We start from the raw sequence: 55,969 nt of genomic DNA on the forward strand, positions 1-55,969 counted from the left end.
AAGGTATGGCTCAGGCAACCGGGCATATGGAGATCAAATGTGGGAGCTGGCTTGCCTGCGAAAGCAGTGTGTCAGGCACCTGATGCATCAACTGACACACCGCCTTCGCGAACAAGCGCGCTCCCACAGGGGGCTCAAGGTATGGCTCAGGCACCTGGGTGTATGGAGATCAAATGTGGGAGCTGGCTTGCCTGCGAAGGCGGTGGGTCAGGCAACAATGCATCAACTGACAAGCCGCCTTCGCGGGCAAGCCAGCTCCCACAGGGGGCTCAAGGTATGGCTCAGGCACCCGAATATATGGAGATCGATTGTGGGAGCTGGCTTGCCTGCGAAGGCGGTGGGTCAGGCAGCGAATGCATCAACTGACACACCGCCTTCGCGGGCAAGCTGAACTGGCCTAATGATTTTGGACACCTCAATCGGGCGCTATGATGGCGTCCAAATCTGAGGTGTTTGGATATGCGTAAATCTTATTCATGTGAGTTCAAACTCAAGGCTGCCAGCATGGTGCTGGACGAGGGGCAGTCGGTTCCCGAGGTCTGTGCCAGCTTGGATATTGGCCCTACGGCCTTGCGCCGCTGGGTCGATCAAGTTCGCAAGGAACGCTTGGGCTCGACTCCGGTGGGAGCCAAGGCGATTACCGCGGATCAGCGAGAGATCCAGGAACTTAAAGCCTTGCTCAGGCAAAGAGACCGGGATATCGAAATCCTAAAAAAGGCCAGTGCTCTCCTGCTTTTGGACGCCAAAGATCACTCTCGTTGATCTGTGAGCTGGGCGAGCAGTACGGCGTTAACGATTGCTGTCGTGTGTTCGGAATAAACCGCAGTAGCTTTTACGCATGGCGTCAGCGCCAAGGCAAGGTGAGCCCTAAGCGAGAGAAACTCAAGGCTATGCTGGTCAAGCACCACAGGGCGTCGAGAGAGTCTGCGGGCGCTCGTACCTTGGCTAAACAGCTGCAAGCCGGCGGGCATGATGTCGGGCGGTTCATGGCTCGCAGCTTGATGCGAGAAGCAGGCATTGTCAGCCGTCAACGCCGGCGCCATAAGTACAAGTCACCTGGCGTGGAGGCTTTGGTGGCACCGCATGTGCTCAAACGCAAGTTTGATGTTGCGACGGTCAATCAGGTGTGGTGTGGGGACGTGACGTACATCAAAGTCGGCAAGCGTTGGCTGTATTTCGCGGCGGTTCTGGACTTGTTCGCTCGCCGGATTGTGGGCTGGTCGTTTTCGATGATCTCTGATGCCACGCTGACCTGCGAAGCCCTGCGCATGGCGATTGAACTGCGCGGTCGCCCAAAAGACGTACTGTTTCACTCCGACCAAGGTTGCCAGTACACCAGCCATAAATTCAGAAATGAACTGCTGGAACATGGACTCCGACAAAGCATGAGCCGTAAAGGCGAATGCTGGGATAACGCTCCGATGGAGCGTTTCTTTGGAAGTTTGAAATCAGAGTGGGTGCCAGAAGCAGGCTACGGGTCGGAACATGAGGCCCGAGCGGATGTGCAGCGCTATGTATCGCGCTACAACATCACCAGGCCGCATAGCTACAACGACTATCGGTCACCAGTCGCCAGGGAGAAGCTGGTGGCGTGAAACCTTAATCGGTGTCCAAGATTACTTGACCAGTTCAAGCCCGCTCCCACAGGGGGTTCAAGGTATGGCTCAGGCACCCGGGTATATGGAGATCAAATGTGGGAGCTGGCTTGCCTGCGATGGTCGTTAACGATGACGCGGAAATATCAGAATGTACGCGGCGTTATCACATTTTTTCGCCGGCAAACCGGCTCCCGCAGAGAGCAAAAAGCGCACCCACGATGCGAAGCGAGCCGCTTTTGATCTTGATCTGAGGCGCCCCATTAAACACGCTGGCCGCACGCAGGTTTGAATCCGTGGGTAACCCGGCAGGACGCCGGGTTAGCCGCACTGGGCCAGGGATGGCCCATTGCGGCGGCCCACGGATTCAAGCCTGCGTGCGGGCACACCGAGCCTAGGCGAGGTGCCGAGTGTTGGGGCAAGAGCCCTTTTGGTTACTTTTGGGGCTCTTTTCCAAAAGTGACCCGCCGTAAGGGCGGAACCCATTGCAGCCATTACCCAACAACGGATCCCCACACAATCTAAGCCCCAACAACCCTCAAAACCTCATCCGTCACCCGCGCCGCCGTGTGGCGATTCACCGGCACCGGCAAGCCCAGGTGCCCACGCAAAGTGTCGTGGCTGTACTCATGGCGAAACAACCCACGCTCACGCAACAGCGGCAACACCTGATCGGTAAACCGCGCAAAGTCATCCGGCGCGCCCACGTGGATGTTGAAACCATCCACCGCGCCCTCCACAAACCAGCGTTCGATCTCATCCGCCACGGTCTTCGGCGAGCCGACGAAACTCGAAAACGGCTTGGCAAAACGTAGCGCCGCCTGGCGCAGGGTCAGCTTCTGGTCGCGGGCCACTTGCTTGATGTTCTCGGCATGCCCGCGATAGCCGTTGCTGCCCAGGTCGCCCAGTTCCGGAAAAGGTTCGTCGAGCGGGTACTGGCTGAAGTCGTGGTAGTTGAACGGCCGCCCCAGTTGTACCAGCGCCTTGTCCAGGTCCAACTCGCCATTGCGCGCGCGGTCGATGGCCTGGGCCTCCTCGTCGGTGTCGGCAATGATCGGCGAAATGCCCGGCAGGATGGTCACGTGGTCAGGGTTGCGCCCCGCCGCTGCGGTGCGTCGCTTGATGTCGCTGTAGTAGGCCTGGGCGTCCTCGAAGTTACCCACGCCGGCAAAAATCCCCTCGGCATAATTGGCCGCCAGGCTGCGCCCGGACTCGGAGATGCCCGCCTGGAAAATCACCGGCTGACCCTGCGCCGAACGCTGGATATTCAGCGGCCCGGTCACCGAGAAAAACTCGCCATGGTGGTCGAGACGATGCTGGCGCTGCGGATCGAGGAAGACCTTGCTGGCTTTGTCGCGCACGAAGGCATCGTCCTCGTAGGAGTCCCACAGGCCTTGCACCACCTCCAGGTGTTCGGCCGCGCGGCGGTAGCGCTCGGTATGGTCGATATGCTGTTCACGACCAAAGTTGCCAGCCGCGCCTTCAAGGCCAGTGGTGACTACGTTCCAGCCAGCACGCCCGCCGCTGATCAGGTCCAGCGAGGCGAACTGCCGCGCGACGTTGAAAGGTTCGGTATAGGAGGTGGTCAACGTCGCCACCAGGCCGATCTTCGAGGTCGCCCCGGCGATGGCCGAGAGCAGGGTCAGCGGCTCCAGGCGGTTGAGAAAATGCGGCGCCGAATCCGCAGTGATGTAGGGGCTGTCGACGATGAAGACCAGGTCGAACTTGGCCGCTTCCGCCTGCCGCGCCTGGGCACGGTACCAGTCGATATCGACACTGGCATCGCCTGGGATCTGCGGGTGCAGCCATTCGTTTTGCGCGGTGCCAACACCGGTGAGGATGGCGCCGAATTTGAGTTGCCGCGGTGCTGTGGACATGGGAGGTCTCCTGGTTGGCATCAAGCGGTGCGGGCAGCGATGGCTTCGACTTCCACCAGTGCACCGGGCAGTGGCAACGCCACCACTTGCAACGCCGTGCGCGCGGGTTTGTGCGGCTGCTCGGGCGTGCCGAAGAACTGCGTATAGCCACGCTGCAAGCCGGCAAAATCGAGCTTGCCGGCCGTCTCTTCGGCGCCGACCAGGAACACGCGCAATTGCACGATATCGCTCAGGTCGAGGTCGTGTTGCTGAAGGATCCTGCGGATCTTGTTGAACACCGACACGGTCTGCACTTCGGTATCGCCATAGGCCGCCGGCGTGCCCGCCTGGGCATTGGCGTCGTGCAGGTCCGGCAAGGTGCCGCTGACGAAGATCAGGCTGGCGGAGGCCGGCACGGTGACGGTCTGCGAGATCGGGAAATCGCCGACGCTGGTACGTTGAATACTGTCGCTCATAGTGTTGATCCTCAGGAGGCGGCCAGGGCCGCAAGGTGGGTTTGTTGGGTCACGCGCTCAGCCAATTGCGCGACCACATGCCGTGCCGAGTTGGCCGCCGATTCCTGCCAGATACCCACGCCGCTTTGCACCAGGCCATCGCCGGCGAAGTACACGCGCCCATGCGCCTGTTCGAGCAAGGCACTGGCGTCGGCGGGGAAGTGTTCGCGTTGCAGCCACGGGCCTTCGCTGTAGGGAATCTGTTCCCAGGACACGGCCAGCGGGTTGCGCAGGTGTTTCGAGTAGCCCGGGTGCAACAGCTCCACGGCTTCCTTGGAGGTGGCGTACTGCTTGTCGAACGGCTGGGCGCCAAAGGCCGCGGCGCCCTCCCCGGTCACGTAGCCCGCCACCAGCAGGCCTTCGCGGGTATTGAGGTCGTTGCTCGGGTACCACAGCAGGCGCGCCGGGTGCTCGATCCAGGACAGGCCGCCGTAGGTGCGATAGTCGGTCTCCCAGAAGCGCGGCGATTGCCAGGCCACTTTGGTGGCCTGGTCGCTGCGGGTGCTGAGCAAGGCGGCCTTGATCGGGTCGCTGAAGTCCGTATCGAGCCTGGCCAGCAGCGGCAGCGGCAGGGTCGAGACCAGGTAATCGGCGCGAACCACCTGTTCACGGCCACTCGGGGTGTCGTGGTAGGTGACAGCCACGCCGTCTTCCAGCTGGCGGATCTGGCGCACCTGCGCGCCCAGTTGCACCTGTCCACGAACCCGCTCGTAGAACGCATCGGTGATGCGGTCCATGCCGCCGACCGGCTGGAACATGGTCGCCGAGAATTCCGGAAATTCAGTGTGCAACAAAGCGCCCCAGAGTTCCGGATGCAGCAGTTGATCCAGCGCCAGCGGACCACGGCTGGCCGGCAAGGCACCAGGATGCGCGGGCGATTCCAGGTGCCCGGAACGAATCGTGCCCTCGAAGGCCAGCTCCTGGGACAGGTCGCCATACACCTGCAGGAACGCCAGCAACCGCGTGCGTTCTTCACTGCTCAACACATCATCGAGGGCATCGCGCTGCACCGCCTTGGCCAGCAACCCGGACAGGTGCCCGCGCGCATCGTTGATCGCCTGGCCGACGGTGAACGCCGGCTTGCTCACATCCGGCCGCACCTGGGCGCCATGGCTGCTGTTGACCAGCACTTCGAGGGGCACGCCCAGCTCGCTGCAGTAGTCGAGAATCGTGCGGTGCTGGCTGGGGATACGCGCAGGGCCGGCGTTGAAATACAGGCCCTGATCGAATGCCACAGTCTGCGTGCGACCGTCCTTGTAGTCGACGCGGTCGCCGTTGCGCAGGGTCCAGGTGCGTCCGCCGACCCGCTCACGCGCCTCCAGCACTTGCACACTGAAGCCGGCGCGGGTCAATTCCAGGACGGTGACCAGCCCGGCAATCCCGGCGCCGAGCACCAGCACGCGGGTGCCCTGCCCCAGGCCTTCCTTGAGTTTCAGCGGTTGCGGGCGGCGGTGGGATGAAGGCCCCAGGCCCAATACCGCGAGCGCATCCTTGACGGCTTTTTCGCCGCCGACCGCAGCAATGCTGGACAGCGCTTCACGTCGTGTCAGTCCCATGTCAAATCCTCCTTAATCCGGCAGGCCCGGTGGGTTGATCAGCGACTTGTCGACCCGCTCCACGTCCAGGCCCCAGCGTTGCAGCACCTGCTCGTATTGGCCGCCGGCAATCGCGCCTTCCAGCGCGGTGTGGATCGGCTTGACCAGACCATTGTCCTTGCGCGTGGTCACGGCGATATCCGCCTGCAACGGCCAGCCACCGTTGACGGTGCCGACGCGCTTGATGCCGCCGGTGATCGCGGCGGAATAGGCGTACACCGAGTTCGGCCCGAACAGCGCATCACTGCGCCCGGACTGCACCGCCAGTTGCGCGGCGGCCTGGTCGTCGAAGTACTGCAACAGCGCAGGCTTGCGGCCGGCCTTTTCATTGGCGTCGTTCCAGGCGAGCAGGACTTTTTCCTGGTTGGTGCCGGAGCCGACGATAATCTTCAGCCCGGCAATGTCCTCGGCCTGTTTGATCTCGGTGATCTTGCTGGTGCTCTTCACGTAGAAGCCCAGCACGTCCTGGCGATAGGTGGCGAAGTCAAAGCGCTTCTTGCGCGCCTCGGTCACCGTGACGTTGCTGATCACCGCATCGTATTTCCCCGAACTGACACCCAGGGGCCAGTCTTCCCAACTGGTCTGCACCACGTTGAGTTGCAGGCCGAGGCTGTCGGCCACCAGTTGCGCGGTATCGGCTTCGCTGCCGATGGTGGTCTTGTCGTCACTGGCGAGCAGCGCCAGGGGCGGCCCGGCGACACCGGACACGGCGACGGTGAACTTGCCCGGCTGGGCGAACTTGAAACCTGGCGGGATCTGCGCGATCGCCGCTTCATTGCGCGGCACATGGATGCGCACGCGGTCAGGGCTGAGGTCAACCTGTTGCACGGCGAAGGCGCTTTGCGCGGTGCTGACGGCCAGCGCCAGCAGGGCCACGCGGGCTGTGGTGATAAACATGGGCAGTCACTCCTTGAACTAAAGCACCTTGCCGAGAAAGGCCACGGTGCGGGGATGTCGGGGTTGGCGGAAAATTTGTTCGGGCGGGCCCTCTTCAATCAGTTGCCCGTCACAGAGGAACACCACGTGGTCGGCCACTTCGCGGGCAAAGCCGATCTCGTGGGTGACGATCACCAGGGTCACGCCCAATTGGGTCAGGCCCTTGATCACGTCGAGCACCTCGCCCACCAGTTCCGGGTCGAGGGCCGAGGTCGGTTCATCGAACAGCAGCACCTTGGGGTCCAGCGCCAGGGCGCGGGCGATGGCGACGCGCTGTTGCTGGCCGCCGGAGAGCTGGCGCGGGTAGGCGTCGACCTTGTCGGCCAGGCCCACCTTGGCCAGCAGTTCACTGGCCTTGGCCTGCGCCTCGGCCTTGCTCCAGCGCTTGTGGGCCAGCGGCGCCTCGGCGATGTTTTCCCAGGCAGTGAGGTGCGGGAACAGGTTGAAGTTCTGGAACACGAAACCGACGTCGATACGCCGCTTGAGAATCTCGCGCTCCTTGAGTTCATAGAGCAGGTCGCCCTTGCGCCGGTAGCCGACGTATTCACCGTCGATGGTGATGTGCCCGCTGTCGATCTTCTCCAGGTGGTTGATGGTGCGCAGCAGGGTGGATTTGCCCGAGCCCGAAGGCCCGAGAATCACCGTGACCTTGCCCGGATCGATGGTCAGGTCGATGTCCTTGAGCACCTGCTGGTTGCCAAAGCGCTTGCCCACGCCCTGGATCTGGATACGCCCTGCGCGTGCTTCAGCCATGGGTTTTCTCCTTCAGCCAGCCACGTATGCGTTGCAGCGGCGTGGGCGGCAACACGCGCGCGGTGCCCCGTGCAAAGTGGCGCTCGACGTAGTACTGCGCGCTGGTGAGCACGGTGGTGATGATCAGGTACCAGACGGTCGCGACGATCAGCAGCGGGATCACCGCCTGGGTGCGGTTGTAGATAACCTGCACGGTGTAGAACAGCTCCGGCAGGGCCAGCACGTAGACAATCGAGGTGCCCTTGACCAGGCCGATGATTTCGTTGAAACCCGACGGCAGGATCGAGCGCAGCGCCTGGGGCAGGATGATCCGGAAGATCCGCCGCGAAGCCGGCAGCCCCAGGGCCGCCGCGGCCTCATGCTGGCCGGCGTCGACGCCGATCAGGCCGCCGCGAATGATCTCGGCCGCATAGGCCGCCTGCATCAGGCTCAGTCCGAGCACCGCCACGGTGAATTGACTGAGCACGTCCACCGTCGACCACTCGGCGAAGACCACGCTGGTGAATGGCACGCCGAGCACGATGTGGTCGTACAGGTAGGCGAAGTTGTAGAGGATGATCAGCACCAGCAGCGCCGGCATCGAGCGGAAAAACCAGATATAGCCCCAGGCCAGGGCCGCCAGCAACGGCGACCCCGACAGCCGCGCCAGTGCCAGGGCGGTGCCGAGGATGATGCTGAACACGGTGCTCAGCAGGGTCAGCAACAGCGTCTGGCCGAGGCCGCGCAGCACCGACGGCGAGAAGAACCACTGCCCGAACACGCCCCACTCCCAGCGCGGGTTGGTGGCCAGGGAGTGCACGATGGCGAGCAGCACCAGCGCGGCAAAGATCGACCCTGCCCAGCGCCAGGGGTGCCGGGCCGGCACCACCTGCAGGGCCTTGATCGGCGTGGAGACACGGCTCTGGCGAACCGGCTGGTCGGTGACCTCATCAATCAGGTCATAGGATTTGGCGACGATGGGCATGGTTTATTCCTCGGCCTTAGAAGGCATAGGTCAAGCGGGTGTAGTAGTAGCCACCGGTAAAACCGAAGGGCGAATAGGTGCCGTAGCTGCTGACCATGGTGCTGCTGGGTACGCCTTGTTTCTTGGGGTAGACGTCGAACAGGTTCTTGGCCCCGATGGCCACGTTGAGGTCTTTGGTGAGGTTGTAGCCAAGGTCGAGGTCGGTGATCCATTTGGCGCTGTAGACCCGGTCGAGGCTGCGGTCATCGGAGACGTTGACCTCCTTGTAGGAGCCGTAGCGGGTCAGGGCCAGGTTGAGGTTGAAGCGGTCGATGCTCCAGTCGCCGCCCAGGATCAGCTTGGTGCTGGGCTGCACACCGGTGATCAGGTTGCGCGCCTGGCGGTCCATCAGGTCATAGGGGGTGCCCAGGATCGTGGTCGACTCCTTGTAGTTGAGGATCTTGGTCTGGTTCCAGTTGAACGCCGCCGTCCACTTCAGCGCGCCGTATTGGCCCAGGTCCTGGCTGTAGTTGCCGACCAGGTCCAGGCCTTTGGTGCGGGTGTCGGCACCGTTGATGAAGTACTGCCCGCCGGAGGTGGAGGTGATGCCGTTGCCTTGCAGTACCTGGGTGATTTCCGGGCCCAGCAAGGTGCCGGTGAGGGTGATGCGGTCACGCAGGTTGATCACGTAGGCGTCGGCGGTGAAGTTCAGGCGATCGGTGGGCGTCAGGGTGAAACCGAGGCTGAAATTGGTCGAGCGCTCGGGCTTGAGTTCCTCGGCACCGAGGGCCTTGGCCGCCGCCGAACCGACCGGCAGCACGCCGTAGTTGATCGACTGGTACACCCCGTTCACCACGCCATACGTGGTCGAGCGCGCACTGAACAGGCTGTTGGCCAGGGACGGTGCACGGAAGCCATTGCTCACGGTGGCGCGCACGGCGAACTGCGGGGTGAAGTCATAGCGGGTGGTCAGCTTGCCGCTGCGGGTCGCACCCACGCCCTGGTTGTAGTGTTCGTAGCGAAAGGCAGTGCCCACGTACCAGTCCGGCACCGGGTTGAAGCCGACGTCGACATAGCTGGCCAGGCTGTTGCGCGAGGCGCTGCTTTCTTCATCCGGCGAAATGCCGTTGGTGACCTGCGCCCCGGACGATGCACAGTTGCCCGGCGCCACGCAGTAGCCGCCGTTGGCATAGGACGCGTAATCACCGGCCTGGACCTCATAAGTGTCACGTCGATGCTCGAAGCCGTAACTCAGGTCCAGGGGCTTTTGCAGGCCGATGTCGAAGCCGCGCTTGAAGTCGAGGTTGGTGGTGAGTTCGGTGGAAATCCAGGTGCCGGAGGTGAAGTGGTTCGGCGTGGCCTCGCCCAGCGATGGGTTCTGGTTATGCGTGGTGCCCTGCTCTGCGTCGTTGCGCCCGTAGGTGGTGGACAAGTCCCAGTCCCACTCGCCGACCGTGCCTTTGCCACCCAACGCGGCCTGGAAATCGTCCTCGTCGATAAACCAGGTCGGCGTGTAGCCGCCAGGGTAACCGTTGGGTCCGGTGGTAATGGTGTTGGTGATGGTCGGCAGGCGGAAGTTCTGGCCCTGCTCGGCCTTGCGTCGCGAATACGTGGTGAAGGAGTAGAGGCTGAAGCTGTCGTCGATCGGCAACTCGGCGTTGTAGCCCAGGGTCAGCAGGTTGGTCTTGGGGGTGCCGTAGCCGCCGTAGGTGGAGCGCCCGGCCTGCTCATAGGCCTGGGCGTAGGTGTAGCCATTGGCGCTGGCCTTGTTGTCATCGTTCTGGCTGCGTGCATCCAGCGCCAGCTGCACGATGCCGCCGTTGCCGATTTCAAAGCCCTTGTTGAGGCTTTGCTGCACGGTCTGCTTCTTGCCGTCATAACCCTGGCCGACATTGGTCACCGAGGTGCCGCTGGTGTCGGCCTTGAGGATCACGTTGATCACCCCGGCGATGGCATCCGAGCCGTACTGGGCAGCGGCGCCGTCGCGCAGCACTTCCACATGGTCGATGGCGCTGATGGGGATCAGGTCGAGGTCGGCCGGCGCCGCGCCGGTGTTGATGCCGTTGATATTCAAGGTCGCGGCCGTGTGGCGGCGCTTGCCATTGACCAGCACCAGCACTTCGGCGGCGCTCATGCCGCGCAGGTTGGGTGCGCGGGCAATGCCGCTGGCGTCCCAGCCGGTCTTTTCCGGCAGGGTCAGCGACGGGACCACCGCGCTCAGGGCTTCCATCAGACCGGGCTTGCCGGTGCTCTGCAATTGCTTGGCGCTGACCACATCGATCGGCACCGGGCTGCTGGTGACCGTGCGTTGTTCGGCGCCACGGTTACCGGTGACCACCACGGTAGACAGGGTGCTGTCGTCCTGGGCGTGGGCCGCAGCGGCCAGGATTGCCAGGGCCACTACGGCGGTCGGTTGTAAAACGTGCTTCATAGCCACTCCAGACTTTCCAAATCGCGAGGTCGGGCAATCACGCGGTCGTGCGCGGTGCTCGATGTTTTTTCAAGGGGTGTTGCGGCGATTGGAACTAGGTGTGGGGCAGGTGTGGGGATTGAATTGGCAACATACGTTGAACTCCCTTCCAACGATTCTGCCGCGGGGCGCGTGACCCGGTTGTGGCGGGCAGAATCTGAATTACGCTGGGTACCATCCGAGGTCAGGGGTAGGCTGTTGGATTCAACATAAAGGAATGGATATCAAAAATATAATGCTATTTGGGCATAAGCTAATATTCTCTAAATTCATTATTTGTTATTTGTTTTATTCTTGTTGGTAATGTCTTTTTGAGATTATGTTTGGTGGGGGTGGGGGTACATATCTGTTATCTGGGTAACGGCGGCTATGGGTTCCGCCCTTACGGCGGCTCACTTTTGAAAAGCGCAAAAGTAAGCAAAACGCTCTTGCCCCACCACTCGGCACCTCGCCTAGGCTCGGTGTGCCCGAAAACAGGCAGCCCGAAGCGGGCCGCCGCGACGGGGCGTCCCTGCCCCGTCGCGGCTAAACCGGCGTCCTGCCGGTTTACCCGCTCCGTACTACCTGTTTTCGGCCAGCGTGGTTAATGGGGCGCCTGAGGATCAAGATCAAAAGCCAGATCAAAAGCCGGATCAAAAGCTGATTGGCTTTTGTGTGGGAGCTGGCTTGCCTGCGATGCGCACACCTCGGTAAATCAGGCATACCCAGGTGACGCCATCGCAGGCAAGCCAGCGCCTACATGTTGACCACACCGGTCGGTTCAAGGCCGCAGCAGCTGCATCTGCTGCCGATAATCATCTGTCACCTGCCGCGCCTGGCCATTGCTGGTGATCACCTTGGGCGTGATCAACACTATCAACTCGGTGCGATCCTTGGACTTGCTGGTATTGCCGAACAACCACCGCAACCCGGGGATTTTCCCCAGGTACGGCACCGCGCTGACGCTCTCGGCGTTGTCCTGCTTGATCAACCCACCGAGCAATACCGTCTGCCCGCTCTGCACCGCGACCTGGGTCGACACCGAGCGCGTGGAGATGCGCGGGTTCACCGGCGTGTCGCTGTTGGAACCCGGGTTCTCGGCGTCGCTGACCTGCTGTTGAATATCCATATACACCAGGCCACCCGGATTGATGCGCGGCACCACATCCAGGATCACCCCGGTCTGTACATATTCGACGCTGCTCAAGGTGGTGTCCGCATCGCCGGTGTTCACCGTGGTCTGGCTGATGGGAATGTTGTCGCCGACCTGGATCTGCGCCGGCTGGTTGTTCATCACCACCAGCGACGGCGCCGACAGCACCTGGGTGCGACCGTTGGTTTCCAGGGCGTGCAGGGCCACTTGCAGGTTGGAACTGACGAAGGAGTAGAACAGCGAATCCGTCGCGCCCAGCCCTGCCCCGCCGCCGCCCAGGGCGCCTTGGCTGCCCGACGCATTCGCCACCGTGGTGCTGGCGGAATTGCCCGCCAGGCGCCCCAGGTACCACTGCACGCCGAGGTCCAGCTCGCCGGTGAGCTTGACCTCGAGGATGCGGGTCTCGATCTGCACTTGCAGCGGTGGGTTGTCGAGGCGCTTGATCGCGGCTTCGATCTCTTTCCACTGTGCCGGGCGGGTGCGCACCAGCAGTTGGTTACTGCTTTGTTGTGCGGTGATGCGGGTGCCGGCCTCGAGGCTTTTATCCGGCGCGGCGGGTGGCGTTTCCCCGGTGGCTTCGGGCTCATCGGCAGGCGGCGGCGGAGTGTTCTGCAAGCCGCCGCCGCTGCTGTTGAGCGATGACAGGGTGGTGGTGCGCAGGCCCGGTGCGACTCTGGCCGGGGTGTCGTCCTTGATCGCGCCATTGCCGTAGATCTGCCGCAGATATTTGGCCAGGTCGGAGGCTTTCATGTTGCGCACATCGTAGACGTACATCTGCGGCTCGTTGCCGCCGCCTTCATCGATGGTGCGGATCCAGTCGCCCACTTCGCTGAGGTACTGCGGCTGTGAAGAGATCGCCACCACCGAATTGGTGCGCTCGATTGGCAAAAACCGCAGCATGCCGGCCAGGGGCATGCCGCTGTCCGGGCCGAACAGGCTCTGCAGCTCAGGCATCAACTCGGCCACCGAAGCACGTTGCAGGCCGAATACGCCCACCGACATGCCCTTGAGCCAGTCCACGTCGAAGGTGTCGATGGTGTCCTGGTAATTGGCCAGTTCATCCGGGGTGCCCGCCAGGCTGAGCACGTTGCGCGCCGGGTCCACCAGCAAGAATGCGTTCTCCCGGGCGAACGGCTTGAGCAGTTTCTGCATCTCGGTCGCCGAGATATACCGCAACGCAAACAGCCGCGCCGACAAGCCGCTGGACGGCTTGGCCACCGGCATTTGCGGCACCAGCTTGCCCGCCACGGCCTGGTTGGCCGGCAGGATCACGTAGCGCTGGCCCTGGCGGATCATGGCGTTGTCGGTCCACGACAGCAGGGTTTCGAGGATCGACAGCGCCTGCTGTTTGTCCACCGGCTTGGAGGTGGAAAAGCTGACATTGCCCTTCACGCCCTGGGCAATGGTGTAATTCTCATGCAACAGGTCGCCCATCACGCTGTTGATCACCGCTTCGATGGGCTGGTCCTGGAAGTTGAACACGATATCGCCGCTGCCCTCCTCCTTCCCCTGCGCCGTGGCGGCGGGCTGGCGCACGAACTGCTGGTTGCCGCGAATCAGCTGGCGCTGCGGCGGCGCAGGGATGGCCGCCTGCGGGTTTTCGGCCACGGGCGGTGCGCTGGGCGGACGCTGCGAACCGGTGCCTTGCATGGCTTCGTGGAGCAGATCGTCGTCCGGCTCGAGACGCTCGGGAAAGGCGCCACAGCCACCCAGGGCAATGGCGGTGGCCAGGCAAAACGTTGAGGTGCGCAAATCGATCAAGGGAGGGGCTCGCGGGGAAGAGAAGTCGGTGGGCGGGAGGACGGCGGCGGCAAGCGCCTGGCGTAGAGGCTCAAGGTTTGCGTGCGGCCATCCAGCACAAAACGGGCGTATTGCGGGGTCAGGTGTTCCAGGCGCCAGCCGTTGGGCAGGGTCTGCCCCAGGCGCACAGTCAACGCGCGGCCATCGGCCTGCTTGAGCATCGCCATCTGCAGGTTGCCGGTGATCATGATCCCGCTGAGGGTCAGGTTGGCCAGGCTCGACACCTGGGCCTTGCCGACCACGCGATCGGGGCTGCGATCGGGGCTGAACAGCGGCGCCTGCCAGGTGGCGGCGAGGCTTTCCAACGGCACGCTGGGCGCCACCTGCACGCTGGCGGAAGGATGGGCACGCGCGGCGGGCTCGGGCAGCCACTGCGGTTCATCGCCGATGCTGCTGAGGATCACCGCCATCAACACGCCCAAGGCGGCAGCCAGGACCAGCAGGCCCCATTCGAGGGGGCGCAAGGCACTGATCATCGCGCCCCCTGCGGTTGCAGGTAGCCGCGCACCAGCAGGTGCACCACCAGTTGGCCCGCGCCGCCACTGGCCGGGGCCTGCTGGGCACGGCGCACGCGCAGTGCATCGACGAACAGGAACGGCGGCTGGTATTCCAGCTCGTGCAGGATCGCCGTGAGCGGCTCGATGGCGCAGTTGAGGGTGAGGCTGACCTTGACCTGGCGATAGGGCTCGCCGTCGTCCTGGTCCGGGGTGATGGGCTGGCGCTGGGTCAGGCTGCAGCCGCCGCCGAGGTTGGCGTGGCTGTTGATCAGGTCGGCGAGGCGCTGCATCAGGTCGGCGGCAACCACGTCGGGATCATCCCCGGGCAACAGGCTGGTGCTGCTGGCCGGGTCCTGCCTGGCCTGCTCCAGTTGCTGGCGCAGGGAATCGCCCTGGCGCAGCACACCGGCGTAGCGTTGCTGCTGCTCGCGCAGTTGCTCGGCCTGTTCGCCCATGGCGCGCAGGGGGCCGGCGAACCAGCTGTCGATCAGCAGCCAATAGGCCGCGCCGACCACCATCGCCAACAACAGCAAGGCCGCGCCGCGACGTTCACGGGGTGTGAGGGGGCGGCGCATCGGCGGCCTCCTGGCGTAGATGAGCGCGCAAGGCAAACTGGTCCTTGCCGGTGCGGGCATCGGGTTGAATCACCCCTTCGAACTGGGCGTTTTCGAGGCTGTGGCAGCCCTTGATCCGGGTAATCAGGGCGCTGGCCTTGGCGCTTTGCCCGGCAAACGAAATCTCGCCGTCCTTCACATCCAGCTGGTCGAGCCAGGTGTCGGCGGGCAGGCAGGTGGTCAAGTCATTGAGCAGCGCAGCCAGGGGCGGTTGTGCCAGTTTGCGCCGGGTCAGGTACTGCGCCGCACCACGTGTCGTGAGCAGTTGCTGGCGCAGCGCATGCACGTGCGCGACCTCGGCCTTTTGTTGCTGGACACTGGCGTGCATGGCGTCGAGCACGCGTTGGCGGTCGTTGAGCCACAGCAGCATCGCCGCGATCAGCAAGGCGCCGCACAGCCACGGCAGGCTGCGTTGCAAGCCCTTGCCCACCGGGCGTTGACGCGGTCGCAGCGGCGCTGGAAGCAGGTCGATGCCCAGGTTGGCCACATCCACCCGATGGGGATGCAGACCGAACGCTGCGCAGTCGATGAGGATCTGGTCCAGGCGCTCGCGCAGGATGGCGACCAATGTCACCTCAAGGTGGCTGGACGTGCGCCGTTCCTGGCGGGCGACGAAGTACAGCTGTTCGGCTTCGAACGGCGTGTAGCGATCCAGTTCATAGCCGACCACGGCGTTGAGATTGCGCGCGGCTGCCAGCGGCAGTTGCACGGTTTGCAGCAACACCGCCTCGGGCGCGAGCATCAGCACCTGGCGCGTGCTATCCACGGCAACCGGCGCCGTCAGCGGCCACGGGTGGATCTGCTCCGGCGGTTCGCGCAGCACCAGCCAGCGCGGCAGGCAACCGCGCAGTTCCGCGAGCCACAGGCGCCAGCCCTGTTGCAGCAGGCTGCCACGCCAGTGCCGGGCGATGGGTTCGAGTCGATTCATTCTTGCCAACGCAGCACCCGGTAGGGTTGTGCGCTGTCCTCCGATGGGCTCAATAAAACCGTGACTTGCAGCCGGGCCTGATAGCCGCCGGGGCGCTGGGCGCGGCTGTCGACCACCAGCACTTCGCCCGGGTCGGCGCCCTCGGCGTCCGCGTGTGGCAGGTTGAGTGCCTGGCGCATCAAGGGACTGGCGAAGGCCGGGTCGGGGCGATCGAGGTCGCTCCACAAGGTGATCTCGGGCAGCAGTTGGCTGTACAGCGCCTGGGTCATGCCGGGCAACTGGCGCACTTCTTCCAGCACCCGAAACGGCGCCAGGCCCTGGTTGCGTCGCGCCTCCAGCGCCTTGGCCCACTGCCCGGCCTCGGCCGGACTGGCGCCGCAGGCCAGGGCCAGGTGCATGAGGTCCTGCGCCTCGGCGTTGATCAGGTAGAGCTTGCCGCGCTCGCTGCGCAGGTTCACCTGCACCTGCGCGTCATCAAAACTCAAGGCCCGGTCGCGGCCATCGGCGATCCAGTGTCGATCAGCCATGGCCATGGCGATGCCGGCTTCGGCGGCCAGTACGGTCTGGGTGTGCTGGCGCAGCCACAGGGCCTGGCGGCTTTCCAGTTGCACCCAGCCGGCCAGGCCGCCGAGCAACACGGCGAGCAAGGCCAGCACCCACAGCACCAGCAGCAGCGCCGCACCGCGCTGGCGCCTCATTCCTCGACGCTCCCACTGGACAGGTTCAGGCGCAGGGCAATTACCTGGGTCACCCAGGGCACCGGTCCGTCGACATGCGCGGCGATACGCACCGCCGCCGGCAGGCGCCGGGGCCACGGCCAGGTGTCGATCCAACCAGTCGGTTGGCCCAGCGGGGATAGCCCGCGATAGCTCAATTGCAGCCTTTGCAGGTGGTCGAGCAGCACCTGCGGCTCATCACGCGCGACGGTGCTGGCCGATTCCAAGCGCGAAAACGCCACCTGCAATTGCTGCCCGGTCCTTTGCACCGTGAAGCGTTGAATCCCGCCGCCGAGTACACCGGGCAAGGTCGCCACAAACTGCAGGCGCTCGGGCGTGCCGACAAAAAAGCCCTCGGCCTGGCTGTCGTCCTCGGTCACATCCAGGGGCAGCGCTTCGCTGATCGCCGTGCGCAAGAACTGCTGGGCGGCGCGCCTTTCATCCAGGCTGACTGTGTAGCGCTGGGCCTTGGCCACCGCGCGATTGGCGCCCAGCAATGCGCCGCCCACCAGCACCAGCAACGCGCTGAGCAAACTCAGGACCACAAGGATTTCCAGCAAGGTAAAGCCCTGCTCGCGGCGCGTCACAGGCGTGCCTTCAGGGTGCTGAAGTGCGCCTGGTGCTGGCCTTCGCGCACGCTCAGGTCGAGGCGAAACAGCTGCGGCTGCTGGCGGGTACGGGTCAGTTGCCAGTGGATGCCATCCAGTTCGCCCTGGCTGCGCCCTTCGACCAGGCGCCCGGCCGCTTCCTGGTCCAGCACGGTGAGCGCCACGTGGGTGAGCCGATCGCTGCGGGCGACCTGTGCCAACGAGCGCGCGCTCTGGCCGAACGCGACCAGCAGCACCGTGCTGCACACCGCCATCAGCGTCAACGCCGCGAGCATTTCAAGCAGGGTGAACCCTGCCTGGCGTTTCATGGCAGCACCCGGGACTGGACGCTGCCGGTCAGCCAGCCGACATCAATGCGCCAACGCCGACTGCCGTTGGCCAACACCAGATGGCCACCGGTGGAACTGCCATCGGGGTAAAACTCGATGGCCGATCCCGCCTGTTCAGCCGTGTGCAACCTGACCTGCAACTCAGGCGGCCAGTGTTGCAGCGCACGGCCCGGCGCCTGGAATGTCCTGCCCGGCAAATCAAATGCCGTGCGCGCTACCTGGCCGTCGACAATCGCCCCGGCCCGCGTGGTACGCAGCGCATCGACCAGTTGCCCGACCACCCGCCGCTCCTGCGCCGCCTGCAGCCCCTGGCGCACCCCCAGCCCCAGCAGCCCGGCAGCGACGCCCAGCAGCAGGATCACCACCAGCATCTCCAGCAGGGTAAAGCCGCGCTGGGCCATCGCCGGGTTACTCCCAATTGCCCAGGTCGGCGCTGTAGCCGTCGCCGCCCGGTTGGCCGTCCTGGCCGTAGAAGATCAGGTCGAAAGCGCCGTGTTCACCGGGGAAGCGATAACCGAAGGCGTGGCCGAACGGATCCTTGAGGTCCGACGGCTTGGCATATGGCCCGGCCCAACTGGCCGCGTTGCCGGGCTTGTCCACCAACTGCTGCAGGTTGTTGGGCGGCGAGCCGACATCCAGGGCGTAGCTGTCGATTTTCATGCTCAGGCTCGCCAACTGCGCCTTGCCCGCGCCGTATTTGCCCTTGTCCACATTGCCGCCGACCTGGCGCACCACAATGGTTGCGACGATGCCCAGCAGCACGATCACCGCGAGCATTTCCAGCAGGGTGAAACCGCGTTGGCGGCGTGAAGATTTCATCGGTCTGGCTCCTTGAAGGTTCATATATTGCTGGTCAGGCTCATCAGCGGCAGCATGATCGCCAGCATGATCACCGCCACCAGCACGGCCATGACCACAGTCAGCGACGGCACCAGCGCGGCGAGCAGGCGGTCGATGCCGCGCTTGGCCTCGACGTCGAAAATGTCGGCCACCTTGAGCAGCATGCTGTCCAGTTCCCCGGCCTGTTCGCCGACCTCAATCATTTGCAGGGCCAGCTCCGGCAGCAGCGGTTGGCTGCCGAATGCACTTGCCAGGGTGCCGCCGCCTTTCACCGACTCCGCCGCCTGCGCCACCTGGGCCTGCAGCGCGCGATTGCTGCAGACCTGCCGCGCGATCACCAGCGCTTGCAGCAGCGCCACGCCGTTGCTGAGCAAGGTGCCGAGGGTGCGCGCCAGACGCGCGGCTTCGACCCGCTGCAGCAGCGGACCGATCACGCGCAGGCCGAGCAGGCGCCGGTCGTGGCGTTGCCGGCGCAGGGGATCGCGCAGGCGCGCGGCGAGTGTCCAGGCCATCACGATCAATGCCGCCAACACCGCCAGGCCATAGCGACCGAGAAACTGGCCGAGCGCAAGAATCACCTCGGTGATCCATGGAATCGGCACGCCCAGGTCCTCGAAGATCGGCACGAATTGCGGCACCACATACGCCAGCAGCAGCGCCAGGGAACCGAGCACGCCGACCACCAGGAACGCGGGATAGATCAGCGCATTGATCACTTCGCCCCTTAATAACTGGCTGCGCTCCAGGTAATCGCTGAGCTGGCGCAAGGTGCTTTCCAGCGCGCCGCCCGCTTCACCGGCACGCACCATGCTCAGGTACAGCGGGGAAAAGTTGTCGCCCTCTTGCGCAAGCGCCGCGGATAACGTCTGGCCTGCCTTGACCTGCTCGCGGATGCGTTCGATCAACGCGCGCACCGCGGGCGGGCCGGGCTGTTTGAGCAACAGGCCGAGGGCACGTTCCAGGGGCTGGCCGGCGCCCAACAGCGTGGCCAGTTGCTGGGTGAAATTCACCAGCGCTGCGCCCTTCAACGGCCCGCGCGTGTTGCGCAGCAGCCGGCTGCCCGCCGCTTCGATGTGCAGCAGCAACAAGCCGCGCTTGTGCAAGGCGGCGACGGCGGCAGCCTGGTCGGCGGCATCCAACGTGCCGCTCTGCGTGGCACCCTGGCTGTCCAGGGCGCGGAATTTGAACAGGCTCACGCGCCCTCTCCACGGGTGACGCGCAGTACTTCTTCCAGCGAGGTAATGCCCGCCAAGGCCTGGCGCAGGCCTTCTTCATGCAAGGTGCGCAGGCCGGCACGACGGGCGGCCTGCTCCAGGGTGTCGGCGTCGGCGTGGCGCATCAGCAGGCTGCGCAGTTCATCGTTCATCACCAACAGTTCGGTGATGGCGCTGCGGCCGTGATAACTGCCACGGTAGAGCAGGATCGGGCGCTGTTCGGTCAGGCGGTCGAGGCCATGTTCCTCGACCAGCTCCGGCGGTGCTTCGAACGCCACGCGCGTGGCCGGGTCCAGCCGTCGCACCAGGCGCTGCGCCAGGATGCCACTGACGGTCGAGGCGATCAGGTAGCTTTCCACGCCCATGTCCAGCAGCCGCGTGATACTCGCGGCGGCGCTGTTGGTGTGCAGGGTGGACAGCACGAGGTGGCCGGTGAGGGAGGACTGGATAGCGATGCGGCAGGTTTCGAGGTCGCGGATCTCGCCGATCATGATCACGTCCGGGTCCTGGCGCACGATGGAGCGCAGCGCACCGGCGAAGTCCAGGCCGATGGCCGGCTTGACCTGGATCTGGTTGATGCCTTCGAGCTGGTACTCCACCGGGTCTTCCACGGTGATGATCTTGCGTTCGGTGGTGTTGAGCCGCGCCAACGCGGTGTACAGCGTGGTGGTCTTGCCCGAACCGGTAGGCCCGGTGACCAGCAGGATGCCGTGGGGCCGCTCCAGCAGATCGAGGAAGGCCGCCAGGCGCTGGCCGTCGAAGCCCAGGCTGGGGAAGTCGAACTGCACGGTTTGCCGGTCCAGCAGGCGCATCACCACCGATTCGCCGAAACTGGTTGGCACCGTGGAGACCCGCAGGTCCAGTTCCTTGCCCTGGATACGCAACATGATCCGCCCGTCCTGGGGCAGGCGCCGCTCGGCGATGTCCAGGCGCGCCATGATTTTCACCCGCGAGATCACCGCCGCCGACGAACTGGCCGGCGGTGCCTCGGCGTCGTGCAGCACGCCGTCGATGCGGTAGCGCACCTTGAGCTGGCTTTCGAAGGGTTCGATATGGATATCCGACGCGCGCTGTTCCACGGCGCGCTGCAGGATCAGGTTGACCAGGCGAATCACCGGCGCTTCGGAGGCCATGTCCTTGAGGTGTTCGATATCTTCCAGCGCGCCGCCCTGCTCATCGAGGTTCTCGATCAGCGTGCCCATGGCGGAACGCCCCTGGCCGTAATAGCGCTCGATCAGCGTGTCGACTTCAGTACGCGGGCCGATCGCCAGCCACACCGGCACCTGGCAGGCGTAGGCCAGGGCCTGGAACGGATAGGCCTGCGCCGGGTTGGCCGCGAGCACGCGCAACCCGCCCTGGTTCCAGCCCATGGGCACCACCTGGTAGTGGCGCATGAAGCGCTCGGTGAGCGCCGGCAAAGGGTCGAGCAGCGGCGGCGCGGCATCCGCCAGCAGCAGCGGCGCACCGAGCAGGCCGGCCCAGGCACGCGCCAGCTCGATTTCCGAGACCAGCCCCAGGCGCGTCAGCAGCCCCAGCAGGTCGTCGGCATCGGTGGACAAGCGCCGGGCACGCTCCAGATCGACGGTTTTCAGCCCGGCGTGCTGCATCAGCCACGCGCACACTTGGTCGGTGTGCGGTATCTGCAGATGGCAGGCATCGATAGGCATGGACGACATAGTAGTGGGTGTCTGATTGCGAGAAAGTATGGCTATTTGGAACTACTGGGCATTAAAGGTAAAAGGCCATTAGTTCGCCACGCCGCAGTCGAAGTTAACCGGGGTTATCGACTGGAAGTTACAACGCTAGTTCCGGAAGCTCGGAAACAAACTGAAAAGAATAGCCAAGGACTGTCCCGGATTTCCGGTACAACCCTTGATTTAAAGCCTTCGTTACCTGCCGTCAGGATTTGGCTAATTGCAATTAGCCACGTGCTTAGTTATTCAGGCACTTTCGCGCTCGATCAAGCGACATTGCAAAAGATTCAAGCGCTGAACTTCCTCTTCAACCGGCAATACGCCCAAACTTTGCAGAACCCGCGTCGCTGCTAATACACCGATATCCAGGGCCGGCGGTTTGATCGTACTGAGGCTCGGCAACAACATTTCGGCAAACGGATAATCGCCGAACCCCAGCACCGCGCAGTCCTGCGGGATCTTCACGCCGGCACGCTGCCCGGCCAACAGGCCGCCGGCGGCCAGGTTGTCATTGGCGAAGAAGATCGCGTCGGGCGGTGTCGCATGGCCCATCAGGGTTTCCATCGCCTGCTTGCCCGCTTCAAAGGGCGCGCGGTCAGCGTCGGGGGCGAATACCCAGGGGTGGACGCCCAACGCCGTCAGCGTCGCGGCGAACCCGTCTCGCCGTTCCAACGCGCTGAAGTCGCCCGGGGCGCTGTTCTGCACAAAGGCGATGCGCCGATAGCCCTGGCCATGCAGGTAGCGCGCGGCTGTGACGCCCACGTCGTAGTGGGAAAAGCCGATCTGCAACGGCTCGCGCTCGGGCACGTAGTCCCAGGTTTCCACCACCGGGATATCGACGTCGGCGATCATCTTTTCGGTGCCCGCGCTGTGGAAGCGACTGGTCAGCACCAGCGCCGCCGGTGACCAGCCGAGGAAGGCGCGCACCGCGCTTTCTTCCTGTTCGGCGCTGAAGTAACTGGACGCCAGCAACAGCTGATAGCCGTGGCGGCTGAGCGTGTCGCTGAAACCCTGGATGGTATTGGCGAAGATCGGCCCCGAGATGTTCGGGATCACCATCGCCACAATCCGTCCTCGCGCCGAAGCCAGCCCGCCGGCCACCAGGTTGGGCACATAGCCGAGTTCGGCGACTACCGCAGCGATGCGCTCGCGACGCTCGGGCGAGACCTGTTCCGGCTGGTTGAAATAGCGCGACACGGTAATCGCCGATACCCCGGCCTGGCGCGCCACGGTGTTCAAGGTGACGCGCCCGGCGCCACGGCGTTTGCGCGGTTTGTCTTCGCTCACGGGATGATCCTGTTAAAAACCAAAAAGAATATAGGGCTAATTTTTTAGTATTTGACGCTCTAAACCAGACCTACCAATAATGCCGATGTTAGCGCTAACAAAGCGCGTTGTCTGCTACTCGCTCGAGCGAATGCCCAAGACAGTTTCACAGGCGCTGACGGTCGCAAGAACCGCAGCGGTTCAGGGCATTTCTTTCGAGCGGACACAGCATGCACAGACGCACTCACTTGTTTTTACTCGCCGGTTTGACGGCGCTCCCCGTAACCGGCGCCTTTGCCGCCGACGAGGCGGAACCGACGCTCAAGTCCGTCACGGTCACGGCCACCCGCCGCGAAGAGTCGCTGCAAAAAGTCCCGGTGGCGGTCTCCGTCCTGGACGGCGAGCAACTGGAGCGCGACAACCGCAACGGCGTGGCGAGCATCGCACAACAAGTGCCGTCACTGAACTTCCGCACCGGCGCATCGAACAAGGACACGTCGCTGTTCGTGCGCGGCGTCGGCACCATTTCCACCTCCCCTGGCGTCGAGCCGACCGTGGCCACGGTAGTCGACGGCGTGGTCTACGCGCGCCCCGGCCAGGCCACCCTCGACCTGCTCGACCTGGAGCGCATCGAAGTGCTGCGCGGCCCGCAAGGCACGCTGTTCGGCAAGAACGCCTCGGCCGGCGTGCTGAACATCACCAGCAAGGCGCCGACGGCCGAAACCCATGGCTATATCGACCAGTCCTACTACAGCGGCAATGAAAGCCGCACCCGCTTCGGTATCGGCGGCAGCCTGGTGCCGGACGTGCTCAAAGGCTCGATCAGCACGTTGTTCGGCAGCTACGATGGCAACGTCGACAACCAACATAATGGCCAGGAGGTCAACGGCTACAACCACAAGGGCATTCGCGGCAAACTGGAATTCACCCCGAATGACGACGTGAAACTGACCCTGATCGCCGACTACATGCAGTCCCACGACGATGCGCCGAATGGCGTGGTGAGCAAGTCCCTGACCCCGGCCTTCGCCAATGCGTTGAACCCGGTGCGCGCCTCCAGCGACAACCGTGATATCAACACCGACACCCGCAGCCATGTGGAAGACACCAACAAGGGTTTGTCTGCGCAACTGGACTGGAACCTGGGCGACTACACCCTGACCTCGATCACCGCCTGGCGCGGCTGGGACAACACCCAGTACCAGGATGGCGACCGCCTCGGCAGCGTCACCGCCGCGTTCCCCGGCACCGCCGACAAAGGCGAGCTGGCCTTCGACCAATACTCCCAGGAACTACGCCTGGCGTCGCCCAAAGGTGAATTCCTGGAGTACGTCGGCGGCCTGTTCTACATGCACGGCAAAGACAAAGAGACCTACCAGCGCACGCTGACGACCACCACACGCACCGACCGCGGGATCGCCGACTACAGCACCACCAGCGACAGCTACGCGGTATTCGGCGAGACCACGCTGAATTTCACCTCGCGCTTTCGCGGCATCGCCGGCCTGCGCTATACCCACGACGACCTGAAATACGATCACCGTCGCACCTCCACCTCGGCCACCCTGGTCAGCGGGATTCAACCGGCCACCTCGAGTTCCGGCTCGGTGGATGAGGATGGCTGGTCCGGGCGCCTCGGCGTGCAGTACGACATCACCGACAACATCACCAGCTACCTCACCTACTCGCGCGGCTACAAAGGCCCGGCGTACAACGTGTTCTTCAACATGCTGGCGCGTGACACCGACGCGCTCAAGCCGGAAACCTCCAACACCTGGGAAGCCGGGATCAAGGCCACCGCCTGGAACAACCGTCTGACCACCAACCTGGCGGTGTTCCACAGCGATTACGACAACTACCAGGCCAACTTTTTCGACACGGTCGCCGGGCAGGTAGTCACGCGACTGATCAACGCCGGCAGCGTCAGCACCGAGGGCGTCGAACTGGATTACGCCTTGCAGGCCACCCAACAGCTGAAATTCTCGGGTGCCCTGGCCTACACCCGCGCACGCATCGATGAATTCGCCTGCCCGGCGGGCGCGGCGGCCACCTGTAATGTCAATGGCAAGCCGCTGCCTTACAGCCCGGACTGGAAAAGCTACGTGCGCGCCGACTACACAATCCCGCTGGATAACGGCCTGGACATCGAACTGGGCACCGATTACAGCTGGCAGAGCGAAGTGCAGTACGACATCAGCCAGAATGTCGACACTAAGCAAGGCGCCTACGGCATCTGGAACGCCAGCGTGGCCCTGGCCGACTACAGCAACGGCTGGCGCGTGGCGTTCCTGGCCAAGAACCTTGCCGACAAGTCCTACTCACCGCTGCTGGCCACCGGCGGCAACTACATCTACCGCGCCGTGCCCCGTGACGATGAACGTTACTTCGGCGTGCAACTGCGCAAGGATTTCTAAGCATGAGCCGTCAACTGAAACTCGGCGCCTTCCTGATGGCCACCGGGCACCATGTCGCCGCCTGGCGCCACCCGGACGTGCCGGCGAATGCCGGGCTGGATTTCGCCCAGTACAAACACCTGGCGCGCGTTGCCGAGGCGGCGAAGTTCGATGCGCTGTTCGTGGCAGACAGCATCGCTGCCGCCACCGGTGAGGTCGCCAGCCATATGGCGCGCTCGGACCATTTCGAACCGCTGACGTTGCTGTCGGCGTTGAGCGCAGTGACGGAGCATATCGGCCTGATCGCCACGGCGACCACCAGCTATAACGAGCCTTACCATGTGGCGCGTAAATTTGCCTCGCTGGATCACTTGTCCGGCGGGCGCGCCGGCTGGAACCTGGTGACCTCGGACAACGCCGCCGAAGCGCAGAACTTCGGGCGCGAGGAACACCTGGGCCATGCTGAGCGCTACAGCCGCGCGCGCGAGTTTCACCAAGTGGTCACCGGCCTGTGGGACAGCTGGGAAGACGATGCCTTTGTACGCGACAAAGCCAGTGGCACCTATTACGACCCGAGCAAACGGCATGTGCTGGAGCATGTCGGCGAACACTTCCGGGTCAAGGGCCCGTTGAATGTGGCGCGCTCGCCCCAGGGCCAGCCGGTGATCGTGCAGGCCGGCTCTTCCGAGGCGGGCCGCGAGCTGGCCGCGCAGACCGCCGAGGTGGTGTTTACCGCGCAGACGTCGCTGGCGAATGCCCAGGCGTTCTATGCCGACCTCAAGGCGCGGTTGAGCCGGTATGGACGTGACGCGGACGCGCTGAAAATCATGCCCGGCGTGTTTGTGGTGGTCGGGCAGACCGAGGCCGAGGCGCAGGTCAAATTCGCCACGTTCCAGGCGCTGGTTGAACCTGAAGTGGGCGTCGCGCTGCTGGGGCGCATGCTGGGCAATTTCGACCTGTCCGGCTACCCGCTGGACGGGCCGTTGCCGGCGCTGCCGTTGACCGACAGCGGGCAGCGCAGCCGCCAGCAGCTGTTGAGCGAACTGGCCGAACGCGAGCATCTGACACTGGCACAACTGGGCCGGCGAATTGCCGGCGGTCGCGGGCATTACAGCCTGATCGGCACACCCACGCAGATCGCCGACGAGCTGCAGCGCTGGTTCGAACAGGGTGCAGCGGATGGTTTCAATATCCTCGTGCCGCATCTGCCCGGTGGGCTGGAAGACTTTGCCCGCGAGGTAGTGCCCGAGCTGCAACGGCGCGGCCTGTTTCGCACCGAATACAGCGGCTCGACCTTGCGCGAAAACCTCGGTTTAGCGCGCCCGCAAAATCGCTTCAAGGAGGTTCAGGCATGAGGATTGCCGCGTTATTGCTCAGTCTGCTGGCGGTTACGCAAACCGCGTTGGCGGCTGCACCCGACACTTTGCGCATCGGCTATCAGAAAGGCTCGATTGCCCTGGTGCTGGCCAAGGAACATGGCTTGCTCGAACAGCGCTTTCCGCAGACGACGGTGAAGTGGATCGAATTCCCCGCCGGCCCGCAGATGCTCGAAGCGCTCAACATCGGTGCGCTGGACGTGGGCTCGACCGGTGACATTCCGCCGCTGTTCGCCCAGGCCGCCGGTGCCGACCTGGTCTACATCGGCGCCGAACCCGCCAAGCCCAGTGCCGAAACCATTCTGGTGCGCAACGACAGCCCGCTGCATTCAGTGGCGGACCTGAAGGGCAAGAAAGTCGCGTTCCAGAAAGGCTCCAGCTCTCACAACCTGATCCTGCGTGCCCTGAATAAAGCCGGCCTGAGCTACAAGGATATCCAGCCGGTGTACCTGCCCCCCGCTGACGCGCGCGCGGCGTTCGAACAAGGCAGCGTGGATGCCTGGGCGATCTGGGAACCCTACTCGTCACTCGCCTTGAGCCAGAGCCCCAGCCATGTGCTGGTCAACGGCGAAGGCCTGGGCCTCTCGGGGCCGGTGTATACCGCGCGGCGCGAATATGCGAACGCCAACGGCGGCTTTATCCATGATCTATTGGAGGAACTCAGCAGCGCCGAAGCCTTCACCCGCAGCCAGCGCGAAGACAGCCTGCGCGTGCTGACACAGTTCATGGGCCTGCCCCGCGAAGTGATCGCACGCTACATGGATAACCGCCCGCCTTCGCCGATCTTGCCGATTGATGAGGGGATCATTAACGCGCAGCAGGCGACGGCAGATTTGTTCTTTCAGAACCACCTGCTGCCCAAGGCGATTGAAGTGAAGAAGGCAGCGTGGAGTGTTGACGCTCGCTGATAGCAGTACCGTGGAGATGCCCATGAAGGCGGTGGGTCAGTTGACCTTGTATCGACGGATAGCCCGCCATCGCAGGCAAGCCAGCTCCCACAGGTTGGACGGTGCTCTGAGCCACAACACAAAACCCCATGTGGGAGCTGGCTTGCCTGCGAAGGCGGTGGGTCAGCCACTGCATGAGGTGACTGATACACCGCCTTCGCGAGCAAGCCCGCTCCCACAGTTTTGATCGCCGTCCGGGTTTGGATTCGGGGTGTTTCGCCCACATTCGCGCCGACGATACGACCCGGTTCGAACTTGAAATACAACCCAAATGTGGGAGCTGGCTTGCCTGCGAAGGCGGTGGGTCAGCCACTGCATGAGGTGACTGGTACACAGCCTTCGCGAGCAAGCCCGCTCCCACAGTTTTGATCGTCGTCCGGGTTTGGATTCGGGATGTTTCGCCAATATTCGCGCCGACTATACGACCCGATTCGAACTTGAAATACAACCCAAATGTGGGAGCTGGCTTGCCTGCAATAGCTGTCGGTCAGCCACTGCATGAGGTGACTGATACACCGCCTTCGCGAGCAAGCCCGCTCCCACAGTTTTGATCATCGTCCGGGCTTGGGATTCGGGGTATTTCGCCAACATTCGCGCCGACGGTACGACCCGATTCGAACTTGAAATACAACCCAAATGTGGGAGCTGGCTTGCCTGCGATAGCGGTGGATCAGCCACTGCATGAGGTGACTGACACACCGCCTTCGCGAGCAAGCCCGCTCCCCCATTTTCTAACCGAGCCGGGTGCTCTTCTCGACCAGGCACATGGGCGTGCCCCCCACCGGCTCCTGCATGATCTGCACTTGCACTTCAAACACCTGACGCATCAACTCGGCACTGATCACTTGCTCCGGCGCGCCATCGGCCACCAGCTTGCCGCCGTGCATCACCGCCAGGTGATCGGCGTAGCGGCAGGCCTGGTTGATGTCGTGGAGCACGGTGATCACCGTCTTGCCTTCGGCGGCGAGTTCGCCCATCAGGTCGAACAGTTCGACCTGGTGGCTGATGTCGAGGTAGGTGGTGGGTTCGTCGAGCAGCACCACGGGCGCGTTCTGCGCCAGCACCATGGCCAGCCAGGCACGTTGGCGCTGGCCGCCGGACAGGTCGGCCAGGGCACGGTCGGCCAGGTTATCCAGTTCCAGGCGCTGCATGGCCTGGGTCACATGGGACTGGTCGTTGCCGCTCAGGCGCCCCCACAGTGAGTTGTGCGGGCTGCGGCCGTAGGCGATCAGCTGGCGCACGCTGACGCCCTCCGGCACCGGCAACACCTGGGGCAGAAACGCGACCTGTCGCGCCAGTTGGCGGGCAGACAGGCTCGCATAGGCCTGGCCATCCAAGGTCAACTCACCCTGGGTCGGCTTGAGAATGCGCGCAAATGCCTTGAGCAACGTGGACTTGCCGCAGCCGTTGGGGCCGATCAACGCGGTGACCTTGCCCACCGGCGGCGCGAACGACAGGCCCTGCACGATGCGCGTCGCGCCGTAACCGATATCGAGCTGTCGTGCGTGGAGAATACTCATGTGATCAGCCCTTGAACCGTGCCAGCAACCAAAGAAAATACGGCGCGCCAATCACCGCCGTGAGCACCCCCGCAGGGATTTCGCTGGGCGCAATCAAGCTGCGCCCGAGGGTGTCGGCGAGCACCAGCAGCAGCGCGCCGATCAGCATCGCTGCCGGCAGCAAATAGTGGTGATGCCCGCCCACCAGGCGCCGCGCCATGTGCGGTGCGACCAGGCCGATAAACCCGATCGGGCCGATCACGCCCACCCCCAGGCTAGTGAGCAGCACCGCGCAAGCCATTGCCAGCCAGCGCGTGCGGCCAAGCGCGGTGCCCAGGCTGTGGGCGGCTTCATCGCCCAGGGCGATCAGGTTCAGCGGCTTGGCCAGGCACAATCCCAGCGGGATCAGCACCAGGAACGGCAGCACCAGCGCCACATGGTGCCAGTTGCGGCTCCACAGACTGCCGGTCAGCGCGAGCAAGGCGGTGTTGATATCCAGCGGATGGGACAGGATCAGAAACTCGGTGACGCTGGACAGGGTCACCGCAATCGCCACCCCGGATAGCGCAAAGCGCACCCCGGAAAAACTCACGCCGGTGTTGTACAGCGCCAGCAGCAACGCGCCGCCGGCACCGCCCAGGCACGCCACCAGCGGCAGCCAGGCGATCGGCAGGTGCGGCCAGCCGATGATCGCCACGGTCAGCGCCAATCCCGCGCCTTGGGTCACGCCGAGGATTTCCGGCGAGGCCAGCGGGTTGCGAATCACCCCCTGCACAATCGCCCCGGCCAGGCCGAATGCGCAGCCCGCAAGGATCGCGATCAGGCTGCGTGGCAGGCGGTGGTTCCACACTTCAAAGTCGAGCGCGTCATGGGCCAGCAGGCGGTCCAGCACGGTCTCCGGCGCGAGCCACACGGTGCCCGCGCTGAGGCTGACAAAGGTCGCCAGCACCAACAAACCGAGCAACAGCCAGAGGCGCAATCGTGGCTGGGTCATAGGGCACGCCTGGCGAGAAAGAGGAAGAACGGCGCACCAATCAACGCGGTGACCACCCCGGCCGGGGTTTCCACCGGGAAGGCCACGGCGCGACTGAGCAGGTCGGCGCCCAACACGATCACCGCACCCAACGCCGCGCTCAGCGGGATCAGCCAGCGGTAATCGTTGCCGAGAAACTGGCGCAGGATATTCGGCGCGATCAGCCCGACAAAACCAATCGGCCCCACCGCGCAGACGCTAGCGCCCACCAGCAACAGGCTGGCGACAAACACCTGCAGGCGCAGGCTGGCGATGCCCACGCCCAACGAGCGCGCGGCGTCTTCGCCGAGGTTGATCAGGTTCAAGCGCGGCGCGCACCACAGCGCCCACAGGCCGCCGATCAAGGTGCACGGCCAAAGCAATTGCACCTGCGCCGCACCGACGTTGGCCAGGGAACCGGCCAGCCAGTTCAACACGCTTTGCGCCTGGGCCTCGACCAGGATCACAGTGAGGCGGGTTAAGGCAGCACACAGGGCTGCGACGGCAACGCCCGCCAATACCAGGCGCCCCTGGGCCGTGGTCGGCGACCAGGCACCGCCGAGGCTGAACACCGTGATCCAGGCCAGTGCGCCGCCCAGGCAGGTCATCAGCAAGGCGCCACCGGCGAACGGCAACGCGACCAACCCGGTGGAAAACAACGCAAGCCCCAACGCCGCCCCCGCCGTCACGCCGAACAACGAAGGCGATGCCAGGCGGTTGCGGGTGATGCCTTGCATCAGCGCCCCGGCCAGGCCCAGGCAAGCCCCCACCAACGCCGCGCACACCGCTCGCGGCACACGCAACTGAGCCACGATATAGGCCATGTTGCCGCCGACACGGCCCTGATGAACCAGGCCGTTCCAGGCATCCGCCGCCGTCAGGGTGAACGGTGACCAGCTGTACAACGACAGCCAGAACAACCCGGCGCCGAGCAGCAGAATGCCGGCTGCCGCCACACTGCGCGCCATGCTTATTGGCTCAGTACGGCTTTACCGCCCTTGAGAATCGCCAACGCGTCTTCGGCGATCTGCTCCGACGCCAGCACCCCACGGTTACGCGCCCAGCTGTCGCCATCCACTTCGGCCACCTGCTGGTGACGTACAGCGCCGAGCACTTGCCACAGCGGCTGCTTGCTCCAGCTGTCGACGATGCTCGGGCGGCGGTAATGGCCGACCAGCAACCAACCCGGGTCGAGGGCGAGGAGTTGCTCCAGGCTGACGAACTCGGTCGGCGCCGCATTCGCGCGTACCGCTGGCACCTTCAGGCCGATCGCCTGCAGCACGCTGCCCGCGTAGGAGTCCGGGCCGTGCACCGAGAAGCTGTCTTCCCGCGCGACACCAAACAATACGTTGGTACCGGCAGGGATCTGCGCGGCGATTTTTTTCAGGTTGTCGCGGTTCTGCGCGATACGCGCTTGCATCTGCGGGCCTTTGCCGAGGGCCTTGCCGATCAGTTCGGCGGACTTGAGGCTGCCCTGGTAATCCTCGCCGCGCGAGGGCAGCAACAGGGTCGGCGCAATGCTTGCCAAGTCGCTGTACAGCGCCTGATGACGGTTAAGGTCGGCAACGATCAAGTCCGGCTTGAGCCGAGCGATTTCCTCGATGCTCGGCTGCGAACGCAAGCCTACGGACTGCCACTGGCCGATGGCTTGGCGCACCCTGGGCAGCACGCGGTTGGCGTCGCCATCGTCAGCGGCGCCAACGGGTGTGACGTCGACGGCGGCCAGGCTGTCGAGAAAGGAGAACTCCAGCACCACCACGCGCTTGGGCGCATCCGGCAGATGCACGGCGTGCTGGCCGTCATTGAGGTCGATGGGCGCAGCGCTTAATACGCTTGAAGAAAACGCCAGGAGGCAGGCGGCAAGGGTCGGGATGGAGCGCAGCATTCGCATGACAAGTACCTCGGCGTTAAAACACCCCGGCTAGACAGGCTGGGGAAAACGGCGGGTACTATTCCATATCGGCGCGGCGTGATCAAAAAACATTCTCATTTCCACCATGGGAACGGGCTTGCTGTGTTGAGCAAGCCTGTTGGGGTCAGCAAGCTTGTCGGGGTGAGCGGGCTTGTTGGAGTCAGCAAATTTATTGTGGTGAGCACGTTTGTTGGAGTCAGCAAATTTATTGTGGTGAGCACGCTCCTGTGGCGAGCGGGCTTGCCCCGCGTTGGGCTGCGTAGCAGCCCCAAAACAGATCAGCATGGAATGCCTGGCACACCGCATTTTGCTTGAAAGGGGCTGCTGCGCAGCCCAACGCGGGGCAAGCCCGCTCGCCACAAAAGATCCTGCGCACCCCGCCCTGCAGGCTCACCGTAGAAAGCCTGCTCACCATAGAAAGCCCCCCACCCAGGCATCCCCGTCACAGCGATCAGAAATCGACAGTAGCCGACAGCAAATACGTACGCGGTGTCGACAGGGTCAGCCCCGGCTCGCTGTCATCCGACGCTCCCGCCGAACTCCAGTAGCGTTTATCGGCGACGTTTTCCACGTTAGCGCGCAAGGTGATGTGCTTGTCATCCACCTTGAACGCATAGCGCGCACCGACGTCAACGCGGTTCCAGGCGTCGATCTCCTTGACGTTGGAGGTGTCCAGGTACTGCGAGCTGGAGTAGATGCCACGGCTGGTCAGGGTCAAACCTTCGAGGCCCGGCACATCCCATTCGGCGCCGAGATTGACGTTGTACTTGGGCGTGGCCGGCGCGCGGTTGCCGTTGGTGGCGCCGTTGGTGGTGTCCTGCAGCTTGCTGTCGATGTACATCACCCCGCCGAGCAGGCGCACGCCCTTGAGCGGCTCGCCGAACATGCTCAGCTCCGCCCCAGTGTTCTGGCGCTTGCCGTTGGGGCCGAACACCGTCGTGATGGCATTGGTTTCGTAGGCAGGCTGCTTGATACGGAACACCGCAGCGGTCACCGCAAAGGCGCCAGCGTCGTATTTGGCGCCGACTTCCACCTGGCGGCTGATGAACGGCGGGAAGATTTCATCGTCGTTGGCCGAGGTCGACGGCGCGACCTTGCCCTGGCTCAGGCCTTCCATGTAGTTGGCATACAGTGACAGCTTGTCGGTGGCCTTGAACAACAGGCCACCGGACGGCGAGATCTTTTCTTCGTCGTAGGCGGTGCGGCCTTTGACCCCGTTGTTCCAGTCATCCACCTTGACCCGCTGCCAGCGCGCGCCGAGGGTCAACAGCAGGCGGTCGTCAAAGAAGCCCAGGGTATCGGACAACGCCACGCCACTGAAGCGGTTCTCGGTGTAGACCTTCGGATCGGGGCGGGTTTGCACCGAGGGTGTCGGTATCTGCACAGGGTTGTAGAGGTTGCTGCGGCCCTGCGCATACCGTGCGCCGCCGTTTTCGAAATCCATATAGAAGTAGCTGGCGGCCAGGTTGACCTCATGGCTCACCGAGCCGGTCTGGAACCAGTTGCGCACGCCGGCGGTGTAGGTGCGCACATTTTCATCGCGGGTGAAATCGCGCGGCAGCACCAGGAAGTCGCCGGCGGCGTTGGTCACAGACACTGCATGGCGCAGGAAGTCGTGGTTACTTTTGCGCGCGCCCATACCGCCGTACAGCATCACGTTATCGCTGAGGTCGTACTCGGCGTTGACCGTCCCGAAGGTGTCGTTGGTGCTGGCCTTGCTCCAGGACTGCGCGTAATTGCGACGCACATCGTTGGCGCTCGGCACCGGCGCATTGGCTGCCACCTGCACCCGCTCCTGCGGGGCATCGGTGTCGCGCTCGGTGTGACCGATATCCGTGGAAAGGCGCAGGCGCTCGCCACGAAAATCCAGGCCGAGCACGGCCATTTCACGGTCGACACTCTGGTGGTCCCACTCGGTGTCGCCGGACTGCTTGACGCCGTTGAAGCGGATACCGAACTTGTTGTCCTCGCCAAAGCGCCGCCCTACATCCACGGCGCCGCCGGCCTGGCTGTCGGAGGCCCAGTTGCCGGTAAACGAGTTGATGTCCTTGTCGGTGGCGCGCTTGGGCACCACGTTGATCCCGCCGCCAACGCTGCCACGCGGCGAGATGCCGTTGATCAACTGGGTCGGGCCTTTGAAGATGTCGACGCGGTCGGCCATTTCCATGTCGATGGTGTAGGTCGGCAACACGCCGTAGAGGCCGTTGTAGGCCACATCGCTGTTGAACAGGCTGAAGCCGCGGATGGTGAACTGTTCATAGCGCCCACCGGCCGGGTTGGTGGCGCGTACCGACGGGTCGCTGGCAATCAGGTCACCGAGCGTGCGCGCCTGCTGGTTCTTCACCGCATCCTGGGTGTAGGTGGTCATGCTGAACGGGGTTTCCATGAAATCCCGCGTGCCCAGCAGGCCCTGCGAGCCGCGCCGCGCCACCTGGCCACCGGCGTAGGTGTCGCCGTCGTAGAGGCCGGTGGTGCCGAGAATCGAGGTCGGCGCCAGCTCCAGGCTGCTGCCATCCGGTATCGGCACCAGCATGTAATCGCGGTCGCCCATCGGTTGCAATTGCAGGCCCGACCCTTGCAGCAAGCGGGCAAAGCCCTCCTCCACCCCATATTCACCGGACAAGCCACTGCTGCTGCGGCCGCTGACCAGCGCCGGGTCGACGGACAGGTTGACGCCCGACAACCCGGCAAACCGGGTCAGCGCCGCGCTCAGGCTGCCGGCCGGCACCTGGTAACTGCGCCGGGCGGCGGTGTCTTCGGCATAGCTGACGGGGACGAACAACGGGCTGGCGCTGAGGCTCAGCATCAGGCTCAGTTTCAGCAACGGGCGCAAGCGCAAAGGTAGAACTGCGGGCATTGGAGGAAGCTCTCGATTTTGTTCACTTGCCTGGAATGACAGGCGAGGCGAAAAAAGGGGACAGGCTTCGGCCAACTTTCTTCAACATCGCAGGGAAATGGCGACGCCACCTCCCTGAAAAATGGGGAAAAGAGCCACAAGAGTTTCGGATTTTTCGAAGCGTCCGTTTATGTAGTCTTTTTTATAAAGGAACTCCCACGAAGCTTCCGGGTCGGCTGATGTACCTATTTTCATTTCACTACACGGATGGGTCGGATGAAACAGATGTCCTTCGTCGAGACCGAGCATGCTGGCGCCGCCAAGGACGCTCTGTATGCCCGCCTCTCAGGCCCCAGGCACGCTAACGCAAGCCAGCAGGCTGTGCACGACTTTGATAGCTGTCGGAATATCGAATCAGGCGCCGTATTCATTATTGCCTCCGGCCTGTCAGCCAAGTCGTTCCCGTTCGAAACGTTTGCGCACGTGCCTATGATCACGATGAATGGCGCTGTCTCAATGTTTCTGAACACAGACATCCAACCGTTTTTTTACGCCTGCACCGACAGAAGCTTCTCCAAGCAACAGCCGGATTTATTCAAATACGCCTTGGCAACCAGCAAACGCGTGGCGCTGTGGGAGGACCATGCGCAATCGTCCCGTGCGCGTCCGACCGGGCAGCTCTATCGGCTGACCAAGGCGAAAAGACCCTCCTGGCTCGATGCGGCCATGGGCAGACACGCTGCGCTGGTGGCCGACCACTCCCTGCTCGCAATGCGCAAAAGGCCGGTAGGCTTCAGCAAAGACATGAGCAAGGGTTTTTTCGACGCACGAACCGTGGCCTACCTGGCCATCCAGTTGGCCTACCACGCAGGCTTCACCAAGGTCTTTCTGGTCGGCGTCGACCTGCATGAAAATTCGGGACGATTCTACGAGACCCAAGACTCGGTCAAGTCGCCCTGCGGGCTCGATGAGCACTACGAAACCCGCATCCTTCCCTCGCTCGAGCTGATGTCCAGGAAGGTCATGGGTGATGACTTCATGGTGTACAACTTCTCCGACTGCTCGCGGATCCCAGAGAGCGTCATACCCCGCGTGACGCTGGGGGAAGTCCAGGCGATGCTCCAGTAAGCCTACGCGCACTCAGGGCCCAGCCCTGGAGCGCGCCGATCACGCTCCCCCTTCAATCGCCGCGGCCGGGCAGCATGCCTGCGAGCACGTTGTCCTTGTCAATGAAGTGATGCTTCAGCGCCACCAGTGCATGCCCACCCACAAGTACCCCGCATAGCCAGGCAGTGTAGGTGTGGATGGCCTTCGCCAAGTCATAGAGACTTTGATCAGGCTCCACCAGCGGCGGCAACAGCAACAACCCGGCGAGCAGAATGGGTTTGTCTGCAACCGAACTCCAGTACCAGCCAGACATCGGCAACCCCACAAGCGCGACGCCGTACAACAGCAGATGACCGACGAACGCGCCCCGCTGCATCAGCGGGCTCATCGTCGCAGGCATCGCCGGGGCCGCATGTGTAAGACGCCAGCCGACACGCAGCACGATAAGCAAGAGCAGAACGCTGGCCATCGCCTTATGGACAAAGGTGAGCTGGTGCTGAGGGTTAAGCTCATCGCGCCAATGCACCGCCACAATCCCGACAAACCAAGCCACCACCCAGATCAGCGCCATGCCCCAGTGCAACCACTTCGCGGTGGCCGTATAGCTTTCTGCCTTCGACATTCGGATAACCCTCCCTTTTTGAGAAGCTTGGATTATCGTCAATGGGCGTTATCGAAAAACCGTAAAATGCCGATGATGATGATCGAGTTTTCTGATTTTTCAGGGGGGGATGGCGGGTCTTCAGATAGGCTGCAGCAGTAGCAAAGCGGGGACTTCACCGGCCTTCGTGGCCAGCCTGCGAGGCGCGATTACTTTTTTACGGGCATGAAAAAGCCCAATCGTTTCAGATTGGGCTAAGTCATTGAAAATATGGTCGGGACGGAGTGATTCGAACACTCGACCCCTAGCACCCCATGCTAGTGCGCTACCGGACTGCGCTACGCCCCGACTAGGCGTGTTACTGGGTTTGCTTCGCAACGAAGCGATCAGGAATATACCGCAAGCTTTTGAAATGTGGAAGTATTTTAAAAGCCGGATTTATTTCTTCAAAACCACCAGCACATCTTCGAGTTCGGAGATCATCTGGCGGATCAGTTGCTTGTATTGGGTGGTGTCGTCTTTGGCTTCATCACCGGACATGCGCTGGCGCGCACCACTGATGGTGAACCCCTGGTCGTATAGCAACGCACGGATCTGTCGGATCATCAGCACATCCTGGCGCTGATAATACCGACGGTTCCCGGTGCGTTTGACGGGGTTGAGTTGAGGAAACTCCTGCTCCCAATAGCGCAGCACGTGCGGCTTTACCGCGCATAGCTCGCTGACTTCACCAATGGTGAAGTAGCGTTTGCCTGGGATGACGGGTAGCTCGTCGTTATGACTTGGTTCCAGCATAAGCCTCAACTCGGGCCTTCAACTTCTGCCCTGGACGAAAGGTGACCACACGGCGAGCCGTGATCGGGATTTCTTCTCCCGTTTTTGGATTGCGGCCAGGCCGCTGGCGTTTGTCCCGCAGGTCAAAATTGCCGAAACCGGACAATTTGACCTGCTCATTGTCTTCCAGAGCGTGCCTGATCTCTTCAAAAAACAGCTCGACCAATTCCTTGGCCTCGCGTTTGTTCAGACCCAACTCTTCGTACAGACGTTCCGCCATCTCAGCTTTCGTCAAAGCCCCCATACGTCACTTCCTTAACGTGGCGTTCAACCTTTGTTCGAGCGAGGTGAGGATATTTTGTGTCGTGGTATTCACCTCATCGTCATTAAGAGTGCGCGATGGATGCTGCCAGGTCAAGCCAACTGCAAGGCTTTTTCTATGCGGATCAATGCCTTTACCCTGATAGACGTCAAATAGCCTGAGGTCTTTCAGCCATTCCCCTGCATTTTCACGGATTACATCCAGAACGGCAGTGGCGGCCACTTCACGGTCAGCGATCAGCGCCAGGTCGCGACGCACTTCAGGGAAGCGCGACAACTCGCTGAATTTAGGCATCTTGCCCGCAGCGACTTCAGCCAGGACCAGCTCGAAAACGAAGACTGGGCGGTCCAGCCCCAGGGTTTTCGACAGTTCAGGGTGAATAGCCCCCACGAAACCCACCAGGCGACCTTCGCGCTCAATGCGTGCAGTCTGGCCCGGATGCAGTGCCGGATGCTGACCCGGTACAAAAGTGAAGTCATCCAGCGCACCGGCAAAGCCCAGTACCGCTTCCACGTCGGCCTTGACGTCGAAGAAGTCCACGCCATCGCGGCCCTGCGCCCAGCCTTCCGGCAGACGGCTGCCACAGACCACGCCCGCCAGCATTGGCTCTTGCTTGAGGCCGTCGAGTTGACCGACGAAACGCAGGCCGCTTTCGAACATGCGCACGCGGTCTTGCTGACGGTTCAGGTTGTGGGAAAGCGCCTTCACCAAGCCAGGCCACAGCGACGAACGCATGGCAGCCATGTCATTGGAGATCGGATTAGCCAACAGCAGCGGCTCGACGCCCGGGTTGAACAGTTCGAACTGCTTCGGGTCGATGAAGCTGTAGGTCACCGCTTCCTGGTAGCCACGGGCAACCAGCAGACGGCGCAACTCAGGCAAGTGCGCACGCGCCTCGGCCTTGGGTTGTGGTGCCAGGCGCGCTTGCGGGTAGCGAACCGGCAGACGGTTGTAACCGTATAGACGCGCCAGTTCTTCGATCAGGTCGACTTCCAGGCTGATATCGAAGCGATGGCTTGGCACTTCAACGTGCCACTGCCCTTCCCCACCGGCGGTAATACCCAGGCCGAGAGCGGACAACAGTTGCTCGATTTCAGCCGGCGCGATCACCAGGCCGAGCATCTGCTCGACGCTTTTGGCACGCAGGGTAATCGGCGCAATGGACGGCAGGTACTGCTCACTGACGGTTTCAGTGATCGGGCCCGCTTCACCACCGGTGATTTCCAGCAGCAGGCCCGTGGCGCGCTCCATGGCTTCACGGGCGAGTTTCCAGTCCACACCACGCTCGTAGCGGTGCGAGGCATCGGTGTGCAGGCCGTAGGAACGCGCCTTGCCAGCGATGGCGATCTGGTCGAAAAACGCGCTCTCCAGGAAGATATCGCGGGTAGTCGCGGATACACCGCTGTGCTCGCCACCCATCACACCGGCAATGGCCAGGGCGCGGGAATGATCGGCGATTACCAGGGTATCGGCACGCAGGCTGACTTCCTGACCATCGAGCAGCACCAGCTTCTCGCCTTCTTCGGCCATGCGTACGCGGATGCCACCGTTGATTTCGGCGAGATCGAACGCGTGCAGCGGTTGGCCCAATTCCAACATCACGTAGTTGGTGATGTCGACAGCCGCATCGATGCTGCGCACGTCAGCGCGACGCAGACGCTCAACCATCCACAGCGGAGTAGGCTTGGACAGGTCGACGTTACGGATTACCCGACCGAGGTAACGTGGGCAGGCGTTGGGCGCCAGCACTTCGATCGAGCGCACTTCATCGTGCACTGCCGCTACGGCAGCGACCACGGGGCGGGTCACGGGGGCGTTGTACAGCGCACCCACTTCACGGGCCAGGCCAGCCAGGGACAGGCAGTCGCCACGGTTCGGGGTCAGGTCGACCTCGATGCTGGCGTCTTCCAGTTCCAGGTAGACACGAATGTCCTGGCCAACCGGTGCGTCGGCCGGCAGCTCCATCAAGCCGTCGTTGCCCTCGCCCACCTGCAGCTCGGCCTGGGAGCACAGCATGCCGTTGGACTCGACGCCACGCAGCTTGGCCTTCTTGATCTTGAAGTCGCCTGGCAGCTCGGCACCGATCATGGCGAACGGGATCTTCAGGCCCGGGCGCACGTTAGGCGCTCCGCACACGACCTGGAAGGTCTGCGCGCCATTGCTGACCTGGCACACACGCAATTTGTCGGCGTCCGGATGTTGCTCGGTGCTCAGCACCTCGCCCACCACCACGCCACTGAAAACACCGGCGGCCGGCGTCACGCTATCGACCTCGAGGCCGGCCATCGACAGACGAGCAACCAGCTCGTCGCGACCTACCTGCGGGCTTACCCAGCCACGCAGCCATTGTTCACTGAATTTCATCCTGCTCTCCTAAAGATTCGTTACGACTAGCGAAATTGCGCGAGGAACCGCAAGTCGTTGTCGAAGAACAGACGCAAGTCATTCACGCCGTAACGCAGCATGGCCAGGCGCTCGACGCCCATGCCGAAGGCAAAGCCCGAGAACTCTTCCGGGTCGATCCCGGACATGCGCAGCACGTTGGGGTGAACCATGCCGCAGCCCATCACTTCCAGCCAGCCGGTCTGCTTGCAGACGCGGCAGCCTTTACCGCTGCACATCACGCATTCCATGTCGACTTCGGCGGACGGCTCGGTGAACGGGAAGAACGAAGGACGGAAGCGCACCGCCAGCTCTTTCTCGAAGAACACCCGCAGGAACTCTTCGATGGTGCCCTTGAGATCGGCAAAGTTGATGTCGCGATCAACCAGCAGGCCTTCGACCTGGTGGAACATCGGCGAGTGGGTGATATCGGAGTCGCTACGGTACACACGGCCTGGGCAGACGATGCGGATCGGCGGCTTGTTCGCTTCCATGGTGCGGACCTGTACCGGCGAGGTATGGGTGCGCAACAGCATGTTCGCGTTGAAATAGAAGGTGTCGTGCATCGACCGGGCCGGGTGATGGCCTGGGATGTTGAGCGCCTCGAAGTTGTGATAGTCGTCTTCGACCTCAGGGCCTTCGGCAATGCCGTAGCCGATGTGGGTGAAGAACTGCTCGATTCGTTCCAGAGTCCGGGTGATCGGATGCAGACCGCCCGAGGCCTGGCCACGGCCAGGCAAGGTCACGTCAATCGACTCGGCGGCGAGCTTGGCCGCTAGATCGGCCTCCTCGAGCGACGCCTTGCGCGCATTGAGCACCTCTGTGACACGCTCCTTGGCAACGTTGATCAGCGCACCGACTTGCGGACGCTCTTCAGCCGGCAAATTCCCCAGGGTCTTCATCACCTGAGTCAATTCGCCCTTTTTGCCAAGGTAGTGAACCCGGATTTGCTCCAGGGCATTGATATCTTCAGCGCTTTGCACAGCCTCAAGAGCTTGAGCGACGAGCGCGTCCAGGTTTTCCATGTACAGACTCCAGATACAAAATAGGGGAAGAGCTTGAAGGCTCTTCCCCTATTTATGACGTTTAACACCTTGGGCCACAGGAGTGACCCAGGGTGACTGTCGGGGGTACTTAAGCCAAGGTGGCTTTAGCTTTCTCGACAATCGCAGCAAACGCCGCTTTTTCGTTCACTGCCAGATCAGCCAGAACCTTACGGTCGATCTCGATGGACGCTTTTTTCAGGCCAGCGATGAAACGGCTGTAGGACAGACCGTTAACACGAGCACCAGCGTTGATACGAGCGATCCACAGAGCGCGGAACTGACGTTTTTTCTGACGACGGTCACGGTAGGCGTATTGGCCTGCCTTGATTACCGCTTGCTTGGCAACACGGAATACGCGTGAGCGTGCGCCGTAGTAGCCTTTAGCAAGTTTCAGAATTTTTTTGTGACGTTTACGGGCAATGACGCCACGCTTTACACGAGCCATGAGTTACTTCCTCTATTCTTGATCCAAAAATTAACGAAGGCGCAGCATGCGCTCGACTTTTGCCACGTCAGACGGATGCAGCAAGCTGCTACCGCGCAGTTGACGCTTACGCTTGGTCGACATTTTGGTCAGGATGTGGCTCTTGAAAGCGTGCTTGTGCTTGATACCGTTAGCAGTTTTCAGAAACCGCTTAGCAGCACCACTTTTAGTCTTCATCTTTGGCATGTTCGGATACTCCGCATTCAGTTGATAAACATAATCAGAAGGCCTGCCGTGCCCTGTTGATTACTTCTTCTTTTTCGGGGCGATGACCATGATCAGCTGGCGTCCTTCCATCTTAGGATGCTGTTCGACCGAACCGTACTCGAGCAGGTCAGCTTCAACCCGCTTGAGGAGTTCCATCCCCAGCTCCTGGTGGGCCATCTCACGGCCGCGGAATCGCAAGGATACCTTGGCCCTGTCCCCATCACTCAGGAAACGTACCAGGTTGCGCAGTTTTACCTGGTAATCCCCTTCCTCCGTCCCTGGACGAAACTTGATTTCTTTTACTTGAATCTGCTTCTGGTTTTTCTTCGCCGCAGCAATCTGCTTCTTCTTCTCGAAGATCGACTTGCCGTAGTCCATCACCCGGCAAACAGGCGGGACTGCGTCGGCAGAGATTTCCACCAGGTCCAATTTGGACTCTTCAGCGATACGAAGCGCTTCATCAATCGAGACGATGCCAATCTGCTCGCCGTCAGCGCCAATTAACCGAACCTCGCGTGCCGAGATATTCTCGTTGATCGGGGCTTTCGGTGCAGCTCGTTTATCTTGTCTCATTTCACGCTTAATAATAATTACTCCGAATCTGGGCGACCACGCCGGGAAACCGCTTGCGCGAGGAACTCAGCGAACTGGGCGACGGGCATCGAGCCCAGGTCAGCACCTTCACGAGTACGCACAGCGACAGTCTGCATCTCGACTTCCCGATCTCCGATAACCAAAAGATAGGGAACCTTGAGCAAAGTATGCTCGCGGATTTTAAAGCCGATCTTTTCATTTCTCAAGTCGGACTTGGCACGAAATCCGCTTTCGTTGAGAGTTTTTTCAACTTCAGCGGCAAAATCTGCCTGTTTATCAGTGATATTCATGATCACTGCCTGGGTCGGAGCCAGCCACGCAGGGAATGCACCCTCGTAGTGCTCGATCAGGATCCCGACGAACCGTTCGAACGAGCCGAGGATCGCCCGGTGCAGCATAACCGGGTGTTTACGGCTGTTGTCTTCGGAGACGTATTCGGCTCCCAGACGGATCGGCAGGTTAAAATCGAGCTGCAAGGTACCACATTGCCAGACACGGCCAAGGCAATCTTTCAGCGAGAACTCGATCTTCGGCCCGTAGAAGGCCCCCTCGCCCGGCTGCAGGTCGTACGCAAGGCCCGCACTGTCTAGCGCTGCGGCCAGGGCAGCTTCGGCGCGATCCCACAGCTCGTCGGAACCGACGCGTTTTTCCGGACGAGTGGACAGCTTCATTTCGACTTCGGTAAAGCCGAAATCGCGATAGACATCCATGGTCAGCTTGATGAACGCGGCGGATTCGGCCTGCATCTGCTCTTCGGTGCAGAAGATGTGGGCGTCGTCCTGGGTGAAGCCGCGCACACGCATGATGCCGTGCAGCGCACCCGAGGGTTCGTTACGGTGGCAGGCACCGAACTCGGCCAGGCGCATCGGCAACTCGCGGTAGCTCTTCAGGCCCTGGTTGAACACCTGCACGTGGCACGGGCAGTTCATCGGCTTGATGGCGTAGTCGCGGTTTTCCGACTGGGTCGTGAACATGTTGTCGGCGTAGTTGGCCCAGTGCCCGGATTTCTCCCACAGGCTGCGGTCAACGACTTGTGGAGTCTTGATCTCCAGGTAGCCGTTTTCGCGCTGAACCTTGCGCATGTATTGCTCGAGCACCTGGTACAGGGTCCAGCCGTTCGGGTGCCAGAACACCATGCCCGGCGCTTCTTCCTGGAGGTGGAACAGGTTCAGGCGCTTGCCGATCTTGCGGTGATCGCGTTTTTCAGCTTCTTCGATGCGCTGGATGTAGGCCGCCAGCTGCTTCTTGTCAGCCCAGGCAGTGCCGTAGATCCGCTGCAGCTGCTCGTTCTTCGCGTCGCCGCGCCAGTAGGCACCGGACAGCTTGGTCAGCTTGAACGACTTGAGGAAGCGTGTATTCGGCACGTGCGGGCCACGGCACATGTCGACATATTCTTCGTGGTAATACAGGCCCATGGCCTGCTCGTCCGGCATGTCTTCCACCAGACGCAGCTTGTAGTCTTCGCCACGGGCGGTGAACACGTCGATCACTTCGGCGCGCGGCGTGACCTTCTTGATCACGTCGTAATCTTTTTCGATCAGCGCGTGCATGCGCTGCTCGATAGCCGCCAGGTCGTCCGGGGTGAAAGGACGCTCGTAGGCGATATCGTAATAGAAGCCTTCTTCGATGACCGGGCCGATCACCATCTTCGCGGTCGGGTACAGCTGCTTGACCGCATGGCCAATCAAGTGCGCGCAAGAGTGGCGAATGATCTCCAGCCCCTCTTGATCCTTGGGCGTGATGATTTGCAGGCTGGCGTCACGGGTGATCAGGTCGCTGGCATCCACCAGCTTGCCGTCGACCTTGCCGGCCACGGTGGCCTTGGCCAGGCCTGCACCAATGGATGCGGCGACCTCGGCTACGGAAACCGAATGATCGAATGAACGTTGACTGCCGTCGGGAAGAGTAATAGTTGGCATGGCGCCTCCTCTCCTAGTGGTGACCCCTACCAAAGGTCACGTGGGTTGGGATGAGCCAGTACAAGATCCAACACCAGGCCGTTCAGTGATGAACGCCTGCCTTACAGCGGCAGGAGCCTTTCGGCCAACCGATAATCGAACCAGAGTGACTGGAGTGAGCTAAAAAGAAACATGGCAAGGCGGCAATTGGCACGCCCGGAATTCGCCAAGCGCAAGATGCTAGCACAGATGAACGGTCATCGCGCCGACGGCATCCTGCGTAAACGCAAATTACGGCCTTTATAGCTGCAAAAGTGAACTTGAGCTGTACGCCATGCCTCAAACCCACTGAGAATCGCCGTTCGTCCTCGACCCAAAGGAGCATCCCATGATGCGTTTCACCTCTACCCTCGCTCTCGCCGCTACCCTGAGCCTCCTTTCCCTCGGCGCGCAGGCTGCAGCCCCATCCAACTGGCCAGCCGGCGCCCGTGACAGCTTCGTCAGAGACTGCAGTGCAGCCGCCCAACAGAACGTGGACGCCAAAACTGCCAAAGACCATTGCGAATGTGGCGCCGACAAGATCAACGCAGAATTGAGCACTGCCGAGATCAAGGAGCTGATGACCAATCAGAACGCGGATCCTGCGCTCAAGAACAAGGCAGTCGCGGCGATTACGTCGTGCAAAGTCGTGAAGAAAAAGTAACTACGACCCGAAATCAGACGGTCGTTTTGCTGAAAAAAAGGCCTGAAAACTGCCATTTCGCACAAATTACGCAGCTTTTACGGCTTTTTTTAACAGCTGATATTTCGTGCTAAAGCCCCGTAGATCGGGGCTTTCAGCCAAGAACAGCACTAAACGCAACGCTATTGATTAGCAAACAATGCCTTGGGGGGGCTCCCAAGTCGAACATTTCGACTATGATAGCCCAGTGTGCCCAGTTGGCCTGAGCAGCACAGCACTACTGAAAATATATGTTTCTTGGAGATACACCATGTCTAATCGCCAAACCGGCACCGTTAAATGGTTCAACGATGAAAAAGGCTTCGGCTTCATCACTCCTCAAGGTGGCGGTGACGACCTGTTCGTACACTTCAAAGCTATCGAAAGCGACGGTTTCAAAAGCCTGAAAGAAGGCCAAACCGTTTCCTTCGTGGCTGAGAAAGGCCAAAAGGGTATGCAAGCTGCACAGGTTCGCGGCGAGTAATTCTCCGCTGAGCTAAAAAAAACCCCGTCCATGTGACGGGGTTTTTTATGCGCGCTGCAAAAACCGGCAGGCTATCAGCCGCAGTTGACCCGCGTGATCACCAGGTTATCGTCGGTGTTGAGGTTCAAGCGATCGGAGCGGTATTCCAGGGTGATCATATCGTTGGGCTTGAGGATGCGCGCGTTCTGCGCACCGGCACGGGTACGGGCCTGCTCCAGCAACTGGGGCGAAGCTTTCTGGCCGATCGTGAATTCGGCGGCCTTCGACTCACAGCGGCTATGACCGGCATCGGCCACGGCGGCGTCTTTGGCTGGCTCAGAGGCACCCTGGGTGCTGCAACCCGCCAACGCGAGTGCTGCCAACAAAGTACCGAATGATGCGAGCTTCCAAGGCATGAAGCCTCCTATGATAAAAAATGGACAGAGATCGTGCGACAGCAGTCGCGCGGATTGGTTTCAAGACGTAAACCGCCGCTGGGCAAGTCTGCCTGACTCTGCACAGGCATTCGCCCGGTCAATCGTGACCAGATATGAAAACAATCAGTAGATATCGATGTAGTCAAACGGCGGCTTCGGCCAGTTCTGCTTCAACGCATTGAAAATCTGCGTGACCCATACCTCATCGCTCGCCGCCACATTGCCTACGTAACCAGAGCCTTTGGCCCAGGTTTCCAGGCGAAACAGCAGCCCATCGATGTCCACGCCGCCCACAGCCTTCCCGGAAGAGATGTAGGCAATGCCGCCGTTGGTCACCCGCAACTGGGTATGTTCGTCGTCGCTGGCACTGGCGATCAGTTGACGCACGGCAGCCAGGGTCAGGTTCTCGGGGTTGTTCAAATCGATCTGCACGCGGTGTTCCCCGGCAATTGGACAGGCGCACAGTGTCGCACAGGGCTGGGCATCTGCCGAAGCGCTTGATGCCTAAGTAGCAGTGCCAAACGCCGCGCAAAATGGTTAACTGCGCCCGTGAGAACCGCGTTCCAGCGCATTGCCCAGTACTTTCAGCCCCGTGAGATTTCCATGACCACCGTAACCCTCCAAGCCGACATCAAAGCCAAGTGGCCCCAAGGACAGAGCTCCTACAGCCCCGGAAGCCCGGAGGAATTGGCGATCATCGGTATCGACCTGCTGGTCAAGGAACTCGGCACCCAGGCGGCGCAAGCCTTCATCGGCCAGATATTCGAGAAATACCCGGCCGACCACATGGGCGCACACGACCCCGAGCGCGAATAAGAACCGGTCGGCGAGCGCCGACCGGCAGCAGCGTTACTTCAGGCGCGCGAGGCGCTCGGTGAGCAGGTCGAAGAAGCCCTGGGCGTCGCCGTTTTCAACCCAGAACGCGTTCTTCGGTTGTTTCAGGCCGTCGTACCAATCGACGATGGTCTGGCCGAAGGTCGGGCCTTCACGGCTGTCCACCACCACATTGACCTCACGGCCGCTGAACAGCGAAGGTTTGAGCAGGTAGGCAACCACGGTAGCGTCATGCACCGGGCCGCCGGGAATGCCGTAGTGCTCCATGTCGCCCTTGACGTATTCATTCAGGATATCGCCGACGATCTTGCTCGCGTTGTTCTTGATATCGGCGATCTGTTTCAGGCGCGCTTCACTGGTCAGGACCTTGTGGGTCACGTCCAGCGGCAGGTAAGTCAGCTTCACCCCGCTCTTGAGCACGATCTCGGCCGCTATCGGGTCCGCGAACAGGTTGAACTCGGCCACGGGCGTGATATTGCCACCATTGAAGTGCGCACCGCCCATCACCACCACTTCCTTGATGCCTTGGGTGATTTCCGGCGCCTGGGTCAGCGCCAGTGCGAGGTTGGTCTGCGGACCGAGCATGGCGATGGTGATGCTGTGGGGCTTGGCGGTGCTCAGGGTCTTGATCAGGTAGTCGACGGCATTGCCGTCAGCCAGGGCCTTTTTCGGTTCATGCACGGTGACCCCGGAAATCCCCTCCTTGCCATGGATGTTCTCGGCGTAGATAGGCGTGCGCAGCAGTGGCTGTGGCGCACCGGCGTACACCGGAATGTCCTCGCGCCCTGCCCACTCGCGGGCCAGGCGTGCGTTGCGGGAAGTCTTGTCCAGGCGCACGTTGCCGGCGACGGTGGTCAGCGCACGAATATTCAACTCATCCGGCGAGGCCATGGCGAACAGCAACGCCACCACATCATCGGCGCCAGGATCGGTGTCGATTATCAAGTCGATTTTTTCCGCCGCTTGGGCGCTTGCAGCAGTGAGCGCGGACAAAAGCAGAACACTCCGAAACAGATTTTTCAGGGTTGGGAGACCACGTTGCATAAAACACTCCTTGTCGTTGGGAACTCTAGAAAGTTACGCCGGACACCAGCGCGATATTGCAGTAAGGCTGGCATTCGCCGGTGCGCACCACGGCGCGCGCCTTGCGGCTGAGTTGTTTGAATTCGTCATGGTTGACCAGCCGCCGCTCACCCAGGGCCGCCTGTTCGGTGAGCGTATTGAGCTCGGCCAGCGCCGGCGGCTGCTTGAGCAGGATCTCTTCGGCCAGCACATGGCTTTCCACCTGCATCTCACTGAGCACGATGCGCAAGGTGCTGATGAAATCCGGGATGCCCTGGGTCAACGCCAGGTCGATCAACTCGACGCCGGGCGGTACCGGCAAGCCGGCATCGCCGATCACCAGGATGTCGCCGTGACCCAGGGAGGCGATCACGCGCGACAGGGCGATATTGAGCAGAGGGGTCTTTTTCATGAGGGCACAAAACCTTGTACGTCGTGCAGCGTGGGAATGGAGGGTTGCGCACCGGCACGAGTGACCGACAGCGCTGCCGCGACCTGGCCAAAACGAATCGCCTCGGCTTCGCGCTTGCCATTGGCCAGTGCTGCTGCGAAGCCACCGACAAACGTATCGCCGGCCGCAGTGGTGTCCACTGCCTTGACCTTGGGTGCCGGCAAATGCTCGAACACTTGGCCGTCAGTAAACAGCGCGCCCTGGGCCCCCAGGGTGATGATGACCTTACCGGCGCCCGCCTTGATCAACTGCGTCGCAGCGACCTTGGCGCTGTCGAGGGAATCAACCGTCACGCCGCTCAGCGCACTGGCTTCGCTTTCGTTGGGGATCAGGTAGTCGATCGAGGCGTACCATTCGGCCGGCAAGGGCGCGCTGGCCGGGGCCGGGTTGAGGATCACCGTCTTGCCCAGTTCGCGACCGCGCTTGAGGGCATAACCCACGGTCTCCATCGGCACTTCCAGCTGGCAGACGATCACGTCGGCCGCCTGCAGCACGGCATCAAACGCCTGCAACGAAGCAGGCGTCAGCTGACCATTGCTGCCGGCAACGATCACGATGGCGTTCTGGCTGTTGTCATCGACCACAATCAGCGCCACGCCGCTGGAGCCATCTACGGTGCTGACGGCCTGGCAATCGATGCCTTCCACCAGCAACGCGTCACGCAGCTGAGTGCCATACGCATCGCTGCCGACGCAGCCGACCATCGCGACCTTTGCCCCGAGCCGCGCCGACGCCACAGCCTGGTTCGCCCCCTTACCGCCGGGCACGGTGGAAAACGTCTGGCCAACCAAGGTTTCACCGGCACGCGGCAGCCGGCTGGCACGGGTGACCAGGTCCATGTTCAAGCTGCCTACTACCACTACTTTTGCTGGCATACATCAGTACTCATCAATTCGGTTCAGCGGTATTGCGCAAACGTACCGGCGATAGGCGCCGTCGACTCGCGCAACACGATGCTCGGCGTCACGATCCGTTGATCGATCGGCAGTTGGGGTGTTGCAATTCGTCGCAATAAAAGCTCGGCAGCAGTCTCGCCCAGTTGCACGATCGACTGACCGACCGTGGTCAACGCCGGGTAGACATAGCGACCCATTTGAATGTCATCGAACCCGATCACCGACAGCTCGCCGGGTACACGGATATTACGCTCGGCAGCGGCGCGCAATACGCCGAAACCGATCATGTCGTTGCTGGCGAAAATCGCACTGGGCGGGTTTTCCGCCAGCAGCTTCACCGCCGCGGCATACCCGCCGGTGCTGGTGAAGTCACTTTCCTGCGCGCGATCAGCCGCCACCTCGACGCCCGCCTCGCGCAGCGCGCGGTGATACCCCGCCAGGCGCATCTGCGCGACACGGGTATGGCCCGGGCCGCCGATGCAGGCAATGTCCCGATGGCCCAGCTCGAGCAAATGCCGGGTGGCCAGGTACGCGCCCTGCTCATGGTCGATGCGCACCAGGTCGACATCAATGCCGTCCAGCGCCCGGTCGACGATCACCATCGGCGTGCGCACCGCGCTCAAGCCGGCGGCGAGGCCACTGTCATCGCCGCCCACCGAGGTCACGATCAACCCGTCGACGCGCTTCTCCAGCAACACGCGCAAATAGCTGCGCTGCTTTTCGGCGTTGTCATCGGAGTTGCAAAGGATCACGCAGTAGCCATTACGCTCGCAATAATCTTCGATGCCGCGCGCCAGTTCGGCAAAGTATGGGTTGAGGCTGTTGGGCACCAACAAGCCAATGGTTGCCGTGGTCTTGGCCTTGAGCGAACGCGCGACGGCGCTGGGCACGTAGTCGAGCTGCTTGATCGCCGCTTCGACTTTGATCCGTACCGGCTCGCTGACCGGGCGCGTCTTGTTCACCACGTGGGACACCGTGGTGTAGGAAATGCCTGCAAGCGCTGCCACATCCTTGATCGTTGCCATGGTTCAGCCTCGACGACTGGCGCGCTGGCTGCGGTAGGTGTCGAGCACCACGGCAATCACGATCACGGCCCCGGTGATGATGCGCTTGGTCGGTTCCGTGGCACCGATCTGCGCAAGGCCAGCGGCCAATACCGAAATGATCAACACACCGAAGAAAGTGCTGATCACCGAACCGCGTCCGCCCATCAGGCTGGTGCCGCCGATAACCACCGCTGCAATCACTTGCAGCTCCAGGCCGGAGCCGGCATTCGGATCCGCCGCTTCCAGGCGTGAAATCTGGAACAGGGCCGCCACACCGGCCAACAGGCCCATGAGGCTGAACACCAGGATTTTATACGGCTTGGGGTTGATCCCCGCCAGGCGCACGGCCTCTTCGTTGGTGCCGATGCCGATCAGGTAACGCCCGAAGACAGTGCGGGTCAACACCAGTTGGGCCGCTATGATCACCAGCAAGGCGATGATGAACGACGGCGAAATCCCAAAGGCAATCGGGTTGGACAGCCAGGCAAACGAGTCGCCGATGTAGGCGGTGCGCGAACCGGTCATCTGGTACGCCACGCCACGGGCCATTTCCAGCACGCCCAGGGACACGATAAACGAGGGGATCCGCCAGGCCACGGTGATCGAACCGGTGATGGTGCCGGCCAATGCGGCGCAGCCCATGCCGAGCACGGCCGCCGGCAAGACGCTCCAGCCCCAGCCGAGAATCGCCACGCTGACCGCTGACGCCGCCAGTGCCAGCACCGAGCCCACCGACAGATCGATGCCACCGATGATCAGGATGAAGGTCATGCCGACCGCCAGCACCATCAGGTCTGGAATCTGGTTGGCCAGGGTGCTGAAGGTGTCATAGGACAGGAAGTGGTCGCTGAGCACCGAGAACAGCGCAATCATCGCCAGCAACGCGCCCGCCAGCCCCAGGTAGGTGCCCAGGCCGTAGAAGTTGCCGCCAGTTTTACCGGGGGAAGTTGTTGTTTTCATGGGGTATCCCTAAGCACTGCGTCATTGAGCAGCGCATCACGTTTCTGATAGCCGGCAAAGGCGGCGGCGAGCAATTCGTCCTGGGTCCAGCTGTCGCGCTCGAAGGTCTCGATCAGGCGGCCGGCAGACAGCACGCCGATGCGGTCGCAGATCAGCATGAGTTCGCGCAGGTCACTGGACACCACCACCAGCGCTTTGCCCTGGCGGGTCAATTCGCCGAGCAAGGCATAAATGTCGAACTTGGCACCCACGTCGATGCCACGCGTGGGCTCGTCGAACAGCATCACCGAGCAGTCGCGTTCCAGCCAGCGGCCAATCACGACTTTCTGCTGGTTGCCGCCCGACAGCTCCGACACCAGCTGCGCCGGGCTGGAACTGCGGATACGCATGGCGTCGATCTGGCGCTTGGCCAAGGCGGTTTCGTCGCGGCTGTTGACCACGCCGCCGCCGGAGATTTCCGGCATGTTGCCCAAGGCGATATTGGCGCTGATGGACTGGGTCAACAGCAGGCCTTCGCCCTTGCGATCCTCGGTGATCAGCGCAATGCCATGGCCGACCGCGTCCACTGGCGAACGAATGCTCACCACTTGGGCCGGCGAACCCAGGGCCACCGTGCCGCTGTCGGCCAGGTCGGCGCCGAAGATCAGGCGCAGCAACTCGGTGCGACCGGCGCCGATCAGGCCGGAGATGCCATAGATCTCGCCGGCACGCACTTCAAAGGAGACGTCGCGGACCTTGTCCGCGCGGGTCAGGCCTTTAACCGTCAAGGCCGGGCCGCCGATGCTGCGCGGCCCCAGGTCAATGTGTTCGCCCAGCTCGCGACCGACCATCAAGGTGACCAGTTGCTCGCTGTTGTAGTTGGCCATCGGCTCGACGCACACCAGCTTGCCGTCACGCAGGACCGCAATGCGTTGGGCGACACGGGCGAGTTCTTCAAGCCGGTGTGAAATGTAGATGATCGCCACGCCCCGGGCCTGCAGGCGGGTGATTTGTTCAAACAGCATCTCGACTTCACGGGCAGTCAACATGGCCGTGGGTTCGTCGAGGATCAGTACATGGCAGTCGCCGATCAGGTTGCGGGCGATCTCGACCATTTGCTGGTGACCGATACCGAGGCTGCCGACCAGGGTGTCCGGGTCGATGGCGTCCAGGCCGACCTGGGCCATGGCTTCGATGGCGGCTTTGCGCAACTGCTTGCGACTGATCCAGCCACAGTGGCTGGGCAGATTATCCAGGAACAGGTTTTCGGCCACGGTCAGCGTCGGCAGCAGGTTGAGCTCCTGCATGACCATGCGCACGCCCAGTTCTTCAGCCTGGGTGCGGCTGCCGGGACGGTAATCCTGGCCGTTGAACTGCATATGCCCGGTCGTCGGCGTGACCAGCCCGCCGATGATTTTCGACAACGTGCTTTTACCAGCGCCGTTCTCACCGGTCAGCGCCAGCACTTCCCCACGATTGAGCGTCAGGGTGATGTCGGACAGAACCGGTTGGGCATAGGTCTTGCCGATACCGCTGACCGAGAGGACAGCGTTCGGGGCGGAAGATGACATAGGAAAATCTCCAGGCGCCCGCTCAGGACGAGCGGGCGCTGTTGGGTGCTGCCAGGATTACTTCTTGAGGACGAGTTCGACCGGGGTTTCGATCACGCCATCTTTGGCATCGACTTTCTCACCCTTGACCAGCTTGAGCGCGTTCTGGATACCGAACACAGCTTGCTGGGCAGCAGCCTGGTCAGCGGTTGCCAGGACGCGGCCGTCCTGCAGCATGGGCTTGATGGCTTCGATGTTGTCGTAGCCAACTACCAGCACCTTGCCAGCCTTGCCCGCCGCACGCACGGCGGAAACCGCGCCCAGCGCCATGTTGTCGTTACCGGCCAACAGGGCCTTGAGGTCCGGGTATTCGCTCAGCATGGCCGAGGCGACTTTCTGGCCCTGGTCAATTTCCCAGTTGCCGGATTGAGTCGAGACGATCTTCATGCCGGCAGCGTCCATCGCATCCTTGTAGCCTGCGGTGCGCTGCTGGGCGTTGGTGGTAGTCGGTACGCCTTCGATGATGCCGACCTTGTCACCCGCGGCCAGTTGCTTGGCCAGGTAGTCGCCGACCAGCTTGGAGCCTTTGCGGTTGTCCGGGCCTACGAAGGGGATGTCGAGGTTTTTACTTTTCAGCACGTCCGGGTCCAGGCGGTTGTCGATGTTGACCACCTTGATGCCGGCATCGGAGGCTTTCTTCAACACCGTCACGAGTGCCTTGGAATCGGCGGGCGCGATGACGATGGCGTTGACCTTGGCGAGGATCATCTGGTTGACGATATCGATCTGCGCGCTGGTATCGGTTTCGTTCTTGATACCGTTGGTGATCATGTCGAAATCGGCGGCGTGGTCTTTCTGATAAGCCTTGGCGCCGTCCTGCATGGTCACGAAAAATTCGTTGGCGAGGGATTTCATCACCAGGCCAACCTTGGGTTTGGCGGCGTCATCGGCGAATGCAGAGGAAAGAGGTAAAACGGCGGATGCGGCAGCAAGCACAGCGACAGCAAGAAGACGTCCAGCGAATGGCAGCTTCATGGGTTCACTCCGATCTTATGATTATTGTGAGCAACGCTTGCACCGAAGAGTGCTTCGGCAGCCCTCCCACCCGGGGTGGCTGATACGAGCTGTCACGTTACTCCAGGAGTGCGCCGTGAAACATCTCGCAAACGTTTGCGTTAATCAAACTATGAGAACCTTGTCGAGATTTGTCAACGGTAGAAACCGGTCTTTCATCCAAGCCCTCTAGCGCCTGGCCTCGCAGTGTGCAAGGCGCGAGATTAAACATCGCGACCTGCCCTTCGTTCTCTAAAACGACAGGCCTTGCCAGATCATTCGCCACCGCCTTCATGGAACCAGTGCGCCCTTTCGGACAACCGAACGCAATCGCGGCCAATGTTCGGAAAGCCGGACGAAGGGGGTTCGAACGCACTCAAAACAACAAAATAAGTTGTTTTAAATCAACAGCTTAATTTATATCCGCGAATACAATCAGCCTGGTACAGATCCTGCTCTCATCCTGCACCTCGTGGCATTCAGAACCGCCCGGGTGTTCTAGATGAACCTGCTACAGCACTCATCAAAAACCAGAGAGAAAAATAATGAAATCTGCACTGAAGAACATTGTCCCGGGCGCATTAGCCCTCCTGCTGCTGTTCCCTGTTGCCGCCCAGGCAAAGGAAGCCGAAACCAAGACCAAGCTGTCCAACGTGGTGATTCTCGCCACCGGCGGCACCATTGCCGGCGCCGGCGCCAGCGCGGCCAACAGTGCCACCTACCAGGCGGCGAAAGTCGGTATCGAGCAATTGATCGCTGGTGTTCCTGAGCTTAGCCAGATCGCCAATGTACGCGGCGAACAAGTGATGCAAATTGCGTCCGAAAGCATCAACAACGAAAACCTGCTGCAACTGGGCCGTCGCGTCGCCGAACTGGCCGACAGCAAGGACGTGGATGGCATCGTGATCACCCACGGTACCGACACCCTGGAAGAGACCGCCTACTTCCTGAACCTGGTGGAAAAAACCGACAAGCCAATCGTCGTGGTCGGCTCCATGCGCCCAGGCACCGCCATGTCGGCGGACGGCATGCTCAACCTGTACAACGCCGTGGCCGTGGCCGGCAGCAAAGACGCGCGCGGTAAAGGCGTGCTGGTGACCATGAACGACGAGATCCAGTCGGGTCGTGACGTCAGCAAGATGATCAACATCAAGACCGAAGCGTTCAAGAGCCCATGGGGCCCGCTGGGCATGGTGGTTGAAGGCAAATCCTACTGGTTCCGCCTGCCTGCCAAGCGCCACACCATGGATTCGGAATTCGACATCAAGACCATCAAGAGCCTGCCGGACGTGGAAATCGCCTATGGCTATGGCAACGTGAGCGACACAGCGGTCAAGGCCCTGGCCCAGGCCGGCGCCAAAGCCATCATCCATGCCGGCACCGGCAATGGTTCGGTGTCTTCCAAGGTGGTCCCTGCCCTGCAGGAACTGCGCAAGCAAGGCGTACAGATCATCCGCTCTTCCCACGTGAATGCCGGTGGCTTCGTTCTGCGTAATGCTGAACAACCTGACGACAAGTACGACTGGGTCGCCGCACATGACCTGAACCCGCAAAAAGCCCGCATCCTGGCCATGGTCGCCCTGACCAAAACCCAAGACAGCAAAGAGCTGCAACGGATGTTCTGGGAATATTGATTCCTGGCCATACCTTGTAGGAGCTCGCCTCTCCAGACGCGCTCCTACACATTTCACTCCCCCGCCTTACGCAAAACTACCTGAACAGCTGTCAGACGAACTTCTTGAAATTTAAGCAGTTGCGAAATCGCCCACAGTTAAATACTGTATGTGCGTACAGCTTATTAAGGAATACTCCGTGGCAAAGTCCTCTTCCGCAGCGCCAACCCCGCCTGATGCCTACGAACGCCTGGCCATTCGTGTGCAAAAGATCATCAACTCGACCAACGCCCAAAAAGCCAAGGCAGCCTTGATCTTCCGCCTGCCGGACGAGCCGGAGGATGAGTGGGAGCGGTTGCTGGAAGAAATTGCGGAGAACGACAACGTCACCCTCGCCTATCGGGACGACGGTGGCGTGCAGATTTTCTGGGTTGTACCGAAGGAAGATTGATTCAATGAGTGTCCGTTTTATCGCTGTGTGCTGCCTGTTCTTTGCTGTCGGTGCCCAGGCCCAGGCACCCCGCACCTTCAGCGAAGCCAAGAAAGTTGCCTGGAAACTCTATGCCCCCCAATCCACCGAGTTCTACTGCGGCTGCAAATACACCGGCAACCGCATAGACCTGAAAGCCTGCGGCTACATCCCGCGCAAAAACGCCAACCGCGCCGCCCGCATCGAGTGGGAGCACATTGTTCCGGCCTGGCAGATCGGGCACCAGCGCCAGTGCTGGCAGAACGGCGGGCGCAAGAACTGCACGCGCCACGATGACGTGTTCAAGCGCGCCGAGGCAGACCTGCACAACCTGGTGCCGAGTATCGGCGAGGTCAACGGTGACCGTAACAACTTCAGTTTTGGCTGGCTGCCGGTGCAAAGCGGGCAGTACGGTTCATGCCTGACCCAGGTCGACTTCAAGGCCAAGAAGGTCATGCCCCGCCCGTCCATCCGCGGAATGATCGCGCGCACCTATTTCTATATGAGCAAGCAGTACGGCTTGCGCCTGTCGAAACAGGATCGCCAGCTCTACGAAGCCTGGAACAAGACCTACCCGGTGCAGGCTTGGGAGCGCCAGCGCAACCAGACCGTGGCGTGTGTGATGGGACGTGGCAATGAGTTCGTCGGCCCGGTGAACCTGAAGGCCTGCGGTTGAAACTGGGCGGTACTCCCGCCCATCCAGCCGGTTATTGCGCAGCCGCGTGCTCGATGACTTGCGACTCG

Annotated in this window: 55 protein-coding genes and 1 tRNA gene (1 of these 56 running past the window's edge); 12 read left to right on the top strand and 44 right to left on the bottom strand. The window is 62.1% G+C overall.

Going from position 1 to position 55,969, the window contains the following annotated elements:
* The first annotated feature begins 459 nt into the window (after window positions 1-459).
* Together JFU04_RS30320 and JFU04_RS19340 are read left to right on the top strand one after the other, a co-directional pair.
* Window positions 460-762 carry an IS3 family transposase gene (locus JFU04_RS30320; RefSeq protein ID WP_065899480.1) on the top strand — a complete coding sequence of 101 codons (303 nt, stop codon included), beginning with the start codon at window positions 460-462 and terminating at the stop codon, window positions 760-762.
* A complete protein-coding gene (locus JFU04_RS19340; protein ID WP_065899479.1) occupies window positions 759-1,595 on the top strand; it encodes an IS3 family transposase in 837 nt (278 codons plus the stop codon). Before JFU04_RS30320 ends, JFU04_RS19340 begins: the two co-directional genes overlap by 4 nt.
* A 521-nt stretch (window positions 1,596-2,116) precedes the next feature.
* On the opposite strand, the gene JFU04_RS19345 is transcribed toward JFU04_RS19340, so the two are convergent.
* The 19 genes from JFU04_RS19345 to JFU04_RS19435 form a co-directional block, all read right to left on the bottom strand.
* A complete protein-coding gene (locus JFU04_RS19345) occupies window positions 2,117-3,472 on the bottom strand; it encodes an LLM class flavin-dependent oxidoreductase (protein WP_120449153.1) in 1,356 nt (451 codons plus the stop codon).
* Window positions 3,473-3,492: 20 nt separating this feature from the next.
* Entirely contained in the window at window positions 3,493-3,927 is a 435-nt protein-coding gene (locus tag JFU04_RS19350; RefSeq protein ID WP_201145412.1) for a RidA family protein, read from the bottom strand.
* 11 nt (window positions 3,928-3,938) lie between these two features.
* Window positions 3,939-5,522, bottom strand: a complete 1,584-nt coding sequence (locus JFU04_RS19355; RefSeq protein ID WP_201145414.1) for a flavin monoamine oxidase family protein — start codon at window positions 5,520-5,522, stop codon at window positions 3,939-3,941.
* A 12-nt stretch (window positions 5,523-5,534) separates the two neighbouring features.
* Window positions 5,535-6,458, bottom strand: coding sequence for an ABC transporter substrate-binding protein (locus JFU04_RS19360; protein WP_065903548.1), 924 nt, complete (start codon window positions 6,456-6,458; stop codon window positions 5,535-5,537).
* An 18-nt stretch (window positions 6,459-6,476) separates the two neighbouring features.
* A complete protein-coding gene (locus JFU04_RS19365) occupies window positions 6,477-7,250 on the bottom strand; it encodes an amino acid ABC transporter ATP-binding protein (protein ID WP_065903551.1) in 774 nt (257 codons plus the stop codon).
* Window positions 7,243-8,214, bottom strand: a complete 972-nt coding sequence (locus JFU04_RS19370; RefSeq protein WP_065903553.1) for an amino acid ABC transporter permease — start codon at window positions 8,212-8,214, stop codon at window positions 7,243-7,245. The genes JFU04_RS19365 and JFU04_RS19370 overlap by 8 nt, the downstream gene beginning before the upstream one ends.
* 16 nt (window positions 8,215-8,230) lie before the next feature.
* The gene (locus tag JFU04_RS19375; RefSeq protein WP_201145416.1) at window positions 8,231-10,624 is read right to left on the bottom strand and encodes a TonB-dependent receptor plug domain-containing protein; all 2,394 of its coding nucleotides are present in this window, start codon (window positions 10,622-10,624) and stop codon (window positions 8,231-8,233) included.
* Between the two features lie 799 nt (window positions 10,625-11,423).
* Complete coding sequence (gspD, locus tag JFU04_RS19380; RefSeq protein ID WP_201146430.1) at window positions 11,424-13,547, bottom strand: type II secretion system secretin GspD; 2,124 nt, start codon at window positions 13,545-13,547, stop codon at window positions 11,424-11,426.
* Window positions 13,548-13,552: 5 nt separating this feature from the next.
* Complete coding sequence (locus JFU04_RS19385) at window positions 13,553-14,071, bottom strand: general secretion pathway protein GspN (RefSeq protein WP_106803221.1); 519 nt, start codon at window positions 14,069-14,071, stop codon at window positions 13,553-13,555.
* Window positions 14,068-14,667 carry a type II secretion system protein GspM gene (gene gspM / locus JFU04_RS19390; RefSeq protein ID WP_201145418.1) on the bottom strand — a complete coding sequence of 200 codons (600 nt, stop codon included), beginning with the start codon at window positions 14,665-14,667 and terminating at the stop codon, window positions 14,068-14,070. The genes JFU04_RS19385 and gspM overlap by 4 nt, the downstream gene beginning before the upstream one ends.
* The gene (locus JFU04_RS19395; protein ID WP_201145420.1) at window positions 14,642-15,634 is read right to left on the bottom strand and encodes a PilN domain-containing protein; all 993 of its coding nucleotides are present in this window, start codon (window positions 15,632-15,634) and stop codon (window positions 14,642-14,644) included. The genes gspM and JFU04_RS19395 overlap by 26 nt, the downstream gene beginning before the upstream one ends.
* Window positions 15,631-16,332, bottom strand: a complete 702-nt coding sequence (locus JFU04_RS19400; RefSeq protein ID WP_201145422.1) for a general secretion pathway protein GspK — start codon at window positions 16,330-16,332, stop codon at window positions 15,631-15,633. The genes JFU04_RS19395 and JFU04_RS19400 overlap by 4 nt, the downstream gene beginning before the upstream one ends.
* Entirely contained in the window at window positions 16,329-16,937 is a 609-nt protein-coding gene (locus JFU04_RS19405) for a prepilin-type N-terminal cleavage/methylation domain-containing protein (RefSeq protein ID WP_201145425.1), read from the bottom strand. The genes JFU04_RS19400 and JFU04_RS19405 overlap by 4 nt, the downstream gene beginning before the upstream one ends.
* Window positions 16,934-17,266 carry a type II secretion system protein gene (locus JFU04_RS19410; RefSeq protein ID WP_065903573.1) on the bottom strand — a complete coding sequence of 111 codons (333 nt, stop codon included), beginning with the start codon at window positions 17,264-17,266 and terminating at the stop codon, window positions 16,934-16,936. The genes JFU04_RS19405 and JFU04_RS19410 overlap by 4 nt, the downstream gene beginning before the upstream one ends.
* Complete coding sequence (locus JFU04_RS19415) at window positions 17,263-17,688, bottom strand: prepilin-type N-terminal cleavage/methylation domain-containing protein (protein WP_201145426.1); 426 nt, start codon at window positions 17,686-17,688, stop codon at window positions 17,263-17,265. Before JFU04_RS19415 ends, JFU04_RS19410 begins: the two co-directional genes overlap by 4 nt.
* A gap of 7 nt (window positions 17,689-17,695) precedes the next feature.
* Window positions 17,696-18,106: a type II secretion system major pseudopilin GspG gene (gene gspG / locus JFU04_RS19420; protein ID WP_106803214.1), complete on the bottom strand. Its 411-nt coding sequence runs from the start codon at window positions 18,104-18,106 to the stop codon at window positions 17,696-17,698.
* 20 nt (window positions 18,107-18,126) lie between these two features.
* Window positions 18,127-19,323, bottom strand: coding sequence for a type II secretion system inner membrane protein GspF (gene gspF, locus JFU04_RS19425; protein ID WP_201145428.1), 1,197 nt, complete (start codon window positions 19,321-19,323; stop codon window positions 18,127-18,129).
* Window positions 19,320-21,017, bottom strand: a complete 1,698-nt coding sequence (gene gspE / locus JFU04_RS19430; protein WP_120449161.1) for a type II secretion system ATPase GspE — start codon at window positions 21,015-21,017, stop codon at window positions 19,320-19,322. Before gspE ends, gspF begins: the two co-directional genes overlap by 4 nt.
* Window positions 21,018-21,281: 264 nt before the next feature.
* Complete coding sequence (locus tag JFU04_RS19435; RefSeq protein ID WP_120449162.1) at window positions 21,282-22,322, bottom strand: LacI family DNA-binding transcriptional regulator; 1,041 nt, start codon at window positions 22,320-22,322, stop codon at window positions 21,282-21,284.
* Window positions 22,323-22,531: 209 nt separating this feature from the next.
* Between JFU04_RS19435 and JFU04_RS19440 the strand changes: the two genes are divergently transcribed.
* The 3 genes from JFU04_RS19440 to JFU04_RS19450 are packed head-to-tail and all read left to right on the top strand — an operon-like array spanning window position 22,532 to window position 26,978.
* Window positions 22,532-24,715 carry a TonB-dependent receptor gene (locus tag JFU04_RS19440; protein WP_106803210.1) on the top strand — a complete coding sequence of 728 codons (2,184 nt, stop codon included), beginning with the start codon at window positions 22,532-22,534 and terminating at the stop codon, window positions 24,713-24,715.
* Between the two features lie 2 nt (window positions 24,716-24,717).
* Window positions 24,718-26,049 (top strand): LLM class flavin-dependent oxidoreductase, encoded by a 1,332-nt coding sequence (locus JFU04_RS19445; protein ID WP_201145431.1) that lies wholly within the window; start codon window positions 24,718-24,720, stop codon window positions 26,047-26,049.
* Window positions 26,046-26,978, top strand: a complete 933-nt coding sequence (locus JFU04_RS19450) for a sulfonate ABC transporter substrate-binding protein (RefSeq protein ID WP_201145432.1) — start codon at window positions 26,046-26,048, stop codon at window positions 26,976-26,978. The genes JFU04_RS19445 and JFU04_RS19450 overlap by 4 nt, the downstream gene beginning before the upstream one ends.
* Window positions 26,979-27,748: 770 nt before the next feature.
* On the opposite strand, the gene fecE is transcribed toward JFU04_RS19450, so the two are convergent.
* From fecE to JFU04_RS19475, 5 genes are all read right to left on the bottom strand, one after another.
* A complete protein-coding gene (gene fecE, locus JFU04_RS19455) occupies window positions 27,749-28,537 on the bottom strand; it encodes a Fe(3+) dicitrate ABC transporter ATP-binding protein FecE (protein ID WP_201145434.1) in 789 nt (262 codons plus the stop codon).
* Between the two features lie 4 nt (window positions 28,538-28,541).
* A complete protein-coding gene (locus JFU04_RS19460) occupies window positions 28,542-29,510 on the bottom strand; it encodes an iron chelate uptake ABC transporter family permease subunit (RefSeq protein ID WP_201145436.1) in 969 nt (322 codons plus the stop codon).
* A complete protein-coding gene (gene fecC, locus JFU04_RS19465) occupies window positions 29,507-30,496 on the bottom strand; it encodes an iron-dicitrate ABC transporter permease FecC (protein WP_120449169.1) in 990 nt (329 codons plus the stop codon). The genes JFU04_RS19460 and fecC overlap by 4 nt, the downstream gene beginning before the upstream one ends.
* Before the next feature lie 2 nt (window positions 30,497-30,498).
* Window positions 30,499-31,413 carry a Fe(3+) dicitrate ABC transporter substrate-binding protein FecB gene (locus tag JFU04_RS19470; protein ID WP_371920694.1) on the bottom strand — a complete coding sequence of 305 codons (915 nt, stop codon included), beginning with the start codon at window positions 31,411-31,413 and terminating at the stop codon, window positions 30,499-30,501.
* 478 nt (window positions 31,414-31,891) lie between these two features.
* Window positions 31,892-34,297 (bottom strand): TonB-dependent receptor, encoded by a 2,406-nt coding sequence (locus tag JFU04_RS19475; protein WP_106803204.1) that lies wholly within the window; start codon window positions 34,295-34,297, stop codon window positions 31,892-31,894.
* Window positions 34,298-34,552: 255 nt separating this feature from the next.
* Here JFU04_RS19475 and JFU04_RS19480 point away from each other — a divergent pair, with 255 nt between their 5' ends.
* Window positions 34,553-35,404, top strand: a complete 852-nt coding sequence (locus JFU04_RS19480; RefSeq protein WP_207200668.1) for a lipopolysaccharide biosynthesis protein — start codon at window positions 34,553-34,555, stop codon at window positions 35,402-35,404.
* A gap of 52 nt (window positions 35,405-35,456) precedes the next feature.
* On the opposite strand, the gene JFU04_RS19485 is transcribed toward JFU04_RS19480, so the two are convergent.
* The 10 genes from JFU04_RS19485 to thrS all read right to left on the bottom strand — a co-directional run bounded on the left by JFU04_RS19485 (window position 35,457) and on the right by thrS (window position 43,712).
* A complete protein-coding gene (locus JFU04_RS19485) occupies window positions 35,457-36,005 on the bottom strand; it encodes a cytochrome b (RefSeq protein ID WP_106803202.1) in 549 nt (182 codons plus the stop codon).
* Window positions 36,006-36,255: 250 nt separating this feature from the next.
* A tRNA-Pro gene (locus JFU04_RS19490) sits at window positions 36,256-36,332 on the bottom strand.
* A gap of 90 nt (window positions 36,333-36,422) precedes the next feature.
* Window positions 36,423-36,779: a MerR family transcriptional regulator gene (locus JFU04_RS19495; protein ID WP_003174972.1), complete on the bottom strand. Its 357-nt coding sequence runs from the start codon at window positions 36,777-36,779 to the stop codon at window positions 36,423-36,425.
* Window positions 36,760-37,062, bottom strand: a complete 303-nt coding sequence (gene ihfA, locus JFU04_RS19500) for an integration host factor subunit alpha (RefSeq protein WP_002553164.1) — start codon at window positions 37,060-37,062, stop codon at window positions 36,760-36,762. The genes JFU04_RS19495 and ihfA overlap by 20 nt, the downstream gene beginning before the upstream one ends.
* Window positions 37,063-37,065: 3 nt before the next feature.
* Window positions 37,066-39,444 (bottom strand): phenylalanine--tRNA ligase subunit beta, encoded by a 2,379-nt coding sequence (pheT, locus tag JFU04_RS19505; protein ID WP_201145438.1) that lies wholly within the window; start codon window positions 39,442-39,444, stop codon window positions 37,066-37,068.
* A 26-nt stretch (window positions 39,445-39,470) separates the two neighbouring features.
* Window positions 39,471-40,487 carry a phenylalanine--tRNA ligase subunit alpha gene (gene pheS, locus JFU04_RS19510; protein ID WP_034099107.1) on the bottom strand — a complete coding sequence of 339 codons (1,017 nt, stop codon included), beginning with the start codon at window positions 40,485-40,487 and terminating at the stop codon, window positions 39,471-39,473.
* 109 nt (window positions 40,488-40,596) lie between these two features.
* A complete protein-coding gene (gene rplT, locus JFU04_RS19515) occupies window positions 40,597-40,953 on the bottom strand; it encodes a 50S ribosomal protein L20 (RefSeq protein WP_002553161.1) in 357 nt (118 codons plus the stop codon).
* A gap of 30 nt (window positions 40,954-40,983) precedes the next feature.
* Window positions 40,984-41,178, bottom strand: a complete 195-nt coding sequence (gene rpmI, locus JFU04_RS19520; protein WP_002553160.1) for a 50S ribosomal protein L35 — start codon at window positions 41,176-41,178, stop codon at window positions 40,984-40,986.
* A gap of 60 nt (window positions 41,179-41,238) precedes the next feature.
* A complete protein-coding gene (infC, locus tag JFU04_RS19525) occupies window positions 41,239-41,790 on the bottom strand; it encodes a translation initiation factor IF-3 (protein ID WP_169850653.1) in 552 nt (183 codons plus the stop codon).
* Window positions 41,790-43,712 carry a threonine--tRNA ligase gene (thrS, locus tag JFU04_RS19530; RefSeq protein WP_065903656.1) on the bottom strand — a complete coding sequence of 641 codons (1,923 nt, stop codon included), beginning with the start codon at window positions 43,710-43,712 and terminating at the stop codon, window positions 41,790-41,792. Before thrS ends, infC begins: the two co-directional genes overlap by 1 nt.
* A 367-nt stretch (window positions 43,713-44,079) precedes the next feature.
* Between thrS and JFU04_RS19535 the strand changes: the two genes are divergently transcribed.
* Both JFU04_RS19535 and JFU04_RS19540 read left to right on the top strand, forming a co-directional pair.
* Complete coding sequence (locus JFU04_RS19535; RefSeq protein ID WP_106803200.1) at window positions 44,080-44,394, top strand: hypothetical protein; 315 nt, start codon at window positions 44,080-44,082, stop codon at window positions 44,392-44,394.
* Window positions 44,395-44,683: 289 nt separating this feature from the next.
* The gene (locus JFU04_RS19540; protein WP_003234260.1) at window positions 44,684-44,896 is read left to right on the top strand and encodes a cold-shock protein; all 213 of its coding nucleotides are present in this window, start codon (window positions 44,684-44,686) and stop codon (window positions 44,894-44,896) included.
* A 74-nt stretch (window positions 44,897-44,970) separates the two neighbouring features.
* Here the strand turns inward: JFU04_RS19540 and JFU04_RS19545 are convergent, their stop codons facing one another.
* Window positions 44,971-45,291, bottom strand: coding sequence for an I78 family peptidase inhibitor (locus JFU04_RS19545; protein WP_065903659.1), 321 nt, complete (start codon window positions 45,289-45,291; stop codon window positions 44,971-44,973).
* 144 nt (window positions 45,292-45,435) lie between these two features.
* The gene (locus JFU04_RS19550) at window positions 45,436-45,744 is read right to left on the bottom strand and encodes a hypothetical protein (protein ID WP_201145440.1); all 309 of its coding nucleotides are present in this window, start codon (window positions 45,742-45,744) and stop codon (window positions 45,436-45,438) included.
* 171 nt (window positions 45,745-45,915) lie between these two features.
* On the opposite strand from JFU04_RS19550, the gene JFU04_RS19555 reads away from it, so the two are divergent.
* Window positions 45,916-46,128, top strand: coding sequence for a hypothetical protein (locus JFU04_RS19555; protein ID WP_010209115.1), 213 nt, complete (start codon window positions 45,916-45,918; stop codon window positions 46,126-46,128).
* A 33-nt stretch (window positions 46,129-46,161) separates the two neighbouring features.
* Here JFU04_RS19555 and JFU04_RS19560 read toward each other — a convergent pair whose 3' ends face one another.
* The 7 genes from JFU04_RS19560 to JFU04_RS19590 are packed head-to-tail and all read right to left on the bottom strand — an operon-like array spanning window position 46,162 to window position 53,125.
* Window positions 46,162-47,190: a nucleoside hydrolase gene (locus JFU04_RS19560; protein WP_106803199.1), complete on the bottom strand. Its 1,029-nt coding sequence runs from the start codon at window positions 47,188-47,190 to the stop codon at window positions 46,162-46,164.
* Window positions 47,191-47,215: 25 nt separating this feature from the next.
* Window positions 47,216-47,620, bottom strand: a complete 405-nt coding sequence (gene rbsD / locus JFU04_RS19565) for a D-ribose pyranase (protein ID WP_065903671.1) — start codon at window positions 47,618-47,620, stop codon at window positions 47,216-47,218.
* Window positions 47,617-48,534 (bottom strand): ribokinase, encoded by a 918-nt coding sequence (gene rbsK, locus JFU04_RS19570; protein ID WP_201145442.1) that lies wholly within the window; start codon window positions 48,532-48,534, stop codon window positions 47,617-47,619. Before rbsK ends, rbsD begins: the two co-directional genes overlap by 4 nt.
* A 23-nt stretch (window positions 48,535-48,557) precedes the next feature.
* Window positions 48,558-49,580, bottom strand: a complete 1,023-nt coding sequence (locus JFU04_RS19575; protein ID WP_065903694.1) for a LacI family DNA-binding transcriptional regulator — start codon at window positions 49,578-49,580, stop codon at window positions 48,558-48,560.
* 3 nt (window positions 49,581-49,583) lie between these two features.
* Entirely contained in the window at window positions 49,584-50,561 is a 978-nt protein-coding gene (locus JFU04_RS19580) for an ABC transporter permease (protein WP_010209107.1), read from the bottom strand.
* The gene (locus JFU04_RS19585; protein ID WP_065903699.1) at window positions 50,558-52,111 is read right to left on the bottom strand and encodes a sugar ABC transporter ATP-binding protein; all 1,554 of its coding nucleotides are present in this window, start codon (window positions 52,109-52,111) and stop codon (window positions 50,558-50,560) included. The genes JFU04_RS19580 and JFU04_RS19585 overlap by 4 nt, the downstream gene beginning before the upstream one ends.
* A gap of 57 nt (window positions 52,112-52,168) precedes the next feature.
* Window positions 52,169-53,125 carry a sugar ABC transporter substrate-binding protein gene (locus JFU04_RS19590; RefSeq protein ID WP_065903701.1) on the bottom strand — a complete coding sequence of 319 codons (957 nt, stop codon included), beginning with the start codon at window positions 53,123-53,125 and terminating at the stop codon, window positions 52,169-52,171.
* A 563-nt stretch (window positions 53,126-53,688) separates the two neighbouring features.
* Between JFU04_RS19590 and JFU04_RS19595 the strand changes: the two genes are divergently transcribed.
* The 3 genes from JFU04_RS19595 to JFU04_RS19605 all read left to right on the top strand — a co-directional run bounded on the left by JFU04_RS19595 (window position 53,689) and on the right by JFU04_RS19605 (window position 55,901).
* Entirely contained in the window at window positions 53,689-54,777 is a 1,089-nt protein-coding gene (locus JFU04_RS19595; protein WP_065903702.1) for an asparaginase, read from the top strand.
* Window positions 54,778-54,955: 178 nt separating this feature from the next.
* Window positions 54,956-55,207, top strand: coding sequence for a DUF1654 domain-containing protein (locus tag JFU04_RS19600; RefSeq protein WP_177343942.1), 252 nt, complete (start codon window positions 54,956-54,958; stop codon window positions 55,205-55,207).
* Window positions 55,208-55,211: 4 nt separating this feature from the next.
* Entirely contained in the window at window positions 55,212-55,901 is a 690-nt protein-coding gene (locus JFU04_RS19605) for an endonuclease (RefSeq protein ID WP_106803194.1), read from the top strand.
* A gap of 31 nt (window positions 55,902-55,932) precedes the next feature.
* Here the strand turns inward: JFU04_RS19605 and JFU04_RS19610 are convergent, their stop codons facing one another.
* Window positions 55,933-55,969 carry the 3' end of a penicillin-binding protein activator LpoB gene (locus JFU04_RS19610; RefSeq protein WP_065903706.1) on the bottom strand. 329 nt of this gene lie beyond the right edge of the window, so the window shows 37 of its 366 coding nt (coding positions 330-366); the start codon falls outside the window, past its right edge; it ends in the stop codon at window positions 55,933-55,935.

This window comes from Pseudomonas sp. TH21 (assembly GCF_016651025.1).
GTDB lineage: Bacteria > Pseudomonadota > Gammaproteobacteria > Pseudomonadales > Pseudomonadaceae > Aquipseudomonas > Aquipseudomonas aylmerensis.

Bases quoted from the DNA above. Each gene is read 5' to 3' on its own strand.
- JFU04_RS30320 (WP_065899480.1), top strand. From the start codon at position 460: ATGCGTAAATCTTATTCATGTGAGTTCAAACTCAAGGCTGCCAGCATG.
- JFU04_RS19345 (WP_120449153.1), bottom strand. From the start codon at position 3,472: ATGTCCACAGCACCGCGGCAACTCAAATTCGGCGCCATCCTCACCGGT.
- JFU04_RS19350 (WP_201145412.1), bottom strand. From the start codon at position 3,927: ATGAGCGACAGTATTCAACGTACCAGCGTCGGCGATTTCCCGATCTCG.
- JFU04_RS19355 (WP_201145414.1), bottom strand. From the start codon at position 5,522: ATGGGACTGACACGACGTGAAGCGCTGTCCAGCATTGCTGCGGTCGGC.
- JFU04_RS19360 (WP_065903548.1), bottom strand. From the start codon at position 6,458: ATGTTTATCACCACAGCCCGCGTGGCCCTGCTGGCGCTGGCCGTCAGC.
- JFU04_RS19365 (WP_065903551.1), bottom strand. From the start codon at position 7,250: ATGGCTGAAGCACGCGCAGGGCGTATCCAGATCCAGGGCGTGGGCAAG.
- JFU04_RS19370 (WP_065903553.1), bottom strand. From the start codon at position 8,214: ATGCCCATCGTCGCCAAATCCTATGACCTGATTGATGAGGTCACCGAC.
- JFU04_RS19375 (WP_201145416.1), bottom strand. From the start codon at position 10,624: ATGAAGCACGTTTTACAACCGACCGCCGTAGTGGCCCTGGCAATCCTG.
- JFU04_RS19385 (WP_106803221.1), bottom strand. From the start codon at position 14,071: ATGATCAGTGCCTTGCGCCCCCTCGAATGGGGCCTGCTGGTCCTGGCT.
- gspM (WP_201145418.1), bottom strand. From the start codon at position 14,667: ATGCGCCGCCCCCTCACACCCCGTGAACGTCGCGGCGCGGCCTTGCTG.
- JFU04_RS19395 (WP_201145420.1), bottom strand. From the start codon at position 15,634: ATGAATCGACTCGAACCCATCGCCCGGCACTGGCGTGGCAGCCTGCTG.
- JFU04_RS19400 (WP_201145422.1), bottom strand. From the start codon at position 16,332: ATGAGGCGCCAGCGCGGTGCGGCGCTGCTGCTGGTGCTGTGGGTGCTG.
- JFU04_RS19410 (WP_065903573.1), bottom strand. From the start codon at position 17,266: ATGAAACGCCAGGCAGGGTTCACCCTGCTTGAAATGCTCGCGGCGTTG.
- JFU04_RS19415 (WP_201145426.1), bottom strand. From the start codon at position 17,688: ATGGCCCAGCGCGGCTTTACCCTGCTGGAGATGCTGGTGGTGATCCTG.
- gspG (WP_106803214.1), bottom strand. From the start codon at position 18,106: ATGAAATCTTCACGCCGCCAACGCGGTTTCACCCTGCTGGAAATGCTC.
- gspE (WP_120449161.1), bottom strand. From the start codon at position 21,017: ATGTCGTCCATGCCTATCGATGCCTGCCATCTGCAGATACCGCACACC.
- JFU04_RS19440 (WP_106803210.1), top strand. From the start codon at position 22,532: ATGCACAGACGCACTCACTTGTTTTTACTCGCCGGTTTGACGGCGCTC.
- JFU04_RS19445 (WP_201145431.1), top strand. From the start codon at position 24,718: ATGAGCCGTCAACTGAAACTCGGCGCCTTCCTGATGGCCACCGGGCAC.
- JFU04_RS19450 (WP_201145432.1), top strand. From the start codon at position 26,046: ATGAGGATTGCCGCGTTATTGCTCAGTCTGCTGGCGGTTACGCAAACC.
- fecE (WP_201145434.1), bottom strand. From the start codon at position 28,537: ATGAGTATTCTCCACGCACGACAGCTCGATATCGGTTACGGCGCGACG.
- JFU04_RS19460 (WP_201145436.1), bottom strand. From the start codon at position 29,510: ATGACCCAGCCACGATTGCGCCTCTGGCTGTTGCTCGGTTTGTTGGTG.
- fecC (WP_120449169.1), bottom strand. From the start codon at position 30,496: ATGGCGCGCAGTGTGGCGGCAGCCGGCATTCTGCTGCTCGGCGCCGGG.
- JFU04_RS19470 (WP_371920694.1), bottom strand. From the start codon at position 31,413: ATGCTGCGCTCCATCCCGACCCTTGCCGCCTGCCTCCTGGCGTTTTCT.
- JFU04_RS19475 (WP_106803204.1), bottom strand. From the start codon at position 34,297: ATGCCCGCAGTTCTACCTTTGCGCTTGCGCCCGTTGCTGAAACTGAGC.
- JFU04_RS19480 (WP_207200668.1), top strand. From the start codon at position 34,553: ATGAAACAGATGTCCTTCGTCGAGACCGAGCATGCTGGCGCCGCCAAG.
- JFU04_RS19485 (WP_106803202.1), bottom strand. From the start codon at position 36,005: ATGTCGAAGGCAGAAAGCTATACGGCCACCGCGAAGTGGTTGCACTGG.
- JFU04_RS19495 (WP_003174972.1), bottom strand. From the start codon at position 36,779: ATGCTGGAACCAAGTCATAACGACGAGCTACCCGTCATCCCAGGCAAA.
- ihfA (WP_002553164.1), bottom strand. From the start codon at position 37,062: ATGGGGGCTTTGACGAAAGCTGAGATGGCGGAACGTCTGTACGAAGAG.
- pheT (WP_201145438.1), bottom strand. From the start codon at position 39,444: ATGAAATTCAGTGAACAATGGCTGCGTGGCTGGGTAAGCCCGCAGGTA.
- pheS (WP_034099107.1), bottom strand. From the start codon at position 40,487: ATGGAAAACCTGGACGCGCTCGTCGCTCAAGCTCTTGAGGCTGTGCAA.
- rplT (WP_002553161.1), bottom strand. From the start codon at position 40,953: ATGGCTCGTGTAAAGCGTGGCGTCATTGCCCGTAAACGTCACAAAAAA.
- rpmI (WP_002553160.1), bottom strand. From the start codon at position 41,178: ATGCCAAAGATGAAGACTAAAAGTGGTGCTGCTAAGCGGTTTCTGAAA.
- thrS (WP_065903656.1), bottom strand. From the start codon at position 43,712: ATGCCAACTATTACTCTTCCCGACGGCAGTCAACGTTCATTCGATCAT.
- JFU04_RS19535 (WP_106803200.1), top strand. From the start codon at position 44,080: ATGATGCGTTTCACCTCTACCCTCGCTCTCGCCGCTACCCTGAGCCTC.
- JFU04_RS19540 (WP_003234260.1), top strand. From the start codon at position 44,684: ATGTCTAATCGCCAAACCGGCACCGTTAAATGGTTCAACGATGAAAAA.
- JFU04_RS19545 (WP_065903659.1), bottom strand. From the start codon at position 45,291: ATGCCTTGGAAGCTCGCATCATTCGGTACTTTGTTGGCAGCACTCGCG.
- JFU04_RS19555 (WP_010209115.1), top strand. From the start codon at position 45,916: ATGACCACCGTAACCCTCCAAGCCGACATCAAAGCCAAGTGGCCCCAA.
- JFU04_RS19560 (WP_106803199.1), bottom strand. From the start codon at position 47,190: ATGCAACGTGGTCTCCCAACCCTGAAAAATCTGTTTCGGAGTGTTCTG.
- rbsD (WP_065903671.1), bottom strand. From the start codon at position 47,620: ATGAAAAAGACCCCTCTGCTCAATATCGCCCTGTCGCGCGTGATCGCC.
- rbsK (WP_201145442.1), bottom strand. From the start codon at position 48,534: ATGCCAGCAAAAGTAGTGGTAGTAGGCAGCTTGAACATGGACCTGGTC.
- JFU04_RS19575 (WP_065903694.1), bottom strand. From the start codon at position 49,580: ATGGCAACGATCAAGGATGTGGCAGCGCTTGCAGGCATTTCCTACACC.
- JFU04_RS19580 (WP_010209107.1), bottom strand. From the start codon at position 50,561: ATGAAAACAACAACTTCCCCCGGTAAAACTGGCGGCAACTTCTACGGC.
- JFU04_RS19585 (WP_065903699.1), bottom strand. From the start codon at position 52,111: ATGTCATCTTCCGCCCCGAACGCTGTCCTCTCGGTCAGCGGTATCGGC.
- JFU04_RS19590 (WP_065903701.1), bottom strand. From the start codon at position 53,125: ATGAAGCTGCCATTCGCTGGACGTCTTCTTGCTGTCGCTGTGCTTGCT.
- JFU04_RS19595 (WP_065903702.1), top strand. From the start codon at position 53,689: ATGAAATCTGCACTGAAGAACATTGTCCCGGGCGCATTAGCCCTCCTG.
- JFU04_RS19605 (WP_106803194.1), top strand. From the start codon at position 55,212: ATGAGTGTCCGTTTTATCGCTGTGTGCTGCCTGTTCTTTGCTGTCGGT.